The 55,385-nt window shown below is 71.6% G+C and carries 55 protein-coding genes and 1 pseudogene (1 of these 56 only partly in view); 23 read left to right on the forward strand and 33 right to left on the reverse strand.

Annotation, left to right across the window (positions count from 1 at the left end):
- Positions 1-662: the 3' portion of a helix-turn-helix transcriptional regulator gene (locus OG892_RS22590; protein WP_371630112.1), read on the forward strand. Its footprint begins 196 nt before the window's first position; only the last 662 of its 858 coding nucleotides appear in the window; its start codon lies off the left edge, out of view; it ends in the stop codon at positions 660-662.
- A gap of 1 nt (position 663) precedes the next feature.
- Here the strand turns inward: OG892_RS22590 and OG892_RS22595 are convergent, their stop codons facing one another.
- Positions 664-867: a DUF397 domain-containing protein gene (locus OG892_RS22595; protein ID WP_371630113.1), complete on the reverse strand. Its 204-nt coding sequence runs from the start codon at positions 865-867 to the stop codon at positions 664-666.
- Complete coding sequence (locus tag OG892_RS22600; RefSeq protein ID WP_371630114.1) at positions 848-1,690, reverse strand: Scr1 family TA system antitoxin-like transcriptional regulator; 843 nt, start codon at positions 1,688-1,690, stop codon at positions 848-850. The genes OG892_RS22595 and OG892_RS22600 overlap by 20 nt, the downstream gene beginning before the upstream one ends.
- A gap of 113 nt (positions 1,691-1,803) precedes the next feature.
- On the opposite strand from OG892_RS22600, the gene OG892_RS22605 reads away from it, so the two are divergent.
- The 3 genes from OG892_RS22605 to OG892_RS22615 are packed head-to-tail and all read left to right on the forward strand — an operon-like array spanning position 1,804 to position 3,185.
- Positions 1,804-2,046, forward strand: a complete 243-nt coding sequence (locus OG892_RS22605) for a hypothetical protein (protein ID WP_073732948.1) — start codon at positions 1,804-1,806, stop codon at positions 2,044-2,046.
- Positions 2,036-2,278 (forward strand): hypothetical protein, encoded by a 243-nt coding sequence (locus tag OG892_RS22610; protein WP_328865965.1) that lies wholly within the window; start codon positions 2,036-2,038, stop codon positions 2,276-2,278. The genes OG892_RS22605 and OG892_RS22610 overlap by 11 nt, the downstream gene beginning before the upstream one ends.
- Before the next feature lie 55 nt (positions 2,279-2,333).
- Entirely contained in the window at positions 2,334-3,185 is an 852-nt protein-coding gene (locus OG892_RS22615; protein ID WP_328865964.1) for an inositol monophosphatase family protein, read from the forward strand.
- Here OG892_RS22615 and OG892_RS22620 read toward each other — a convergent pair.
- Positions 3,137-3,928 (reverse strand): helix-turn-helix transcriptional regulator, encoded by a 792-nt coding sequence (locus OG892_RS22620; RefSeq protein ID WP_371630115.1) that lies wholly within the window; start codon positions 3,926-3,928, stop codon positions 3,137-3,139. The genes OG892_RS22615 and OG892_RS22620 overlap by 49 nt on opposite strands.
- A gap of 170 nt (positions 3,929-4,098) precedes the next feature.
- Here OG892_RS22620 and OG892_RS22625 point away from each other — a divergent pair, with 170 nt between their 5' ends.
- Positions 4,099-5,550, forward strand: coding sequence for an MFS transporter (locus OG892_RS22625; protein WP_371630116.1), 1,452 nt, complete (start codon positions 4,099-4,101; stop codon positions 5,548-5,550).
- A gap of 18 nt (positions 5,551-5,568) precedes the next feature.
- Here the strand turns inward: OG892_RS22625 and OG892_RS22630 are convergent, their stop codons facing one another.
- Positions 5,569-6,711, reverse strand: a complete 1,143-nt coding sequence (locus OG892_RS22630; protein ID WP_371630117.1) for an ROK family protein — start codon at positions 6,709-6,711, stop codon at positions 5,569-5,571.
- 214 nt (positions 6,712-6,925) lie between these two features.
- Here OG892_RS22630 and OG892_RS22635 point away from each other — a divergent pair, with 214 nt between their 5' ends.
- From OG892_RS22635 to OG892_RS22650, 4 genes are all read left to right on the forward strand, one after another.
- The gene (locus OG892_RS22635) at positions 6,926-8,266 is read left to right on the forward strand and encodes a Gfo/Idh/MocA family protein (RefSeq protein WP_371630118.1); all 1,341 of its coding nucleotides are present in this window, start codon (positions 6,926-6,928) and stop codon (positions 8,264-8,266) included.
- A gap of 70 nt (positions 8,267-8,336) precedes the next feature.
- Positions 8,337-10,739 (forward strand): Ig domain-containing protein, encoded by a 2,403-nt coding sequence (locus OG892_RS22640; protein WP_371630119.1) that lies wholly within the window; start codon positions 8,337-8,339, stop codon positions 10,737-10,739.
- An 81-nt stretch (positions 10,740-10,820) separates the two neighbouring features.
- Positions 10,821-11,702, forward strand: coding sequence for an EamA family transporter (locus OG892_RS22645; RefSeq protein ID WP_371630120.1), 882 nt, complete (start codon positions 10,821-10,823; stop codon positions 11,700-11,702).
- A 119-nt stretch (positions 11,703-11,821) separates the two neighbouring features.
- Entirely contained in the window at positions 11,822-12,427 is a 606-nt protein-coding gene (locus tag OG892_RS22650; protein WP_371630121.1) for a Uma2 family endonuclease, read from the forward strand.
- 83 nt (positions 12,428-12,510) lie between these two features.
- On the opposite strand, the gene OG892_RS22655 is transcribed toward OG892_RS22650, so the two are convergent.
- The 3 genes from OG892_RS22655 to OG892_RS22665 form a co-directional block, all read right to left on the reverse strand.
- Positions 12,511-14,064, reverse strand: coding sequence for a PTS transporter subunit EIIC (locus OG892_RS22655; RefSeq protein WP_371630122.1), 1,554 nt, complete (start codon positions 14,062-14,064; stop codon positions 12,511-12,513).
- A 41-nt stretch (positions 14,065-14,105) separates the two neighbouring features.
- Positions 14,106-15,071 carry an N-acetylmuramic acid 6-phosphate etherase gene (gene murQ, locus OG892_RS22660; RefSeq protein ID WP_073732941.1) on the reverse strand — a complete coding sequence of 322 codons (966 nt, stop codon included), beginning with the start codon at positions 15,069-15,071 and terminating at the stop codon, positions 14,106-14,108.
- An 80-nt stretch (positions 15,072-15,151) separates the two neighbouring features.
- Positions 15,152-16,069: a MurR/RpiR family transcriptional regulator gene (locus OG892_RS22665; protein WP_073732940.1), complete on the reverse strand. Its 918-nt coding sequence runs from the start codon at positions 16,067-16,069 to the stop codon at positions 15,152-15,154.
- Positions 16,070-16,171: 102 nt separating this feature from the next.
- Between OG892_RS22665 and OG892_RS22670 the strand changes: the two genes are divergently transcribed.
- Both OG892_RS22670 and OG892_RS22675 read left to right on the forward strand, forming a co-directional pair.
- A complete protein-coding gene (locus tag OG892_RS22670; RefSeq protein ID WP_371630123.1) occupies positions 16,172-16,540 on the forward strand; it encodes a hypothetical protein in 369 nt (122 codons plus the stop codon).
- A complete protein-coding gene (locus tag OG892_RS22675) occupies positions 16,537-16,812 on the forward strand; it encodes a DUF4031 domain-containing protein (RefSeq protein WP_073732938.1) in 276 nt (91 codons plus the stop codon). The genes OG892_RS22670 and OG892_RS22675 overlap by 4 nt, the downstream gene beginning before the upstream one ends.
- A gap of 72 nt (positions 16,813-16,884) precedes the next feature.
- On the opposite strand, the gene OG892_RS22680 is transcribed toward OG892_RS22675, so the two are convergent.
- On the reverse strand, positions 16,885-18,132 hold the full coding sequence (locus OG892_RS22680; RefSeq protein WP_371630124.1) for a Cmx/CmrA family chloramphenicol efflux MFS transporter: 1,248 nt from the start codon (positions 18,130-18,132) through the stop codon (positions 16,885-16,887).
- Positions 18,133-18,257: 125 nt separating this feature from the next.
- Positions 18,258-18,932 carry a hypothetical protein gene (locus OG892_RS22685; protein ID WP_371630125.1) on the reverse strand — a complete coding sequence of 225 codons (675 nt, stop codon included), beginning with the start codon at positions 18,930-18,932 and terminating at the stop codon, positions 18,258-18,260.
- Positions 18,933-19,047: 115 nt separating this feature from the next.
- On the opposite strand from OG892_RS22685, the gene OG892_RS22690 reads away from it, so the two are divergent.
- The 4 genes from OG892_RS22690 (at position 19,048) to OG892_RS22705 (ending at position 22,130) form a co-directional block, all read left to right on the forward strand.
- The gene (locus tag OG892_RS22690; protein ID WP_371630126.1) at positions 19,048-19,701 is read left to right on the forward strand and encodes a maleylpyruvate isomerase family mycothiol-dependent enzyme; all 654 of its coding nucleotides are present in this window, start codon (positions 19,048-19,050) and stop codon (positions 19,699-19,701) included.
- Positions 19,702-19,798: 97 nt separating this feature from the next.
- Positions 19,799-20,548 (forward strand): LamB/YcsF family protein, encoded by a 750-nt coding sequence (locus tag OG892_RS22695; RefSeq protein WP_073733180.1) that lies wholly within the window; start codon positions 19,799-19,801, stop codon positions 20,546-20,548.
- Positions 20,545-21,267: a 5-oxoprolinase subunit PxpB gene (pxpB, locus tag OG892_RS22700; RefSeq protein WP_371630127.1), complete on the forward strand. Its 723-nt coding sequence runs from the start codon at positions 20,545-20,547 to the stop codon at positions 21,265-21,267. Before OG892_RS22695 ends, pxpB begins: the two co-directional genes overlap by 4 nt.
- Positions 21,264-22,130, forward strand: coding sequence for a biotin-dependent carboxyltransferase family protein (locus OG892_RS22705; protein WP_371630128.1), 867 nt, complete (start codon positions 21,264-21,266; stop codon positions 22,128-22,130). Before pxpB ends, OG892_RS22705 begins: the two co-directional genes overlap by 4 nt.
- Before the next feature lie 34 nt (positions 22,131-22,164).
- Here the strand turns inward: OG892_RS22705 and OG892_RS22710 are convergent, their stop codons facing one another.
- Both OG892_RS22710 and OG892_RS22715 read right to left on the reverse strand, forming a co-directional pair.
- Positions 22,165-22,707 carry a hypothetical protein gene (locus tag OG892_RS22710; protein ID WP_371630129.1) on the reverse strand — a complete coding sequence of 181 codons (543 nt, stop codon included), beginning with the start codon at positions 22,705-22,707 and terminating at the stop codon, positions 22,165-22,167.
- A complete protein-coding gene (locus OG892_RS22715; protein WP_371630130.1) occupies positions 22,704-23,252 on the reverse strand; it encodes a hypothetical protein in 549 nt (182 codons plus the stop codon). The genes OG892_RS22710 and OG892_RS22715 overlap by 4 nt, the downstream gene beginning before the upstream one ends.
- A gap of 47 nt (positions 23,253-23,299) precedes the next feature.
- Between OG892_RS22715 and OG892_RS22720 the strand changes: the two genes are divergently transcribed.
- Positions 23,300-23,962, forward strand: coding sequence for a GNAT family N-acetyltransferase (locus OG892_RS22720; RefSeq protein ID WP_073732930.1), 663 nt, complete (start codon positions 23,300-23,302; stop codon positions 23,960-23,962).
- A gap of 34 nt (positions 23,963-23,996) precedes the next feature.
- On the opposite strand, the gene OG892_RS22725 is transcribed toward OG892_RS22720, so the two are convergent.
- Entirely contained in the window at positions 23,997-26,285 is a 2,289-nt protein-coding gene (locus OG892_RS22725; RefSeq protein ID WP_328865949.1) for a heavy metal translocating P-type ATPase, read from the reverse strand.
- A gap of 285 nt (positions 26,286-26,570) precedes the next feature.
- Between OG892_RS22725 and OG892_RS22730 the strand changes: the two genes are divergently transcribed.
- Positions 26,571-27,260 carry a copper homeostasis protein CutC gene (locus OG892_RS22730; RefSeq protein WP_073732929.1) on the forward strand — a complete coding sequence of 230 codons (690 nt, stop codon included), beginning with the start codon at positions 26,571-26,573 and terminating at the stop codon, positions 27,258-27,260.
- Between the two features lie 343 nt (positions 27,261-27,603).
- Here the strand turns inward: OG892_RS22730 and OG892_RS22735 are convergent, their stop codons facing one another.
- Positions 27,604-29,685, reverse strand: coding sequence for an ATP-binding domain-containing protein (locus OG892_RS22735; protein WP_371630131.1), 2,082 nt, complete (start codon positions 29,683-29,685; stop codon positions 27,604-27,606).
- 410 nt (positions 29,686-30,095) lie between these two features.
- Between OG892_RS22735 and OG892_RS22740 the strand changes: the two genes are divergently transcribed.
- Positions 30,096-30,284: a hypothetical protein gene (locus OG892_RS22740; RefSeq protein WP_073733177.1), complete on the forward strand. Its 189-nt coding sequence runs from the start codon at positions 30,096-30,098 to the stop codon at positions 30,282-30,284.
- Positions 30,285-30,308: 24 nt separating this feature from the next.
- On the opposite strand, the gene OG892_RS22745 is transcribed toward OG892_RS22740, so the two are convergent.
- Positions 30,309-31,961, reverse strand: a complete 1,653-nt coding sequence (locus OG892_RS22745) for a DNA repair helicase XPB (protein WP_073732928.1) — start codon at positions 31,959-31,961, stop codon at positions 30,309-30,311.
- 248 nt (positions 31,962-32,209) lie between these two features.
- Between OG892_RS22745 and OG892_RS22750 the strand changes: the two genes are divergently transcribed.
- Positions 32,210-32,635 (forward strand): hypothetical protein, encoded by a 426-nt coding sequence (locus tag OG892_RS22750; RefSeq protein WP_073732927.1) that lies wholly within the window; start codon positions 32,210-32,212, stop codon positions 32,633-32,635.
- Positions 32,636-32,639: 4 nt separating this feature from the next.
- Positions 32,640-33,587 (forward strand): hypothetical protein, encoded by a 948-nt coding sequence (locus tag OG892_RS22755; protein ID WP_371630132.1) that lies wholly within the window; start codon positions 32,640-32,642, stop codon positions 33,585-33,587.
- Positions 33,588-33,615: 28 nt separating this feature from the next.
- Here the strand turns inward: OG892_RS22755 and OG892_RS22760 are convergent, their stop codons facing one another.
- Positions 33,616-36,069, reverse strand: a complete 2,454-nt coding sequence (locus OG892_RS22760) for a helicase C-terminal domain-containing protein (protein WP_371630133.1) — start codon at positions 36,067-36,069, stop codon at positions 33,616-33,618.
- Between the two features lie 76 nt (positions 36,070-36,145).
- Here OG892_RS22760 and OG892_RS22765 point away from each other — a divergent pair, with 76 nt between their 5' ends.
- Positions 36,146-37,270, forward strand: coding sequence for a hypothetical protein (locus tag OG892_RS22765; RefSeq protein WP_371630134.1), 1,125 nt, complete (start codon positions 36,146-36,148; stop codon positions 37,268-37,270).
- A gap of 439 nt (positions 37,271-37,709) precedes the next feature.
- Here the strand turns inward: OG892_RS22765 and OG892_RS22770 are convergent, their stop codons facing one another.
- The 4 genes from OG892_RS22770 to OG892_RS22785 are packed head-to-tail and all read right to left on the reverse strand — an operon-like array spanning position 37,710 to position 41,653.
- A complete protein-coding gene (locus OG892_RS22770; protein ID WP_371630135.1) occupies positions 37,710-38,702 on the reverse strand; it encodes an ABC transporter substrate-binding protein in 993 nt (330 codons plus the stop codon).
- A gap of 34 nt (positions 38,703-38,736) precedes the next feature.
- Positions 38,737-39,579 (reverse strand): ABC transporter ATP-binding protein, encoded by an 843-nt coding sequence (locus OG892_RS22775; RefSeq protein ID WP_311304002.1) that lies wholly within the window; start codon positions 39,577-39,579, stop codon positions 38,737-38,739.
- Positions 39,576-40,646, reverse strand: coding sequence for a FecCD family ABC transporter permease (locus tag OG892_RS22780; RefSeq protein WP_371630136.1), 1,071 nt, complete (start codon positions 40,644-40,646; stop codon positions 39,576-39,578). Before OG892_RS22780 ends, OG892_RS22775 begins: the two co-directional genes overlap by 4 nt.
- Positions 40,643-41,653: an iron ABC transporter permease gene (locus tag OG892_RS22785; RefSeq protein WP_328865942.1), complete on the reverse strand. Its 1,011-nt coding sequence runs from the start codon at positions 41,651-41,653 to the stop codon at positions 40,643-40,645. The genes OG892_RS22780 and OG892_RS22785 overlap by 4 nt, the downstream gene beginning before the upstream one ends.
- A gap of 123 nt (positions 41,654-41,776) precedes the next feature.
- Between OG892_RS22785 and OG892_RS22790 the strand changes: the two genes are divergently transcribed.
- Positions 41,777-42,406: an HAD family hydrolase gene (locus OG892_RS22790; protein ID WP_371630137.1), complete on the forward strand. Its 630-nt coding sequence runs from the start codon at positions 41,777-41,779 to the stop codon at positions 42,404-42,406.
- A gap of 28 nt (positions 42,407-42,434) precedes the next feature.
- Here OG892_RS22790 and OG892_RS22795 read toward each other — a convergent pair whose 3' ends face one another.
- The 10 genes and pseudogenes from OG892_RS22795 to OG892_RS22840 all read right to left on the reverse strand — a co-directional run bounded on the left by OG892_RS22795 (position 42,435) and on the right by OG892_RS22840 (position 50,914).
- Positions 42,435-43,079 carry a hypothetical protein gene (locus OG892_RS22795; RefSeq protein WP_371630138.1) on the reverse strand — a complete coding sequence of 215 codons (645 nt, stop codon included), beginning with the start codon at positions 43,077-43,079 and terminating at the stop codon, positions 42,435-42,437.
- A 238-nt stretch (positions 43,080-43,317) separates the two neighbouring features.
- Entirely contained in the window at positions 43,318-44,745 is a 1,428-nt protein-coding gene (locus tag OG892_RS22800) for a DUF6177 family protein (RefSeq protein WP_371630139.1), read from the reverse strand.
- 155 nt (positions 44,746-44,900) lie between these two features.
- A complete protein-coding gene (locus OG892_RS22805; protein WP_371630140.1) occupies positions 44,901-45,608 on the reverse strand; it encodes a pentapeptide repeat-containing protein in 708 nt (235 codons plus the stop codon).
- Between the two features lie 242 nt (positions 45,609-45,850).
- Positions 45,851-46,345 carry a hypothetical protein gene (locus OG892_RS22810; RefSeq protein ID WP_371630141.1) on the reverse strand — a complete coding sequence of 165 codons (495 nt, stop codon included), beginning with the start codon at positions 46,343-46,345 and terminating at the stop codon, positions 45,851-45,853.
- A 25-nt stretch (positions 46,346-46,370) separates the two neighbouring features.
- Positions 46,371-46,700, reverse strand: a pseudogene (locus OG892_RS22815) (hypothetical protein); the annotation flags it as partial.
- Positions 46,701-46,855: 155 nt separating this feature from the next.
- Positions 46,856-47,473 carry a pentapeptide repeat-containing protein gene (locus tag OG892_RS22820; RefSeq protein ID WP_371630142.1) on the reverse strand — a complete coding sequence of 206 codons (618 nt, stop codon included), beginning with the start codon at positions 47,471-47,473 and terminating at the stop codon, positions 46,856-46,858.
- Between the two features lie 32 nt (positions 47,474-47,505).
- On the reverse strand, positions 47,506-47,793 hold the full coding sequence (locus OG892_RS22825) for a hypothetical protein (protein WP_327338334.1): 288 nt from the start codon (positions 47,791-47,793) through the stop codon (positions 47,506-47,508).
- A gap of 12 nt (positions 47,794-47,805) precedes the next feature.
- Positions 47,806-50,142, reverse strand: coding sequence for a hypothetical protein (locus OG892_RS22830; protein ID WP_371630143.1), 2,337 nt, complete (start codon positions 50,140-50,142; stop codon positions 47,806-47,808).
- On the reverse strand, positions 50,139-50,522 hold the full coding sequence (locus OG892_RS22835; protein ID WP_073732912.1) for a DUF6507 family protein: 384 nt from the start codon (positions 50,520-50,522) through the stop codon (positions 50,139-50,141). The genes OG892_RS22830 and OG892_RS22835 overlap by 4 nt, the downstream gene beginning before the upstream one ends.
- A 167-nt stretch (positions 50,523-50,689) precedes the next feature.
- The gene (locus tag OG892_RS22840; RefSeq protein ID WP_024491308.1) at positions 50,690-50,914 is read right to left on the reverse strand and encodes a hypothetical protein; all 225 of its coding nucleotides are present in this window, start codon (positions 50,912-50,914) and stop codon (positions 50,690-50,692) included.
- A gap of 161 nt (positions 50,915-51,075) precedes the next feature.
- Here OG892_RS22840 and OG892_RS22845 point away from each other — a divergent pair, with 161 nt between their 5' ends.
- Positions 51,076-51,459 (forward strand): cold-shock protein, encoded by a 384-nt coding sequence (locus OG892_RS22845; protein ID WP_073732911.1) that lies wholly within the window; start codon positions 51,076-51,078, stop codon positions 51,457-51,459.
- 75 nt (positions 51,460-51,534) lie between these two features.
- On the opposite strand, the gene OG892_RS22850 is transcribed toward OG892_RS22845, so the two are convergent.
- The 4 genes from OG892_RS22850 to OG892_RS22865 form a co-directional block, all read right to left on the reverse strand.
- Complete coding sequence (locus OG892_RS22850) at positions 51,535-52,392, reverse strand: 1,4-dihydroxy-6-naphthoate synthase (RefSeq protein WP_328865932.1); 858 nt, start codon at positions 52,390-52,392, stop codon at positions 51,535-51,537.
- A complete protein-coding gene (locus OG892_RS22855; protein WP_371630144.1) occupies positions 52,373-53,080 on the reverse strand; it encodes a futalosine hydrolase in 708 nt (235 codons plus the stop codon). Before OG892_RS22855 ends, OG892_RS22850 begins: the two co-directional genes overlap by 20 nt.
- A 69-nt stretch (positions 53,081-53,149) precedes the next feature.
- A complete protein-coding gene (locus OG892_RS22860; protein WP_073732908.1) occupies positions 53,150-53,632 on the reverse strand; it encodes a DUF2771 domain-containing protein in 483 nt (160 codons plus the stop codon).
- A gap of 27 nt (positions 53,633-53,659) precedes the next feature.
- Positions 53,660-55,123 (reverse strand): MFS transporter, encoded by a 1,464-nt coding sequence (locus OG892_RS22865; protein ID WP_371630145.1) that lies wholly within the window; start codon positions 55,121-55,123, stop codon positions 53,660-53,662.
- Positions 55,124-55,385: the final 262 nt, after the last annotated feature.

Here is a 55,385-nt window from a genome sequence, read left to right on the forward strand (position 1 = left end):
ACGCGCTTGCCCGCGTCCTCTGCCTCGACGAGACGGAACGCGGGCACCTCGGCCGGCTCGCCGGCGGGCGCCGCCGCCGCATGTCGGCGCCCGCCGGACGGGTCCGGCCCGAGCTGCTGCAGATCCTCGACCTCACCGTCGGCGCCCCCGCGATGATCATGAACCACCGGATGGACGTGCTCGCCGCCAACCGCCTCGCCCGGCTCCTCTACGGCCACTCGGTGCCGGGTCTGAACACCGCCCGGCACATCTTCCTGGAGGAGACCGAGCGCGGTCTCTACGCGGACTGGGAGACCTGCACCCTCGACGCGGTCGGGCACCTGCGCCTGGCCGCCGGCACCTACCCCGATGACCCCGGCCTGGCCTCGCTCATCGGGGAGCTGGCGATGGGCAGCGAGCGCTTCCGCCGCCTCTGGGCCCGTGCGGACGTGCGCGCCCGCACGCACGGCCGCAAGGCGTTCCGGCACCCGCTGGTCGGGCTGCTGGAGCTGCACCAGGAGAACTTCGCGCTGCCGGACGAGTCGGGCATGGAGCTCGTGGTGCTCTCCGCGCCCCCCGGCAGCCCCGCAGAGGACGGGCTGCGCCTGCTCGCGAGCCTGGACACGGGCAGCGACGACGCGGTGGACGCGGTGGACGCGACGGAGGCTCAGGTCCGGGAGTGACTCACCTGAGGTCGTTCACGAACGACTGCCACGCCGCCACGGGGAACATCAGCACGGGGCCGTCGCTCACCTTGGAGTCGCGGACGGGGACGACGGCCGGGACGCCTTCGAGCACTTCGAGGCAGTCCCCGCCGCTTCCGCCGCTGTATGAGGACTTGCGCCAGATCGCCGTGGTCAGGTCGTAGTCAGAACTGCTCAGCTTCATGGTCGTAATCCTCCGCCACCGACTCGATCAAGGCCAGGGACGCCATGGGTGAGATCGCGCTGGCCGTCACCAGATCGTAGGTCAGTTCGTACTGCCGGACTGTGGCTGGATCGTCCTGCAACTGCCCCGTGCCCAGGCCTTGGAGGTAGGCGAGTGGGGGAGCGTCCGGGAATCCCATCAGCTTGAGCGACCCTTCCAGCGCCATGTGGGCGCCCGCCGAGAACGGCAGAACCTGCAAGATGATCCGGTGCCGCCTGGCAAGGCCTGCGATATGGCGCAGGGCCTCCGCCATCACCTCGCTTCCGCCCACCCTCCGGCGTAACACTGCCTCGTCCAGTACCACCCACAACAGCGGGGATGTTGGATCGGCGAGGATCTGGGCGCGCTCCAGCCGGGTCGTCACCAACTCGTCGATGACGCTCTCTTCTGCGGTCGGCTGATACGCCCGGAACACCGCCCGCGCATACCCCTCCGTCTGCAACAGCCCCGGGATGAGCTGGGGCGCGTACTCGCGGATCGCCTCCGTGCGGGCCTCCGCCTCGGCCGCCTCCGCGAAGTGTTCCGGGTACTTCGACTTCTTCAGCGCCTCGCAGTTCCGTACGAAGAAGCCGTCCGCGCCGAGCATCTCGTCGAACTTCTCGGCCTGGTCCATCTGCATGCGCCGTACTCCGGACTCCAGCTGGCCGATGAACGAGCCGCTGAGGAAGAGCGGGGCGCCCAGCTCCGACTGGGAGAGGCCTGCGGCCTCTCTCCGGTGGCGCAGTTCGGCGCCCAGGAGGGCGCGGGGTGAGGAGGAGGGATCGAGCTTTCTGGGCCCCGGCATGACAACTCCCTGTGATGCACCAGCGGTTGTTGGAACTGCACCTCTTCCAGGCTAACGAGAGATTGGCCACGCTGGGTATGCATTGACATTACTCAGCGTGGAAGGAATGGATCATGACGACTACGGATCGGCGCAGGGTTACGGCAGGCAGAGTGCTGGAGGCGGAAGAGGCGGTCGAGCGGCTGCGGGAAGGGCTCGCGGGGGTCGGGGTCACCTTGCCTTCGCTGCGGGTCGACCCGGTCTCCAGCGCGGGGAGCGGGCCGGGCGTGCTCATCGAGCTGGGGCGCTGCAACCTGGACACGGTGCGGCGGCTGAGCGGGGTGCTGGACGGAAAGGCGGCAGGTCATGGTGGGTGAGGGCAGTGAGCCGGAGGCGTGTACGCCGGAGCCGGGATCGTTCGCAGTGGATGTGCGGGACGGGCGGGTGGGCCGGGTCACGGGGCACGTCGGACCGTATGTGCGGCTGCGGCCGCCCGGCGGTGGCCCGGAGTGGGACTGCCCGCCCGAGTCCGTCCGGCCGGCGTCGCCGGGGCTCGTGCTGCGGGCGCGGGTGACGGAGGTCAACCGGGAGGGGCAGCTGCCTCGGTGAGGGTACGAAGGGGAGCCGTGCCGCGCCGGGAATGGGCGCAGATAGCCCCGTGTTCATGCTCAGCATGAACACGGAAAGCGACGCACAGCTGGCCGTCAGAGCGGTACGGGCGGGAGCGGCGGTGGTCCGGGAGATGTACGGGACATCGCCGCAGCGTTTCGACAAGGGCGGCGGTGACTTCGCGACGGCCGCCGACCTCGCCGCGGAGAAAGCCATCCTGGACGTGCTGCGTACCGCCCGGCCCGATGACGCGGTGACGGGTGAGGAGAGCGGCCGGACGGGCGCGGACGGCGCCGAACGCAGGTGGCTGGTCGACCCCTTGTGCGGCACGCTGAACTACGCCGTGAACACGATGGTGGTCGCGGTGAACGTCGCCCTGCGCGAAGGGTCGTCCATCACTGCGGCAGCGACGGCCGACCCGTTCAGCGACGAGGTGTTCTGGACGGACGGCGAGCACGCCCGCGCCTACAGGGGCGATGCGGCTGGTGCGGGTGAGGAGTTGGCGCCCTCGTCCGGGTCGCGGCTGGTCGACGTCAACCTCGATCCGCCGTTCCCCAACGCGCCGGGCTTCCGGGCGGTCGGACTGCTGGCCGCACCGGAGTTCGCGGAGCACTTCCGGCCGCGCGTCGTCTCCAGCACCCTTGCCGTGGCCTGGGTCGCGGCTGGGCGGCGAGCCGCGTACGTGACGGACGGGCGGCTGCGCGACAGCGTGCACTTCTCCGCGGGCATCGCCCTGTGCGAGGCCGCGGGGTGCGTGGTGACGGGCATCCACGGCCAGCCGCTGCACACCGGAGCGGAGGGCCTGGTGGTCGCGGCCGACCGGGAGACGCACGGCCTGCTGCTGGAGATGATCAGGGGTCAGGCATCGGGCCCCGGCGCCTCGGACGACGCGTCGCCGTTGAGGTAGCGGCCCGGCGAGGTGCCCACGGTCCGCCGGAAAGCCGCGAGGAAGGCGCTCGGCGTCGCGTACCCGACGGCGTGCGCGACCCGGGAGACGGGCAGGCCCTCGGCGAGGAGGGGGAGCGCGGCGCGCAGCCGTACGTGGGTGCGCCAGCGGTCGAAGTTCATGCCGGTGTCCTGGACGAAGAGCCGGGTGAGGGTGCGTCGGCTGACCCCGGCCGCCCGCGCGTGCGCCTCCAGGCCCCGGGGGTCGTCGGGGCGGGCGAGCAGCGCGTCGGCCACGGCGCGGACGCGTGCGTCGGTGGGCGCCGGCACGTCGATGGGTGTGGCCGGCAAGGGGTGCAGCAGGTCCAGTACGACCGCCTCTGCCCGCAGCCGCTCGTCGTCGGGGAGGTTGTCGCGGCCGAGGTGGGCGATCAGGTGGGCCAGCAGCCCGTCCACGGCGACCGGTGTGGGTTGCGTCCAGTCCTTGTCGCACCGGTCCGGGTGGAAGTAGAGGCTGCACAGGACGGCGTCGCGGGTCGCGCCGGTCCGGTGCACGACGCCTGCGGGGATCCACAGCGCCATTGTGCGCGGCAGGACCCAGTGGGCGTCGTCGACAGCGACGCCGAGCACCCCGCGCCGGGCCCAGGCCAGCTGGTGCTGCGGGTGGTGGTGCGGGACGAACCACTGCCCGGCCGCCAGCGGGAAGTTCCCGACGACGATGGCGCCCACCCCGGCCGGGACGTCACCGAAGACGTCATTGGTCATGCCCCGAGCCTATGTCCCCAACGCGATATGAGCTGGCCTCGTAGCCCGTAGCGGCCGGAACGGCCCGTGCATAGCGTCGTGATGTGCCGAGCGAGCGGGTCGGACCCGCCGCGCCCCGTCCGGGCGCCGCCGGCCCCGGCACAGCCGCTCACGACGACGGGACGCCCGGCATGACATCCGGATCGACCACCACCACGACCACCTCCGGCGCCGACGCCGCTTCCGCTTCCGCGCGTCGGGGACCGGCGCTGGTGGTGCTGTGCTTCGTACAGTTCATGCTCGTCCTGGACGACAACGTGGTGAGCGTCGCGCTCCCCAGCATCCGCGACGACCTGGGCTTCGGTACTGCGGGGCTGTCCTGGGTCGTCAACGCCTACTTCCTGGCGTTCGGCGGCCTGTTGCTGCTGTTCGGGCGCATGGCGGATCTGCTGGGCCGCAGAAGCGTTTTCCTGGCAGGGGTAGCGCTTTTCGGTGCGGCGAGCCTCCTCTGCGGGCTCGCGCAGGAGCCGTGGCAACTCGTCACCGGGCGGTTCGTCCAGGGTGCGGGGGCGGCCATGTGCGCACCGGCGGCGCTGGCGATGATCGCCCTGCTGTTCCCCGGTCCCGGGGAGCGGGCCAGGGCGTTCGGCATCTGGGGCGGTATCGCCGGTCTCGGCGGGACGACGGGCCTGGTGATCTCCGGTGCGCTGACCGGTCTCGCGTCCTGGCGCTGGATCTTCTTGATCAACCTGCCGGTGGCCCTCGTGACCCTGGTGCTGCTCCCGCGCCTGGTTCCGGAGAGCCGGGCCGGGCGGGTGGGGCGCCTCGACGTACCCGGTGCGGTCCTCGGTACCGGGGCCCTGGTGTCCCTGGTCTACGGGCTGCTCAGGACGGGGGAGTCGGGCCGGCGGGACATCGGGGGTCTCGGGCCGCTGGTGCTGGCCGTGGTCCTCGCCGCCGTCTTCGTCGTGGTGGAGGCACGGACCGCGGAGCCGCTGGTGCCTTTGGCGTTCCTGGCCAACCGGTTTCGCGCGGTGGCGAACGGGGCGACGCTGCTGTTCTCCGCCGCGATGTACGCGATGGCCTTCCTGCTGATGGTTCACCTGCAGACCGTGCTCGGCTACCGCCCGCTCACGGCCGGTGTCGCCTACCTGCCGTACTGCGCGGGCATCCTGGCGGGCATGTGGCTCTCCTCCCGGGCCGTGGCCGGGCTCGGGACGCGCCAGGCGCTCGTCCTCTCGTTCCTGATCAGCGCGGCCGGAATCCTGCTGCTGTCCGGCGTGACACCGGACGTCGGCTACGCCTCCGGGGTGCTGCCCGGCATGCTCCTCACGAGCCTCGGCTGCGGACTGACCCTGCCCGCCCTGACCGTCGCCGCGCTCACCGGTACCACGGAGGAGAACGCCGGACTCGGCTCGGCCGTCCTCAGCTCCGTCCAGCAGATCGGCGGCGCCGTGGGGGTGGCGGTGCTCGTCGCGGTGGCCGCTCGCCGCACGGACGCCCTGGCCGCGCGGGAGGGCCCGCTGCCCGCCGCGACCGAGGGTTTCTCGCTCGCGCTCACCGTCACCGCCGCCCTCCTCGTGCTCGGCGCCGGCCTCGTCGCCGCGTTGCCGGGGGAGCGCGACCGCCCGCGCACCGGCTGACCTGCCGCGCCCGGGGGGTCAGCCCCTGGCGGACACCTCGAACAGCCGCTTCTCCACCGCGTCCAGAGCGAGCCGTACCGCCCCCGTGGCGACCGACTGGTCGCCGAGCCTGGAGGCGACCACGTCCACCGGGAACAGGCAGAGTGCGTCGAGGCGCTCGCGCAGCGGGTCCAGGAGGAGGTCGCCGGCGAGGGACACCCCGCCGCCGATCACCACGAGTTCGGGGTCCATGGCCAGCACCATCGCCGCGATGCCCTGGACCAGGTCGTCGGCGTAGTGCTCCAGGGTCTTCAGGGCGCTCGCGTCGTTGGCGCGGACCGCCGCGAACAGGTCCTCGACGTCGTCCCGGCCCTCGTCCCGGCCCTCGTCCAGCCAGCGGAGGGGGTGTTCGGGGGCGCTGCGCCAGCGGGCGGCGGGCAGGTTGCCGATCTCGGCGGAGGCGCCGTTGCGGCCGGTGTGCAGGCGGCCGTCGATCAGCGCACCCGCGGAGATGTGGCGGCCCGCGTGGATGTAGAGGACGTCACGGGCACCGGTCGCCGCGCCGTTCCAGTGCTCACCCAGGGCGGCGATCTTGGTGTCGTTGGCCGCGACCACCTCGGCGCCGAACGGTTCGGTGAACGCGCCGGGCAGATCGGTGCCGGTCCAGTCGGGGAGCAGCGAGCTGAGCCGTACCCTGCCCGCGGCGTCGACGATTCCGGTGGAGCCGACGCCGACCGCCTGGACGTCGGCGGCGCGCAGACCGGCGCCGCGCAGGGTGCGGTGGCCCAGGGTGCGCGCGGCGGCGATGCGGCCGGCGGCCGGGAGGCTGGGGGAGACCGCCGTCTGCCGGGTGGCGAGGACCTGTCCGCCGAGGTCGGTGACCATGGCGAGGACCTTGTGCATGCCGATGTCGAGGCCGAGGACGCAGCCCGCCTCCACGCGGAAGCGGTAGCTCTTGGCGGGGCGGCCGACCTGGCGGCGGCCGTCGGCGGGCGGTGCGACCTCCTCGACCCAGCCCTGCTCGACGAGACCGGTGAGCGCGTTCTCGACGGTGGCGCGGGTGACGGTGGTGGACTGCACCAGCTCGGTCAGCGTGAGGCTGCGGGCCTCGTACAGCACGCGCAGTACGGCTGCCGCGTTGAGGCGGCGCAGCAGGGAGGAGTCTCCCCCGGCAACGGTCATATGGCGTAGACCTCTTGACTCCGTGCGGATGGGCGCTGCACTATCGGCGCATTGTTATTTCAGAAGGTACCAAAAATAATCAGTGGCGCTGCTGACCTTCCGAATTGAGGCCACTCCGAATTGAGGACCACCAAGTGAACCGCATCGCGCGCCCCGCGGCGGCCGTCCTCCAGAAACGCTTCGCCAAGGGCCTCACCGGAGGGGCCGTCAAGGGATGACCGTGACTGTTACGTACACGCACACGCACGCGACCGGCGCGACCGACCAGTCGTTCAGCAACCTCCGTACGCATCCGGGCCGCGCGCTCGACCGGCCGCTCACCCTCGTCCTCGCGGGCGCGGGTGCCAGAGGCACCGGATACGCGGACCTCGCGGCGGACGGCACGACCCCCGTCTCCTTCGTCGCCGTCGCGGACCCGAGGACCGGGCGGCGCGACGAACTCGCGGACCGGCACAGCATCCCGCAGGAGCGGCGCTACACCGACTGGCGCGAGCTCGCGGCCGTGCCGCGCCTCGCCGACGCCGTGATCATCGCGGTCCAGGACTCCATGCACCTGGAGGCCGCGGAGGCGTTCGCCGCCCTCGGCTACGACATCCTGCTGGAGAAGCCGATGGCCCTCAGCGCCGAGGACTGCGACCGCATCGCGGCGGCGGCCGAAGCGGCGGGCGTCTCCCTGACGGTGTGCCACGTCATGCGCTACTCGCCGTACAGCGAGCGGCTCAAGGCCCTGGTCGACCAGGGGCGCATCGGTGACATCGTCAGCGTCCAGCACCTGGAGCCCATCGGCTACTGGCACTTCGCGCACTCCTTCGTACGCGGCAACTGGAGCCGCGAGGAGCGGTCCAGCTTCGCCCTGCTCACCAAGTCCTGCCACGACATCGACTGGCTCGGGCACATCGTCGGCCGGCCCGTTGAGGCCGTCTCGTCGTTCGGCTCGCTCCGGCACTTCCGCGCCGAGAACGCACCGGCGGGCGCGGGGGAGCGGTGCGTGTCCTGCGCCGTCGAACCGTCCTGCCCGTACTCGGCGCGCAAGCTCTACCAGATCGGGCTGCGCGAGGGCGGCGTCAAGCGGTACTTCACCCGGATCGCCTCGGACGAACTGACCGAGGAAGCGGTCGAACAGGCCATGGCCCAGGGCCCGTACGGGCGGTGCGTCTACCGCAGCGACAACGACGTGGTGGACCACCAGGTCGTCAGCCTCCAGTACGAGGGCGGCGTCACCGCCGCCTTCACGCTGACCGCCTTCACCCCGCAGGAGAACCGCCACACCAAGATCTTCGGCACCCTCGGCCAGCTCACGGGTGACGGACGCACCATCGAGATCTACGACTTCACCACCGACGAACGCACCGTCATCGACACCGACAACGGCGGCTCCTCCGCCGCGGAAGGGCATGGCGGCGGCGACGCGGCCCTGCTCGACGCCTTCGTCCGGGCCCACCACGAAGGACGGCCCGAGCTGCTGCTCACCGGTGCGAACGCCAGCCGGGACAGCCACCGGGTGGTGTTCGCGGCTGAGCGGGCACGGCTGACCGGGCAGGTCGTCCGGCTCTGAGCCGTACCCGAATTCCCTCTGGCTCCTCTGCTCCATCCACTCCTGTTACTTCTTGATGAAGGGTCATCACATGAGGCGTACACGTACATGGAGCACGGCGGTCGGGGCGAGTGCGGTGGCCCTGAGCATCGGCGTCGTCGCGGCCGTACCGGCCAACGGCGCCGAGGGACCCGGCGCCGCGTCCGCCCGGACCGTGCGCCACGGGGCGCACTCCGCGCTGGAGATACCGGCCGGCTACCTGGACATCGGCCTGGACGCCACCGGGACGGTGACCGCGCTCAAGGACTCCCGGACCGGCAAGGACTACCTGGCGGCGGGGAAGGCCGCCTCCCTGGTCAGCCTGGTGATCGACGGCAGCCAGGTGCGGCCGACCGAGGTCCGGCGCTCCGGGCGGGACGGCGGGCTGCTGACCTTCACCAACAAGGAGGCCGGACTCCGGGTCGATGTGCGGGTGCGGGACAAGGACGGCTACGCCACCCTCGAAGCGGTCCGGGTCGACGTACCGGCCGGGGCCGACGCGCAGACGCTGCTCTGGGGCCCCCTCGCGACCTCCGTCACCCGGACCGTCGGCGAATCCGTCGGCGTGGTCCGGGACCAGGACTTCGCCATCGGCCTGAAGCCGCTCACCGACCGCACCGAGGGCGCCTGGCCGCAGGAGTACCAGAAGTTCGGCTGGGAGGACGAGGTCGAGGACAACCCGTCCAAGCTCCAGGTGGCCCCGCACGAGGAGTGGAGCGCCGCCGGCCGGACGCCGTGGGGCTCCGTGCTGCGGTCCTTCACGTACGACTACACGAAGGAGCGCGAGCGGCAGAACGTCGGGGGCTACCGGATTCCGGTCGGCCCGCTGCCCTCGGACACCGCGAAGGTCACCGGCTCCAAGGTCGCACTGTTCGGCGCCTCGCCCGAGATGACGCCGACCGTGCTGTCGGAGGTCGCGCGCGGCGAGAGCCTGCCGTACCCGACGCAGAACGGGCAGTGGCAGAAGACGGCCCAGGCGAGCAGCCAGTCCTTCCTGGTGCTGGGAGACCTCAAGACCGCCAACATCCCGGCGGGCGCCGGCTTCGCGAAGGCGGCGGGCATCGACTACATCTACTCGCTGCCCAACTCGGTCGGGCCCTGGCAGACGACGGGTCACTACCAGTTCGACGCGGGCCTGGGCGGCAGCGACGCAGGGGCCAAGGCAGCGGTCGACGTCGCCAGGGCCAACGGCGTACGGCTCGGTGTGCACACCATCTCCGACTTCATCAGCACCGACGACGCCTATGTGAAATCGGCCGACGACCGGATCGCGACGGGCGGCCGCGCCACCCTGACCCGCCCGCTGGCAGCGGGTGACACCACGGTGTACCTCGACTCCGGCACCCTCCTCGCGGACGGACTGCACAGCAAACTCCTGCGCATCGGGGACGAGTTCGTCGAATACACCGAGGCCCGGCAGACCGGGGACGAGTGGGAGGTGACCGGACTCAAGCGCGCCCGGTGGAGCTCGACCGCCGTCGACCACGCCACGGGTGACCGCACCGCCCGGGTGATCGTCAACAGCTACGACGGGGCGATCGGCGGGAACGGCATCATCGACGAGATCGCCACCCGGCTGGCCACCGCCTGGAACAACACCGGCATCATGTCCAACTCCTACGACGGAGTGGAATCGGCCTCCGAGTCCGGCTGGGGCTCCTATGGTCAGGCCCGACTGATCAACGGCGCCCACAAGGGGAACGCCGAGAAGGACGGGTTCGTCACCGAGACGAGCCGGATGACGTCCAACACCTGGGACGCGCTCACCCGCGCGAGCTGGGGCGAGGTCGGCACGACCAGCATGGACCAGGTCTTCATCAACAACGAGTACTACAAGGACAACTTCCTGCCGGGGATGCTGGGCTGGATCAAACTGTCGGGCACGGAAAGCCTGGCCGACTTCGAAAGCGTCCTGGCACGGGGTGCGGGCCTGAACGCGGGCTCCGGCTTCCAGGCCTCGGTCTCCGCGCTCACCGCGAGCGGCGCGCACGGCGAGCAGCTGCTCGACGCGATCAAGCAGTGGGACACGGCACGCAACCTCGGGGCCTTCACCGAGGCCCAGAAAGCGAGCTTCCGGGACCGGTCCACCCGCTGGCACCTGACGGAGGTCACCCCCGGCAAGCAGTGGTCGCTCCAGGAACTCGACGCCGCCGGACAGCCGGTCGGCGCCGCCCAGGACGTCTCGGCCCCGACCCCCCGGCTGAGTGCGACTAGGCTGCCGACGGCCCAAACGCACCGGCTCTACGAGGCGCGGCTGACCACGAACACCCCGGCTACGGTCCGCTACGAGCTGACGGGCGGGGCCCTCCCGAAGGGGCTCCGGCTGAACAAGGACACCGGCGGCATCACCGGGGAGCCGCTCCTGGCCGCGAAGTCCACCTTCACGGTCACCGCCCACAGCACGGGCGGCCTTCCCGACGCGAAGGCCACCTACAAGATCACGGCCCGCCCCTGAGAAGATCCCGCCCGCGGGCGGCCCCTGCACCGGTACAGCCGGGGTGGGGCAGCCCGCGGCCCCACCCCGGAAAGGACATCCGTGCCGGCCGTTCTCGTCCTGCTGCTCTCCGGTACCTGGCTGCTGTCCGGCGCGCTGGTCACCGGTACCGATCCGCTGATCGTCGCGGTGGGCCGTACCGCCGTGTGCTGTCTGGTGCTCACCGTCGTCGCCGCGTCGAGCAGGAGCGGCCGGGCGGACCTGCGACGGGCCGCCGCCCGGCCGGGGACCGTCTGGCTGCTGGGGCTGCTCGGCTTCGCCGGGTACGCCGCCGGCACCCTGCTCGCCATCCCGCGCATCGGCACCTCCCTGACGAACCTGGTCGTCGCGCTGATGCCGTGCGCCTCTGTCGCCGTCGGGGCGCTGTTCTTCGGTGAACGGTCCGGGCCCCGCAAGGCGCTGGGCGCGGTCATCGCCTGCGCGGCGGCCGCCGGATACGCGGCGCTGGGCGCGGACGCCGGGGACCTGGACGCGGTGGGGCTGCTGCTGGTGGCCGCCGCGACGGTGGCGTTCGCGGTGTACGGGTTCCTGTACCGGGACCGCCTTTCCGGGCTGCCGCCGCTGGCCGTCCTGCCCGTGCTGCTGGCGGCGGCCAGTTGTCTGCTGCTCCCGATGGCCCTGCCCGCGCTGATCGCCCACCCCCCGACGCTCGCCGCGACGGGCGGGATCGTGGTGCTCGGCGCGGTCGTCTACGCCCCCGCCTACCTCGTACAGCACCGCCTCATCCTGCTCCGCGGCCCGGTCTTCACAGCCGCCGTCCAACTGGCCGTCCCCTTCACCGTCCGGCTCGGCGACTGGGCCCTGGACACCGCCCCCGCCCCGTCACTCCCCGAGGTGCTGTTCCTGGCGGTGTGCTGTGCGGGGATCGCCCTGGTGACCGTGCAGCCGGTCCGGCCGCCCGAACCGGTCGCCTCCGAACGCTGATCGGAGCGGGTTGCTCGGTGCGTCCGCCACACGATCGTGGGACGGGGAGGTAAGCGGCGCCGCGTTGCGGAACCGTCGATCTACGCTCCCCGGACAGGCCTCAGGAGAAGGGACCCGCGATGACCGCCGCGATGGTCGAGCAGGAGCAGGATTCCGAAGGCCGGCCGTGGGACTACCTGCTTCATACCTGGCAGGGACTGGACGTGCCCGAGGGGTGGCGCGCCGAGATCGACGAAGGACGGATCTGCTTGGTGCCGCCGCCGTATGCGCGTCACAGCGGGATCGCTGATCTTGTTCAGCAGTGCCTGTACCGGGGGATCCCGGATGGATTGGGTGTCTTCCAGACACTTGGCGTGCACGTGGCACCGCTCGCCAAGCTCTACGTCCCCGACCTCGTCGTGATGGAGCGGGAGCTGATCTTGGCCGCCGACCCCGAGACCAGCGACCCCATGGACGCCTCCGAAGCGCTGCTCATCGTCGAGATCACGTCGAAGGGGAATGCCCGGGAGGACCGGACCAAGAAGTACCGCGCCTACGCGCGTGCGGGTGTGCCGATGTATCTGCTGATCGACCGGTTCGACACGCGTGGGGCGATGAGCACGCTGTTCACCGAGCCGAACGAGGACGGCACGTACAAGCGCTACGACGCGGTGCCGTTCGGCAAGCCGCTCGGGCTGCCCGCGCCCTTCGACGTCACGCTGGCCACGGACGCCTTCCCGGTCTGAGGCGCGCGCACGAAAGCGGCGGCACCTTGTGGGTGCCGCCGCTTTCAGGTGTTCCGGGGGGGGGGGGGGGGGGTGGGTGGCCGTCAGACCCCGGCCGGTTCCTTCGCCGGGGCGTCGGGGCCGGAGGCGGTGGTGGTCGCCGTGACCGGGGCGGGATCGGCCGCCGGGGTGGTGGCGGACGGTTCCTGGGACACGTTGAACTCCGTCAGCAGGTCCTTGCTGAAGCCGAAGAAGTACGTGGCGACGAAGCCGGCCAGGTAGCCCACGACCAGGCCGCCCGCGTAGATCGCGATCGTCGCGCCCAGGCCGTGGTTGCCGTCCAGCAGCGGGAACAGGGCCCAGCCGGACGGGCCGATCGCGGTGGAGCCGACCGCGTCACCGAGCTGGTTGAAGAAGCCGACGAACGCGCCGCCGAACGCACCGCCCACGCACGCCGTGACGAACGGGCGGCCCAGCGGCAGCGAGACACCGTAGATCAGCGGCTCTCCGACGCCCAGGAACCCTGCGGGCAGGGCGGACTTGATGGTCTTGCGGATCGACTCGTTGCGGGGGAGGCGGAAGTAGACCGCGATGGCCGCACCGACCTGGCCGGCACCGGCCATGGCGAGGATCGGCAGCAGGACGGTGTAGCCCTGCTGCTCGATCAGCGTGGTGTGGATCGGGATCAGCGCCTGGTGCAGGCCCAGCATGACCAGCGGGAGGAAGAACCCGCCGAGGACCAGGCCCGCGCCCGCCCCGCCGTTGGACAGCAGCCAGTTGGCGAACGTGCCGATCGCGGTGGACACCTCACCGGCCACGTACATCAGGCCGAAGATCGTCACCAGGCCGGAGATCAGGACCGTCAGGGTCGGGGTGACCAGGACGTCCAGCGCCTCCGGGACCCAGCGACGGCACCACTTCTCCACGTACACCGCGAGCACCGCCGCGCCCAGGGCGCCGAGGACGCCGCCCTGGCCGGGGGAGAGCTTCTGGCCGAACGCCTCGATGTTCGCGACGCCCGGGAAGACGATGATGGCCGCGACCGCACCGCCGAGGATCGGCGTACCGCCGAACTCCTTCGCCGTGTTGTAGCCGACGAAGACCGCGATCAGCGCCATGAAGCCGGACGCCATCGCCGCCAGGGCCGGGGTGACCGAGGGCAGCCACTCCAGGTTGACCAGCAGGCCGTTGAGCCCGGCGATGATGCCGCAGCCGATCAGGGCCGGGATCAGCGGCACGAAGATGTTGGCGATCTTGCGCAGGAACAGCTTGAACGGGGTGGCGTTCTTCGCCTTCCTGGCCGCCTTCATCTCGGCGCCCTGCGCCGCCAGTTCCTCCGCGGTGAGCGGGGCGGAGGGGTCGGCCGGGGAGGGGGCGGGGGCCGGTTCCGAGGCCCGGCCCTCCTCGACGAGCTTCTCGAACTCCGGCGTGACGCGGGCGACCGTACCGGGACCGAGAACGATCTGGTACGTGTCGTCGTCGACCACACCCATGACGGCCGGGACGGCCTTCAGAGCCTCGTCCTGGACGAGCGAACGGTCGTGCAGACCCAGCCGGAGCCGGGTCATGCAGTGGGCGATGGAGCTGACGTTCGCGGCGCCACCGACGAGCGGAAGGATCGCGGCGGCAGTGGCGCGGTTCTTGTCTTCTGTAGCCATGGTGCGTGGTGCCTTGCTGTGCGGGGGGTGGGGCCTGAGAGTCAGGTGGTGCGGGGGGCGGCGGCGAGCGCGGCGCGGAGGTGGCCGTCCGAGGCGGACAGGAGCGTGGCGGCGGTGGGGCCGTCGACCTGGCCGAGGATGGTGAGGATGGCGTTCTTCACCTCACCGTCGGTGGCGGCGAGCGCCGCCTCGATCTCGGCGTCCGAGGCTCCGGTGGCCAGCGAGACGATCCGGCGCGAGCGGGCGCGCAGCTTCTCGTTGGAGGCGCGGACGTCGACCATGAGGTTTCCGTACGTCTTGCCGAGCCGGATCATCGTGATCGTCGAGAGCATGTTGAGGACGAGCTTCTGCGCCGTGCCCGCCTTGAGCCGGGTCGAGCCGGTGAGCAGCTCCGGGCCGACGACGACCTCGACGGGGTGCTCGGCGGCGGCGCCGAGCGCGGAGTCCGCGTTGCAGGACAGGCCGATGGTCAGCGCGCCCCTGGTGCGGGCGTGCTCGACGGCACCGATCGCGTACGGCGTGCGGCCGGAGGCGGAGATGCCGACGACGGTGTCATCGGCGGTGAGCCGCAGCGCGTCCAGGTCGGCGGCGGCCAGCTCCTTGCTGTCCTCCGCGCCCTCGACGGCGGTGACCATCGCGGACGGGCCGCCCGCGATGAGGCCCACGACGTGCGCGGGGTCGGTGTTGAAGGTGGGCGGGCACTCGCTGGCGTCCAGCACACCGAGGCGGCCCGCGGTGCCCGCACCCGCGTAGATCAGCCGGCCGCCGCGCGCCATGCGTGCCGCGGTGGCGTCGATCGCGGCGGAGATCTCGGGCAGCCGTGCGGCGACGGCGGCGGGGACGGTCCGGTCCTCGCCGTTCATGATCCGGGCGATTTCCTCGGTGGCCAGCTGGTCGATCTCGGCGAGCTCGGGACGGAACGCCTCGGTGGTGAGGGTTTCGAGCTGGGCGCGCAGCTCGCCGTATCCGTCGGGAGCGGTGGCGTCGGCGTCGGTGATGGAGGTCATGGAGAGCGGCTCTGCTTTCTTGAACTCGTACGGTTCTGCGGGTGCGGGTGCGGGTGCGGGTGCGGGGTTCTTCTGTGGCGTCAGCGGGTGCGGGGGTTGTGGCGGTGGGCCAGCGCCTCGTAGGACGCGGCGAGGGCCGGAGCCGCCGTCTCGTACGTGCGCTGCGCGACGCCGATGAACAGGCAGTCGACGACGAGGAGCTGGCTCGTACGGCTCGACATCGCGGCCGGGCGCAGCTCGCTCTCGCGGGCCGTGGACGTGGTCAGCACGTGGTCGGCGTACTGCGTGACCGGCCCGTCGGGGCGGCCGGTGATCGCGATCGTGGTGGCGCCCCGGTCGAAGGCGACCCGCAGCGGCTCGATGACGTCGCCGGTCGAACCGGAGTGGGTGATCGCGATGGCCACGTCACCGGCGCGCAGCTGCACGGCGTTGGTGACCGCGAGGTGCGGGTCCATGTTGGCGTGCGCGATCAGGCCGATCCGGGCCAGCTTCTGGGCCAGGTCCTGGCCGACGAGAGAGGAGGCGCCGACCCCGTAGATGTCGATCCGGCGGGCGGTCGCGGCAGCGGCCACGGCGGCACCGAGCTGCACGGTGTCGAGCCCGGCGGCCGTGTCCGCGAGGGTCTGCTGCTCGTCGTAGGCGAGCTTGGCGACCACGTCCGCGATCGGGTCGTCCACCGCTATGTCCGCGGTGACGGCGGGCGCCCGGCCGGACTGCTGGTGGGCGGCGAGACCGGCGAGCGCGAGGCGCAGATCGCGGTAGCCGGGGTAGCCCAGGAGGCGGGCGGTGCGGACCACCGTGGCCTCGCTGGTGCCGGTGAGCTCGGCGAGACCGGTGACCGTCAGGGCGGCGCAGCCGGCCGGGTCGCCCGCGACCGCCTCCGCGACCCGCTGCATGGAACGGGTCATGGACGGCGCGAGCGTGCGCACCTTCGCGGCGAGGGCTGCCGGGGCGGGCGGCGAATCAGCGCTGAAACTTTCCTTCAGGTCATTGGTCACCTTTGAAAGATATTTTCAAGACTTGTGTCCGTCAACCCCCCTTTGGTCCCGACCTCTGGCGGCAGCGGCGGGCGCCGCGGTGTGCAGGTGGACAATGGAGGCATGGAGCTGAATCCCCTGGAGCAGGCGCTGCACACCGCCCGCGCACTCGTCATGGCCGACCTCGCCGCCGGAGACGTCGCGGAGGCGCAGATCGTCTCGATGGTCGAGGACGCGGTGACGCACCGCCGCTGGTGGGTCGAGCAGTGGCCGCAGGGCGTGGAATTCGTCGTCGGCCTCGTCGCCCAGGACGTCCAGGACGCGCTCCTGGAGCAGTACGGCCGCTGGCCGCTGTGCCCGGTCTGCGACCCGGGCGACCCGCACGCGCTCGACATCGAACCGGAGCTGGGCCCGGACCCGCACTGGGTCTGCACGAAGGCCACCGTCGCGGTCGCCCCGGTCGGCGCGCTCGGCGGGATACTGCGCCCGTGACCGTCTACATCGATCCGCCGGACTGGCCGGGCCACGGACGGTTCTGGTCGCACCTGGTCAGCGACGACTCGTTCGACGAGCTGCACGCGTTCGCGGCGTCCATCGGCTGCCCGGCGCGGGCCTTCGAGCGGGACCACTACGACGTGCCGGACGCCCGGTACGAGGACGCCGTACGGGCCGGGGCCCGGCAGATCGGCTCCAAGGAGCTGGTCCGCCGGATCACGGAGGCGGGCCTGCGCCGCCCGAAGGGGCGCGAGCTGCCGGGCCGGTAGCGCTCAGCGGCTCGCCGTGGCAGCGCTCAGCCGCTCCTCGTGACGGTGCTCAGCCGTCCGCCGTGACGGCGCTCAGCCGTTCGTCGAGGGGGCGCATACCTCCACCGCGTCCTGCGGCTGCGACTGCTTCGGCACGGCTGCCGGGGCGCTCGCCACCAGCCGCGACGACGAGCCCCGGCCGCGCTGCAGCCGCAGCGAGACCACGACCGCCACCAGCGCCAGCACGGTCATCGCGGCACCGGCCCACGCGGTCGCCGCGAACCCGAAGTCCGCGTCGATCACCGCGCCGCCGAGCCACGGGCCACCGGTGTTGCCGCTGTTGAACGCGGCGGTGGTCGTCGCACCGGCCAGCGTCGGGGCGGCGCCCGCGACGTTGAACATCCGGGCGTTCAGCGCCGGGGCCGTGTAGAACGCCGACAGGCCCAGCAGGAACGAGAGCACGATCACGGCGACCTGGTTGGAGGCGAACAGCGCCAGCGCGGCCAGGAAGACCGTGGAGGCCGTGATACCGCTCAGCAGCACCCCGAAGAGGTGCGCGTCCGCGACCCGGCCGCCGATCGTCGTACCGATCAGCGCGCCGACCCCGAACAGCGCGAGGACGGCCGGGACCCAGCCGGAGTCGAGACCGGCGACGTCCGTCAGCAGCGGCGCGAGATAGCTGAACGCGCAGAACACCCCGCCCGCCGCGAGCGCGGTGATCGTGATGGACAGCCACACCTGCCGGTCGCGGTAGATGCCCACTTCCCGCTTCAGCTGCGGCTTCTCCTCCGGTACGGGGATACGGGGAATCAGCGTCGCCACCCCGACGAGGGCGATCGCGGAGGCCACCCCGACCGCCCAGAACGCGGAGCGCCAGCCGAGGTTCTCCCCGAGGAAGGCGCCCAGCGGCACCCCGAGCACGTTGGCGATGGACAGCCCGCCGATCATCACGGCCATGGCGCGCGCCCGCTGGTTCACCCGGACCATCGCGATGGCGACGGCGGCGCCCACGGCCCAGAACCCGGCGCACGCGAAGGCGCTGAGCACCCGGGACGCGAAGAGGATCTCGTACGTCGGCGCGAGAGCGCCCGCGACCTGGCCGAGCCCGAAGACCGAGATCAGCGCGATGAGCGTGGTGCGGCGGGGCAGTCGCAGGGTGGCCACAGCGAGCAGCGGGGCGCCCACCACCATGCCGATCGCGAACGCGGATATGAGGAGTCCGGCACGCGGGATCGACACGTTCATGTCGTCCGCGATGGGCGGCAGCAGTCCGGAGAGCATGAACTCGCTGGTGCCGAGTGCGAAGACGGAGAGGCCGAGTATGTATACGGCCAGGGGCATACGCGAGCGGCTAGCGGCAGAGTCGGGCATGACACGTCTTAACAGCGCGCTTACCTGTCGCATTCCCGGCCGGTGGCGCGGAGGCCCGCCCCCGCGTTCGCCCCCGCGTTCGCAGCCGCGTCCGTTCAGTGCGCGAGCAGCTCCAGCTCCGTGCGCAGGTTGTGCCGGGCCCTCGGCTCCCACTCGGCCGCCCCGTGCGGTGTACGGAACAGCCTCGGCAGCTCCAGCAGCTGCCGCAGCACGGCCGCCCGGCCCTCCCGGAACGCGTCCTCCGGCACGAAGCCGTACTCCTCGCGCACCTGGGCCGCGTACCGCGCGTACTCCTTCGGCGGCGACGCCAGGATCGCCAGGTCCGCGTCGCACAGCACCTCGCCGTTGCCGTCCCCGGCGGCCGGGTCGTGCGTGACCGTGAGCCGGACCAGCCGGGCGACCTCGGCGGTGGTCGCGGCGGGCACCCCGGCCTCCGGCAGCGCGCGCTCCGCGAGGACGGCGCTGCGCTCCTCGTTCTCGGTCCGGTCGGGGCGGTAGACCGCGTCGTGGAACCAGACGGCCAGCCGTACGGCGTCCGCGTCGGAGGCGTGAGCGGCGAGCGTGTCCACATGGTCCAGGACCGTTGCCAGGTGGTCGGTGGTGTGGTACTTGCGCTGGGGTTCGGCCCAGCGCGCCAGGAGGTTGTCCGCGTACGGCAGCGGGTCCGGCCCCTCGGCGCCGCGCCGGGCGGCGACGAGGGCTTCCTGCCACCGGCCGCGGAGCGCGTCGTCGGTGCCGCTTTCGTACGCCCTGCCGGTGTCGTCGTCCATGCCACCGAGGTTACGACCTCCCGCGCGCGACCGGCCGCCGGGCAGGCGCCTCTCACCGGCCGCGCGTTCACGTAATACCCAAGTCCGCGAGGGAGCGGGATGGTTGGCTTGGGGCATGGCTGACGAACGTGATCCCGAACTGCCCGGTCTCCTCCTGCGCACCGAGCGAGACGCCTTCATCCCGCTGCTGCGGTCCGCGGAGGCGAGCGATTTCGCCCTGCGCACCGCGTGCCCCGGCTGGACGGTGCGGCATGTCCTCGCGCACTGCGGTTCCGTGCTGAACCGGGTGGTGGAGAGCCGCTTCGAACCCGACGTGTTCAGCCCCGAGTGCAACGACCGAGACATCGCGGAGCGGGCCGGCTGGACGGACGCGGAGGTGGTGGACGAGCTGGAGCGGGGGATGGCCGAGGCCGGTACCGCGATCGCCAAGGCGGGCGGGGTGCTGGACGGGGTGGCGCTGGGGGAGTGGATCCACGCCGGGGACGTACGCGAGGCGTGGGGGCTCGACGGGGCGTACCGGGGCCCGGGGCTGACGCACGCGCTCCGGCTGCTGGCCCCGTTCGCCCGGCACCGGAAGACGCCGCTGCTGGTCGCGCGGCTGGAGGACAGCGGCGAGGAGCTGACCATCGGCACCGAGCACGAGGGCCGGGCGCCCGGCCGCTACCGGGGGGACGGGGCGACGCTGATCCGGCTGTTCGCGAACCGGCCGCTGGTGGGGACGCGGTACGAGCTGGAGGGCGTGAAGGAGAACGAACTGTTCGTGTTCTGAGCCCGTGTTCCGGGGGCTCGTAGACGCTAACGTGCGCTTCGTGACGAATCTGATGAATCCGGCGGACCGGGGGGACGCCTCGGCCGCACCGGCCCCCATGGACCTCAACGCGGACCTCGGTGAGGGGTTCGGGCGCTGGTCGCTCACCGATGACGAGGCACTCCTCACGTGCGTGACCAGCGCCAACGTGGCGTGCGGCTTCCACGCGGGGGACCCCTCCGTGATGCGCCGGGTCTGCGACACGGCGGCCGCCCGCGGCGTGCGGATCGGCGCCCAGGTCTCGTACCGCGACCTGGCGGGGTTCGGGCGCCGCTCCATGGATGTCCCGGCCGATGAGCTGGCCGCCGAAGTGGCGTACCAGATCGGCGCGTTGCGGGTGTTCGCGGAGGCTGCCGGGACCACCGTCTCGTACGTCAAACCGCACGGCGCCCTCTACAACCGCGCGGTCCACGACGACGAGCAGGCGGGCGCGGTGATCGAGGGCGTCCGGCTGGCGGGCGGCAGCCCGGCCGTCCTCGGGCTGCCCGGCTCCCGGCTGCTGGTCCGGGCCCAGGAGGCGGGTCTCACGGCGGTCGAGGAGGCCTTCGCGGACCGCGCCTACACCCCGCGGGGCACGCTCGTCCCGCGCACCGAGCCGGACGCGGTCGTGCACGACGCGGACGAGGTGGTGCGCCGGAGCGTCGGGATCGCGGTGGACCGGAGCGTACTCGCGGCCGACGGCGGCCGGATCGCGGTCGCGGCGCGGTCCCTGTGCGTCCACGGCGACACCCCCGGAGCGGCGGCGATCGCCCGGCGGGTCCGGGCCGCGCTGGAAGAGGCGGGCGTCGTGGTGCGGGCGTTCGCATGAGCACGCCGACGCCGGACGGGGCGAGCCGGGGGCCGGGGCCGGTCGTGCTGGCCGTCGGAACGGACGCGCTGCTGATCGAGCTGGGCTCCGGCGAGGAGACGGAGGCCTTCCACGCGGAGGTGCTGCGCCGCCGCTCGGCCGGTGAACTGCCCGGCGTACGCGAGGTCGTGCCCGGTGCGCGGACGGTTCTGCTGGACGGGATCGCGCGGGAGACGGCCGGGCTCGCCCGTGAGCTGGCGTGCTGGCCGGTACCGCCGCCGCTGCGGGCCACAGGGCCCGCGGTGGAGATCCCGGTCGTGTACGACGGCCCGGACCTGGACGACGTGGCGCGGGCGTGGGGCGTCGCCGCCGCCGAGGTGGCCGCCCTCCACTCCGGGACGGAATTCCGGGTCGCCTTCTGCGGGTTCGCCCCGGGCTTCGGCTATCTGACGGGCCTGCCGGACCACCTCCACCTGCCGCGCAGGGCGACTCCGCGGACCAGGGTCCCGGCCGGTGCGGTGGCCCTGGCGGGCCCGTACACGGGGGTGTACCCGCGCCCGTCCCCCGGCGGCTGGCAGCTGATCGGCCGGACGCCGGACCCGGCCGCCCTGTGGGACCCGGACCGCGAACCACCCGCACTGCTGGTGCCCGGGGCACGGGTCCGCTTCGTCGAGGCCGGTACGGGTACGGGTATGGATAAGGGTGCGGGATCGGGTTCGGCTTCGGGGGCGCAGGCGTGAGCGCCGGGATCGAGGTCGTGCGCGCCGGGGCGCTGACCACCGTGCAGGACGAGGGGCGCTTCGGCCACGCGCACCTGGGGGTGGGCCGGGCGGGCGCCCTGGACGCGCCGTCAGCCCGGCTCGCCAACCGGCTGGCCGGCAACCCCGTCGGCGCGGCGCTGCTGGAGACGACCGTCACCGGCTGCGCGGTCCGCCCGGACCGCACGGTGCGGGCGGTCGTCGGCGGTGCGCCCTGCCGGGTGACGGTGGACGGGCGGCCGGTGGCGTGGGGCGCGGCGGTCCACGTACCGGCGGGCGCGGTGCTTGACGCCGGTCCCGCCGCGCACGGACTGCGCTCCTACCTGGCGTTCGCGGGCGGCCTGGAACCGCAGCCGGTGCTCGGCAGCCGGTCCGCCGACCTGCTCTCCGGCCTCGGCCCGGACCCCCTGAGCGACGGCGACGTGCTGCCGCTGGGCCCGCCCCCGCCGGCCGGCCCCCCGGCGACGGCGGCCGTTCCGTGGCCGGGGGTGCCCGCCGAACTCGTGCTCCCGGTGCTCCTCGGCCCCCGCCACACCTGGTTCACGGCCGACGCCCTGCGCACGCTCACCACCGCCGCGTACCGCGTCTCGGCGCAGAGCAACCGGATCGGCCTGCGCACCGAGGGGCCCGAGCTGGCCCGTGCCCGGCAGGGCGAACTGCCCAGCGAGGGCATGGTTCTGGGTGCGATCCAGATCCCGCCGGACGGCCGCCCGGTGATGTTCCTGAACGACCATCCGACGACGGGCGGTTACCCCGTGGTGGGTGTCGTCCCGGAATCCGCACTGGCCGGGGCGGCGCGGGTGGCGCCGGGGACGGTGGTGCGGTTCGTGCGCACGGCGAGGTGATCCACGGGGGCGTTCACCGACGGCCGGGCGGCCCTCAGTTCGCGGCGGGCAGCCCGAAGTGCTCGGTGATGATCCGCATCGTCACGGCTCCGTCGGCGTTGTACGACGGATCGGCGTCGTACACGGGGGTCTCCCGGCCGACGATCCCGGCGGCGAGCAGCTCCCGGATCAGCAGGTCGCCGCTGCGGTTCGCCTCACGGCGCATCCCGATGTTGAAGTAGTCCAGCTCGAACCCGCCCCGGCTGTAGGAGTAGTGGAACGGGTGGTCGTCGCAGTGCGGGACCCCGTAGTTCTGCCCGTGCGGGCATTCACACGCGGGGGTGGAGGCCAGGAAGACCGTGACCACCCGGTCGGGCCCGCCGAACCGCTCGTCGTAGCGGAACCCGGTGATGTCACATGCCAGCCGCAGGGCCGCCGCGCCACTGACGGCGGCCGCGTCGTACGTCACCCAGGCCCAGCCGTCCGACTCGCCCGCCGTGCGGACGGGGAGCGCCGCCTCGGTGGAGACGGCGGTGAGGGTGGGCAGGTCCAGGCCCCTGGCGTAGATGACGTAGGTGTTCGGGGCGATCGGGTTCACTTCGCTGCCCCCTCAAGCGCGAGCGGGGGCGACGGCAGGTCGAAGGCGTCCGCGATCGTCCTCACGAGCCGGAGCTCCCTATCGGCCTCGTGCTCGTAGCAGTCGTGGCCTTCGTCCGTGCGCCACTCCTCGCACTCCGCGTCGGGGCCTATGAGGTTCGCGGCGAGGAGCTCGGCCGAGATGTAGTCGGGGTTGTCCCCCAGCCGCTGCCCGATGTCCTCGAAGCTGAAGTACAGGGTCGTGGCACCGCTGCGCAGGTAGTGGAACTGGGGCCCGTGCGCCTTCGCGCTGCACGGCTCGGTGACGAACACCACGAGCTCCGTGTCCCCGGGACTCACGAGCCGGTAGTCGGGTTGCTCGTAGTCCTCGGAGTCCTCTTCGAACATGTCGTGCACCGCCCAGGCCCAGCCGCCCGCCTCGCCCTGGGCGAGCGGTTCGCGGTTCTGCTCGCGCAGGCCGGAGGTGAGGGCGTCGAGGGACTGGCCGCGGGCGAGGACGAGGTTCACCTCGTGGCCGGGAAAAGAATCGTGCATCCAGCTGGTCATGACGGAAGACTAGACACGGCCACTGACAACAACTGGAGGGGTGCGTCATGGGTTTCACGCTGGAGGGGCCGGTCCTGGAGGGTGCACGGGTGCGTCTGGAGCCGTTGGAGCACCGGCATGCGGAGGACCTCCTGCGGGCCGCGCGGGAGGACCGGAGCTCCTACCGCTTCACCTGGGTGCCCGGAAGTCCTGCGGAGGCCGAGGACTACGTGGACGCGCAGCTCGCCCGTGCCGCGTCCGGGAGGCTGGTCCCGTACGCGCAGGTGGACCGGGAGTCCGGGCGGGCGGTCGGGGCCACCGCGTACTGGGAGCCCCGGTACTGGCTGGGCGAGGACACGCTGAGCGCGATCGAGGTCGGGTTCACCTGGCTCGGCGCCTCCGCCCAGGGCACGGGGACGAACACCGAGGCCAAGTACCTGCTGTTCCGGCACGCGTTCGAGGTGTGGGGCGTGGCGCGGGTCGACCTGAAGACCGATGCCCGCAACAGCCGTTCGCGGGCCGCGATCGAGCGGGTGGGCGCCCGGTTCGAGGGCGTGCTGCGGAACTGGTCCCGGTCGTGGGCGCCGGGCGAGGACGGGCGGCTGCGGGACTCCGCGATCTTCTCCATCACGGCCGACGACTGGCCGGACGTCCGGGCGGGGCTCGAAGAGCGGCTCGCACGCGGACCCGGCGAAGGGCGGCCGGAGGCCCGGCTCCCCGTAGGGAGCTGAGTCCGGCCGCCCGCGGGCGGGGCCGTGCGGTCGGCTACGCCCCGGCCCGGAACCCCCGCAGCCGCAGTGAGTTGCCCACCACGAACACCGAGGAGAACGCCATCGCCGCACCCGCGATCATCGGGTTCAGCAGACCCATCGCGGCCAGCGGCAGCGCCGCCACGTTGTAGGCGAAGGCCCAGAACAGGTTCGTCCGGATGGTGCCCAGTGTCCTGCGCGACAGCCGGATCGCGTCGGCGGCGGCCCGCAGGTCGCCCCGGACCAGGGTCAGGTCACCGGCCTCGATCGCCGCGTCGGTGCCGGTGCCCATCGCGAGGCCCAGATCGGCCTGGGCGAGGGCGGCCGCGTCGTTCACACCGTCACCGACCATCGCGACCGAACGGCCCTCCGCCTGGAGGCGCTTGACGACGTCGACCTTGTCCTCCGGCATGACCTCCGCGTACACCTTCTCGATGCCGACCTCGGCCGCGACCGACTCCGCCACCGCCCGGTTGTCACCGGTCAGCAGGATCGGCGTCAGACCGAGTGCCCGGAGCCTGACGATCGCCTCCGCGCTGGTGTCCTTCACCGCGTCGGCCACCTCCAGGACCGCCCGCGCCTCGCCGTCCCAGGCGACCGCGATCGCCGTGCGGCCCGCCGCCTCCGCCTCGGCCTTGCGGCGCGCCAGCTCCACGGGGAGGTGGATCTCCCACTCGGCCAGCAACTGCTCGCGGCCGACGAGGACGGCGTGTCCCTCGACGACGCCCTGGACGCCGAGGCCCGGGACGTTGACGAAGTCCTCGGGGGTGGGGAGCGGAGTGGTGGTGCGTTCGGCGGCTCCGGTGGCGACGGCCTGGGCGATGGGGTGTTCGGAGGCGTGTTCCAGTGCTCCGGCGAGGCGCAGGACGTCGGTTTCCGTGGTGGAGGGGGCGGTGTGGACGGCCTGGAGGGTCATTCTTCCGGTGGTGACGGTGCCGGTCTTGTCGAGGACGATGGTGTCGACGCGGCGGGTGGTCTCCAGGACTTCGGGGCCCTTGATGAGGATGCCGAGCTGGGCGCCGCGTCCGGTGCCGACCATGAGGGCGGTGGGGGTCGCGAGGCCGAGGGCGCAGGGGCAGGCGATGATCAGTACGGCGACGGCGGCGGTGAAAGCGGCCGTCAGGCCCGAGCCGGTGGCGAGCCAGAAGCCGAGCGTGCCGAGCGCGAGCAGGATCACGACGGGGACGAACACGGCGGAGATCCGGTCGGCCAGGCGCTGGGCGGCCGCCTTGCCGTTCTGCGCGTCCTCGACCAGCTTCGCCATCCGGGCCAGCTGGGTGTCGGCGCCGATCCGGGTCGCCTCGACGACGAGCCGGCCGCCCGCGTTGAGCGTGGCACCGGTCACCGGGTCGCCCACGCCTACCTCGACGGGGACCGACTCACCGGTGAGCATGGAGGCGTCGACCGCCGAGTTGCCCTCGACGACGGTGCCGTCGGTGGCGATCTTCTCGCCGGGCCGGACGAGGAAACGGTCCCCTGCCCGCAGATCCGCCGTGTCCACGGTGACCTCGCGGCCGTCGCGCAGGACGGTGACCTCCTTGGCGCCCAGTTCGAGCAGGGCCTTCAGCGCCGCGCCCGCCTTCCGCTTGGAGCGGGCCTCGAAGTAGCGCCCGGCCAGGATGAACGCGGTGACTCCGGCGGCGGCTTCGAGGTAGATGTTCCCGGCGCCGTCGCTGCGGCCGATGGTCAGCTCGAAGGGGTGCGTCATGCCGGTCATCCCGGCGGTGCCGAAGAAGAGCGCCCACAGCGACCACAGGAACGCGGCGGAGGTGCCGACCGAGACCAGTGTGTCCATGGTGGCCGCGCCGTGCCGCGCGTTGGTCCACGCGGCGCGGTGGAAGGGCAGGCCCGCGTACGTGACGACGGGCGCGGCGAGGGTCAGGGACAGCCACTGCCAGTTGTCGAACTGGAGCGCCGGGATCATCGACATCGCGATCACCGGCACCGCGAGCAGCACCGCTGTGATCAGCCGCTGCCGCAGCGGGCGGAGCTCGTCGGCCTCCTCCGCCGCGTCCGTTTCGCCGGACGAGGCCGCGCCGCGCACCGGGGGAGCGGGCTCCTGCGCGCTGTAGCCGGTCTTCTCGACGGTGGCGATCAGGTCCTGTACGGAGACGTCCTCGCCCCGGTAGCTGACCCGGGCCTTCTCGGTGGCGTAGTTGACGGTGGCCTCGACCCCGTCCATCCGGTTGAGCTTCTTCTCGATACGGGCCGCGCACGAGGCGCAGGTCATGCCGCCGATGGCGAGCTCGACCTCTGCGGCGCCGGTACCGGTGGTGCCGGTGGTGGCTGCGGTCTGCGCGGACACGGGGCCTCCTCGGTAGGTGATCACGGGGATCACGGGGATCACGGGGTTCTTCGGGTTCATTTATACCCCTGGGGGGTATGCGGTGCTGGTTCAGGTATACCCCCTACCCCTATGGGTACGCAAGAGTGGCCCCGGCGGATCCGCGGATTCCGGTCGTCCGGCCCCCTGGCGCGCCTCTGACCTCGCGTATCTTGCGTGCGCGGTGAGACTGTGTCCTCGGCCGCTCGGCCCGTAGGCTGGCCATTGGACTAGACCTATAGCTGCTTCCTGGAGGATTGGGTTCCCATGAGCAACCGTGCAGTCCTGGAGGTGATCGCTCTCGACGCGGAGGACGCGGTCGCTGCCCAGGCGGGTGGTGCGGACCGGCTTGAGCTGGTCACCGACATGGCGGCGGACGGCCTCACCCCGTCCTGTGCGACCTTCGCGGCGATCCGTGCCGCGGTGGACATCCCCCTGCGGGTGATGCTCAGAGTGGCGGACGGCTTCGCGGCCGGTGACATCGAGGTACTCGTACGCAAGGCGCGCGAGCTGCGGGCGGAGGGCGCGGACGAGTTCGTGTTCGGCTTCCTGGACGAGGGGGGCCGCCCGGACCTCGTCGCGGTCGAGCGGATCATCGCGGAACTCGACGGCTGCCACTGGACGTTCCACCGCGCGATCGACCGCGCCACCGACCGGGACGCCCTGCGCAAGTCGCTCGCGGACCTGCCGGGTCTTGACACGTACCTCACCGCGGGATCGGCCGCCGGGGTGGACGACGGCATCCCGACACTGCTGGTCGAGGCCGCGCGCAAGGGGGAGCCGGGGTACGAACCGCAGATCCTTGTCGGCGGCGGACTGCGCCTCGACCACCTGCCGGAACTGCTGGACGCGGGGATCGACGCGGTCCACATCGGCGGGGCGGCGCGGCCGGGCGGCTGGGCGGGCCCGGTGGACGCGGCGGCGGTACGGGAGTGGCGGGCGGTGCTGGACGCGTAGCCCTCGGCCGGGGGGCGCGCGAGTTTTGGGTGCCCTCTTCCGGGGTGCGGGGTTCCGTCCTCAATCGCCGGACGGGCTTGGGTGGTGCGGGTGCTCCGCCGGGTGCGGGTGCGCACTGCCCGGTGGGTGGGGGTTCGGGGTCCCTCCGGGGCGTCTCCTCAAACGACGAACGTGCGGGGGGTCCGTGAGGGACCCGGGTCTGTGTTCGTCGTTCTGCGGGGACTCCCCTGCACGCCCCCGAACCCGGCCGTCGCGCGTCTGCGGCTGGGGTGGGGACGTGCAGGGGAGTCCCCGCAGGGGCATCGCCCCCCACCCCCCGGGGCAGGCGCGCCCCCACGGGACCTCAGGCGGTCAGCTGGTCCGGGAGCGGCGCCGCGTGGACCACGATCAGGCCGGAGACCGCACGGGTCAGGGCCACGTACAGGCGGCGCAGGCCCGTCCGTTCGTCCGGTTCGCCGTCGACCACGGCCGCCGGTTCGTCCAGCACCACGTAGTCGTACTCGAGGCCCTTCGCCAGTGACGCCGGGACCAGGGTCAGCCGGGACTCGGCGGTCGTCTCCTCACCGGGGGAGAGATAGCTGTGGCCCGCCGCCGTCAGGGCGGCCGCCAGCGACGGGATACGGGCGTCGGCGGCGATCAGGCCCGTCGAACCCTCCTGCTCCAGCGACTCCTCGCAGGCCGCGACCACCGCCGCGTCCAGCGCATCCGCATCCGCATCCGCCGTCCGCCGTACCGACAGCGAACCCGGCGACTCACGCACCGACTCCACCGCCGTCAGGCCGGGCGAGATCACCGGCAGCAGCCGGGACGCGTACGCGATCACCTCGCGCGGCACGCGGAAACCGGCCGTCAGCTCCTCCACCACCGCGTCCGCCTTGCCGAGATGGTGCAGCGCCTGCTCCCAGCTCTGCGTCGACCACGGCGTCGTGCCCTGCGCCAGGTCCCCGAGGACGGTGGCGGAACCGGTCGAGCAGCGCCGGCCCACCGCCCGGTACTGCATGGGGGAGAGGTCCTGCGCCTCGTCGATCACCACATGGCCCAGCGAGTGCGTGCGCGCCACCAGGTCGTTCGCCTCGTCGATCAGCACCGCGTCCGCCGCCGACCACTTCGCGGACTTCACGCTGCGGGCCGGTTTGCTCCACAGGATCGTCTTCTGCTCGTCCTCCGTCAGCAGCCCGTCCGCCTGCGCGGCCAGGAACTCCGGGTCCGACAGCAGCCGCAGCACCAGCTTCGCCGGTTCGACCGCGGGCCAGGCCGCCTTCACCGCCGCCTTCACCGCAGGGGTGCGCGCCACCGCGTTCTGCACCCGGTCGTCGGGCGCCTCGCCCGCCTCCTCCATCCGCACCAGCACGGCGTGCGCGATGCGCTGCGGAAGGGCCTCGTGCGCGGCCCCGTACCGCATGTCGCGGGCCAGCAGCTCCTCGACCATCTCCTCGATCTCGTACGCGGGCACCCGCCAGCGCCGTGAACCGCGCACCACCATCACCGGCTCCGTCGGCGGCGTCACGTGCGAACGGATCGCCCGCCGCAGCACCTCCGCCATCCGGGCGTCGCCCTTCACGACGGCGGCCCGCGCCTCGTCCGTACCCCGGACCTCGACGTTCGCCGTCACCAGATCGTCGACGGTCGCCTGCTTGACCTCCAGCTCACCGAGGGCGGGCAGCACCTGCTCGATGTAGTGGAGGAAGGACCGGTTCGGCCCGATGACCAGCGTCCCGGTGCGGGCCAGCCGGTCCCGGTGCGCGTACAGCAGATACGCGACCCGGTGCAGGCCGACGGCGGTCTTCCCGGTGCCGGGCCCGCCCTGCACGCAGACGGAGCCGCCCAGCTCGCTGCGGACGATCTCGTCCTGCTCCGGCTGGATCGTCGCGACGATGTCGCGCATCGGGCCGACGCGCGGCCGCTCGATCTCCGCCTGGAGGAGCTTGCTGGTCTGCGCGGCCTCTGCCGGGTCGGTGAGGTGCTCGTCCTCGTACGCGGTCAGCTCGCCGCCGGTGTAGCCGAAGCGGCGCCGCTGGCCGACGTCGAGCGGGTCGTTGCGGGACGCCCGGTAGAACGGCTGGGAGACCGGCGCCCGCCAGTCGATCACCATCGGGTCGCCGTCGGCGTCGTGGACGTGGCGGCGCCCGATGTAGAACTGCTCGCCCTCCGCGCCCTCGGCCTTCTCCGCGCCGACCACGTGGAGGTAGTCGAGCCGTCCGAAGAAGAGCGGGGTGTGGGCGAGGTCGGCCAGTGACTTGATGCGGTCGGTGATCTGGGCCTGGAGTACCGCGGCGTTCACCCAGTTCGCCGTGACATCGCGGATGTTCAGGGCCTGGGCGTCCTCGCGCATGGCACGCAGCGCGGCGCGCGAGGCAGCCAGATGGGCGCGTTCATGAGCCAGGGGATCGGTGGTGGTGTCGCTTTCGTGTACGTGCGCGGGCACGGTGTTGCCTCCGGCATTCAACGCAGGACGGCGGACCGCTTCCCGTCCCCGGCCGTTCACCGGGGGCGATGCGGTCCGCTCGGGGATCGATCACTGGTACGCACGAGGGCGCGCGTACGGCTGTCGGCCGGTTTCCGTCCGGTCGGCGGCGCTCCCCCGGCTGCCGGCGCGAGCCCTCGCGGGCTGCCGGTACCACGGTGCGGGAGGCGGGCAGACCGGCGATTGTATCGACGGGCCGGGCCGGGCGCGAATGAATAACCACCGGAGTACGGCCGCGGAGTGCCGGGGCGTACGGCCGAGGGGTCCGTCCCGTAGGGGACGGCATGGCACCACAGGGGTAGCCGGGGCCCCGGCACCTTCACCCTGCGGGCCGACGACGTCACCCGGCCGGCCGGAGCACCATGGAATACATGAGCACCGTCATTCTGAACCCGCGAAGGACCGGCCCCGCGCACGGCGCGACCGCGGCCACCGGTCACCACCACAGCCACCGGGCCGGGAAGGCCCTGCGCGCCGCCGGGATCTTCGTACGGGCCGCGTTCGGCGTCGCCGTCCTCGGTGAGTACGCGGAGGAGGCGGGGGTCCGCCGCAACCGCTGACCGCCCGCCCCCCCGCCCGTTCCCTCAGCTGTCGCGGTCGTCCGTCAGCAGCTCGTCCGCGTCGACGATCCGGTACGCGTAGCCCTGCTCGGCCAGGAAGCGCTGGCGGTGGGCCGCGAAGTCCTGGTCGATCGTGTCGCGGGCGACCACCGAGTAGAACCGCGCCTCGTGCCCGTCCGCCTTCGGCCGCAGCACCCGGCCGAGCCGCTGGGCCTCCTCCTGGCGCGAGCCGAACGTGCCGGACACCTGGATCGCGACGGTGGCCTCCGGCAGGTCGATGGAGAAGTTCGCCACCTTCGACACGACGAGCACGCTGATCTCGCCCTCCCGGAACGCGCCGAACAGCTTCTCGCGCTGCGCGTTGCTGGTCTCGCCCTTGATCACCGGGGCGTTCAGATGCTCACCCAGCTCGTCGAGCTGGTCGATGTACTGCCCGATGACCAGGGTCTGCTCGCCCCGGTGCTTGCGCACCAGCGCCTCTGTGACCTTCCGCTTGGTCGCGGTCGTGGCGCAGTACCGGTACTTCTCCTCGGCCTCGGCGGTCGCGTACGCGAGCCGCTCGCTGTCCGTCAGATTGACCCGTACCTCGACACAGTCGGCGGGGGCGATGTAGCCCTGCGCCTCGATCTCCTTCCACGGGGCGTCGAACCGCTTGGGCCCGATCAGCGAGAAGACGTCCGACTCGCGGCCGTCCTCCCGCACCAGCGTGGCCGTGAGCCCCAGCCGGCGCCGTGCCTGGAGATCGGCGGTGAACTTGAAGACCGGCGCGGGCAGCAGGTGCACCTCGTCGTAGATCACCAGACCCCAGTCGCGGGAGTCGAACAGCTCCAGGTGCGCGTAGACGCCCTTGCGACGGGTCGTGAGCACCTGGTACGTGGCGATGGTGACCGGCCGGATCTCCTTGCGGGTGCCGCTGTACTCGCCGATCTCCTCCTCGGTCAGCGAGGTGCGCTTCACCAGCTCGTGCTTCCACTGCCGGGCGGAGACGGTGTTGGTGACCAGGATCAGCGTGGTCGCCTTCGCCTGCGCCATCGCACCCGCGCCCACCAGCGTCTTCCCGGCACCGCAGGGCAGCACGACCACACCGGAACCGCCATGCCAGAACCCCTCGACCGCCTGCTGCTGGTAGGGCCGCAGCGCCCAGCCGTTCTCGTCCAGCTCGATCGGGTGCGCCTCGCCGTCCACGTAACCGGCGAGGTCCTCCGCGGGCCAGCCCAGCTTCAGCAGCGTCTGCTTGACCTGCCCGCGCTCCGAGGGGTGCACGGCCACGGTGTCGGGGTCGATCCGCGCGCCGACCAGCGGCTGGACCTTCTTCGACCGGAGGATCTCCTCCAGGACGGGCCGGTCGGTGGAGGTCAGCACCAGTCCGTGGACCGGGTGCTTGGAGAGCGTGAGGCGGCCGTACCGGCCCATCGTCTCCGCGATGTCGACGAGCAGCGCGTGCGGTACGGGGTAGCGGGAGTACTGCACCAGCGCGTCGACGACCTGCTCGGCGTCGTGCCCCGCGGCCCGCGCGTTCCACAGCCCGAGCGGGGTCAGCCGGTAGGTGTGGATGTGCTCGGGCGCGCGCTCCAGCTCGGCGAAGGGGGCGATCACCCGGCGGCAGGCGTCGGCCTGCTCGTGGTCGACTTCGAGGAGCAGCGTCTTGTCGCTCTGGACGATGAGGGGTCCGGTCACGCGCTTCGGCCCTTTCTACTGCGGGGTGGCCGTGGACCGGCCAAACGTCCAGTGTGCCGTACGCGGTCGCGGGATGCGGCGGGTGCGGGCGCCCCGGCCCTGACCAGCCATGCTCACGGCCCGTCAGGGGCCGGGCTCCGTGGACACCGTGTGCACATGCTCAGTAACTCCTCAAATCGCGGGACGCCTCACCGTCGCGGGCGATATACACGTTTCTCCGGTGGTACGGCGAAGGCAGGAGTAGGGCCATGGACTTGGAACTCGCGGCACTGGCCGGTCAGGCCGCTTCGACGGTGGTCAACGGAATGGCGACGACCGGGTGGGAACAGGTTCAGCGGGCGGTGGGCGAGCTGTGGCGCCGGGCGCAGCCCGGTGGGGCGGACGCGGCGGTGGGGGATCTGGACCGGATGCGCACCGAACTCCTCGCCGCCCGGCGGGACGGGGACGACGGCACAGAGGAGGAGCTCGTCTCCGAATGGAAGCAGCGCCTGCGCCGGCTGATGGCCGACCACCCGGAGCTGGTGCCCGCGATGGAGCAGCTGATCAACGAGGTGCGGGCGGCCGGCCGGCCGGAGGACTTCCGGGCCCACCGCATCACCATGAAGGCGCGGGCGTCGGGGAAGGCCCGCATCACCATGGCGGGGCGTGACGTCAACATCACCGAGCGCAGGTGACGGTTTGAGCTACTCCCGAGGGAACCCGGGCGGATTCGACGACGACGACGATTACTACGGCGGCGACGACGATGACGATTACGGCGACGGCGGTACCGGTGACACCGGCGGGACCCGGATCAACGCGCGGGCGTCCGGGCGGGGCCGGGTCACGGTCGCCGGCCGCGACATCACCAGTAGTTACTTCATCAGCGTCTCGTCGGCGGTGCTCGTCGGACTGCTGGGCCTCGCCCTGCTCCTCGGCACGTGGAAGCCGTGGGAGGGGACGTCGGTGGCCGGGAACGGGAAGCCCTCGGACGGCGTGAGCTCTCCGGTGATACCCCCACCGCGCCCGGATCCGCCGACGGGCGGCGAGACCAAGAAGCCGGACGACGACCGCACCACTCCCGCCCCGGACGACGGCCCCACCACGCCCGCTCCCTCGACCACCACCCCCGCCCCCTCTTCACCCGCCCCGCCCGACCCGGTGGACGTGGCGTTCGCGTCCGTCCGCGTCGGGACCTGCCTCAACGTGTACGACGAGGGCTGGGGCAAGCTCAGCCAGGACCGGCCGGGCGCGGTGGACTGCGGTGCCAGCTTCGCGTACTCGAAGGTGACGATGGTGACGACGTCCGCCTCCGGCTGCCCCGAGGGCGGGGGCCAGCACGGCTGGGGCCATGTGAACGACGACGGGTCCTCCATCGCGCTCTGCCTGGACCGGGTGTTCGTCGCGGGGCAGTGCTTCCCCGCGGTACTGACCAAACAGGCCGACGGCTCGGTCAAGGGCACCGGGCGGCTGTTCAGCGTCTGGGGCTGCGACCGGACACAGGTCCCGAAGGGACAGAACGCGGTCATGGGCATTACGGCGCTGGTCAGCGGCGGCAACTGCCCGCAGCGGAGCGACCGCCGGACGCTCTCCTGGTCGGTCTTCAACGGGTCGGCCAAGGTCTGCGCCGTACAGGTGCAGCACTGAGCCGTCCCGGCACCGGCCGGGGCGGCGACTACGCCGTCTGGTCGTCCGCCAGTTCCGCGACGCCCGTGATGCGGTGCAGCGGGTACGTGCGGACCTCGTCGGCCGTGTGGTCGTACGCCGTGACGTAGCCGCCCTCGACGCGGACCGGGGCGATGACGCGCTGGCTGGCGGCGCCCTCCGCGTTCACGTAGCCGATCCAGATCGCGGAGCCCGTCATCGCGGCCGCCTGGACCGTCACCAGGGTCTCGGCCGACGTCGTACGGGGCAGCGCGTCCCCGGGCGCCGCCGGGCCGGTGTCCTTGTGGACGACCGTGGCGGCCGTGTCACCGGCCCGGATCGCCCGGACCGCCGCGCCCAGCAGGGCGGGCTCCGGAAGCGGCGGGCCCTCGGGGACCGGCTCCGGGGCCGAGCGGGGCGGGGTGCGGCGGGCGCCCGCACGGGTGATCAGGACATCGCCGTCGGCGGACTCCGCGGCGGGCGCGTAGCCGAGTTCGCGCAGCCCGTCCAGGAGCGAGACCGGGTCGATCTGGGCGGCGAGGGCCGTCGGGGCCAGGCGGCGCAGCCGCAGGGTGGCCGAGCGCTTGTCGGCGAGGATCTCGTTGAGGACGGCCTCGTCGTCGCAGCGCACGTACGAGGACGCGGCGCCGATCCGCAGGTGGCCGTGGCGGCGGGCGACGTCGTCGATGAGGTAGCTCAGCGGCTGCGGAACCGGCGTACGGCTGTGCGCGGCGAGGAACGCGTGCAGGTCCGCGGCGGACTGCCCGGCGTCCAGAGCACGCCGTACGGACCCCGGCGTGAACCGGTAGACCGTCGCACCGCCCTTCGACTCGATGTCCGCGAGCGCGGCGAGCATGTCCGCCAGCGGGCGCTCCAGCGGGCCGGGTGCCACGGCGGTCAGGTCGGCCTGGAGCAGGACGTGGTCCAGGGGCTCCGGGATGAGCGGGGCGAGCCTGGCGGCGGCCGCCGCGGGTCCGGCCGTCAGCAGGGCGCGGGTCTGCGAGGCGAGGGCGCCGCGGCCGGTGATGCCGAGGAGCTCGCACTCGTTCAGCGTCCACAGGGCGATCCGGGACCGCAGGTCGGTGGTGTCCCCGGCCGAGGTGGAGGCGCCGCGCAGCGGGCGTTCCCAGCGGAGCCGGGCGAGCAGCGTCTCCGGTTCCGGGGCGGTGCCCGGCGCCAGCGCGTCGAGCAGGGCCAGCACCCGGTGGCGGATCTCGGGGGCGGCGGAGCGGTCGAGGCCAGGGCCGAGGGTGGACAGGGCGCGGCCCTTGGCGTCCTGGCCGCCCACCAGGCCCGGGGCGCGGGTGGCGGCGAGCCAGGCGGTGGCGAGCCGCACCCAGCGGTCCTCGGCCGGGAGCTCGGTCCAGTCGTCGTACGCGGGGGTCGGTGCGTACCGCTCGTCGGTCTCGCCGTCGGAGGCCAGCAGCCCGGCCGCGTAGGCGAGTTCGATCCAGAACGCGGCGACGGGCTCCGACACGTCCAGCACCGTCGCGGTCTTCTTCAGCTCGCGGACGCTGAGCCCGCCGGCCCGCAGTATGGCGGGGCCGCCGCCGTTCCAGCTCTTCAGGAGCTCCTCGACGGTGGACACCGACAGGAACGCCTGGCCGGCCGCCGCGCTGTCCACAGCCTGTGGATCGCGTTCGGCCGCGGCCGCCACGACCGGCGGCAGCGGCTCCGGCACCCGGTGGGCGCGCCCGGCCCGCAGGTGCAGGGCGGCCTCGCGCGGCAGCACCACGGTGCGGGTCGACACCGGCAGCAACAGCCCCCGGTCGCGCAGCCACTTCACGGGCGGCGTCGGATTCGGGGTCACCTCCCCGTACGGCGGGCCCCAGACCAGCCGGTCCAGCACCGACAGGGCCTCCACGGGCGCGGTGTCCAGCAGTTCGCCCATCCGGACCCGGTCGGTGAAGAGCGCGGACAGCGCGCTCACCGCGGACACCGGGTCGTAGGTGGCGGGCAGCCCGGCCGCGGTCAGGATCTCCTGGAGCCGGCCCGGCGACATACCGGCGGTGGCCTCGGAGACGGTCGGGCCGAGACCGGTGGGGGAGGGGTGCTGCGGTGAGGGCGCGAGGAGCTCCCGGGCCGTCCGCACCAGGTGCAGCCGTTCGTCCTCGCCCCAGACGAGAGCCTGTTCGCGCAGGGTGGTGAGGGCGCCGGGCAGCGCGTCCACGATGGCGGCGCCCGCGTCACCGCGAAGCTCGCCGTCGTCCCGGCCGTCGCCGGTGAGCAGCCCGAGCAGGGTGTCGTACGGAGCGGGATCGGGTGCTACCGCGAGCGCTTCCGCGGTCTGCAGGGCGAACCGGTCGAGGTGTTCCAGCGCGCGGACGACGGAGGCACGGGTGCCCGCCCGGGTCGCGAGCTGGGTGATGTCGTTCGGCACGGGGCTGAGGAGGTCGGGCCGGGCGCGCAGCAGCCCGGCCAAGGACTCGTCGTCCCGGGCGCGCAGAGCCTCGGCCAGCGTCCGCGGTGGTGTGGTCATCCCCATCCGTCCCACGGTAGTCGCTCCGGACGGGCCCGAGGGCGCTACCGTCGGTGCAGGGCGGTCAGAGGGGAACCATCGCGTGGGGATCGAGAGCGATCAGCTGGTCTACGACTACCTGAGCCGGGTCGGGGACATGGCACAGCAGCAACAGCTGTCCTCGGGCACCCGGATGAGGCTGGTCTCGGCGCTTCGGGGCGAGATCGACCGGCAGCGGGTGACGCAGGCGGCGGACACTCCGGCGGCGGTGCGCCGCATCATCGGGAAGCTCGGCACACCGGACGAACTGGTCGCCGCGGCGGCCTCGTCCGCCGACGGATCGGTGCGGCTGCCGCAGCCTTCGGAGGCGGCGCCGGGCCCCGCGAAGGCGCCCGGGGTCCCCCGGCCGCGCAGACCGAAGCTCCGCAAGGACAACCGCCGAAGCGGCCGGAAAGACAGTTCGCGCAAGGGCGCGTCGGAGCCGTCCGAGGCTCCCGCAGCTCCCCCAGCGGCACCGGCCGGCGGCGGACCGTCCTCCCCGCACCGCGCCGGCACGGACGAGCTCGGTCCGTCCGGGAGCGAGGCGGACTGGTGGCGCGTCGAACCGGGCCCCTTCGGGGAGGCCGGCGAGTTCGGCGCGGGCACGGAAGTGGCGGGGTTCCGCGGCGGGGTGGAGATCCCCGCGGTGCTGCGCCCGCCGGTCGCGGACGACGAGGACGGCGACGACGGGGAGTTCGAGGAGGACGAGTACGAGGACGGCGACGGGGAGTTCGAGGAGGCGGACGAGGAGGCGCGGGCCGCGCCCCGGCGGCGGTGGCTGCCCAAGCGGCGCCGTGTCCGGGGCGACGGGGACGGGGGCCGGGCGCCCCGTCGAGGCTTCTCGCACCCCGTCCTGCTGCTCGCCGCAGGCCTGCTGTTGGCCGGCGCGGTGATGGACTCCCCGCAGGCCCTGCTGGCTCTGGCGGGCGGCTGGGCCCTCGCGTACAGCTCCCGCAAGCTGTCCCGCGCAGAGGCGAAGTGGGTGGCGATGGGGCTGCCCGGCGTGGTCGCGGCGGGCGCTCTCGTCTGGCTGTGGGGCCGGATGGACGGCCGGTGGGGCGCGCCCATCGGGGACGGGCAGATGGGCCCCGCAATCGGCCAGACCTGGCCGTGGGTGCTGCGGGGCGCGGCCGTGGCCTCGGCGCTCTACCTGGTGTGGCGGGCGCGGGGTCCTCGGCCGGGGCGCTGAGGGACCCCCGGTCCGGGGCGCGGGGTGCGCCTTCCCGGTGGGTGGGGGGTGGTGCCCCTCCGGGGCGTCTCCTCGAAAATGGCGTGTTCACCCGGGTACGTGAGGGACCCGGGTCGTACGCCATTTCCTGCGGGGACTCCCCTGCACGTCCCCACCCCAGCATCGTGCGCGTCTGAACACCGGCGAAACGACTGTCGCAGACGCGCGACGAGTGGGTCCGGGGGCGTGCAGGGGAGTCCCCGCAGAAAATTGGCGTACTACCCGGCCCCCGCTACGTCTCCGGTCGCCACGCCAGTTTTTGAGGAGACGCCCCGGAGGGCCCCCGAACCCCCACCCACCGTGCAGGCGCACCCCGCACCCGGCGGAGCCCCCGCACCACCCAAGCCCGTCCGGCGATTGAGGACGGAACCCCGCGCCAAGGAAGGCGGCACCCGCACTGTCAGCCCGTCATCTTCGTCTGGAACTCGTCGAGGATCTGGTCGGCCGCCGTGTAGCCGATGCCCGCGATCCACAGCCGGTCGTCGACCTTGAAGACCTTCCCGTCCTTGGCGGCCTTCAGGTTTTTCCACAGCCCGCTCTTCATGGTCCGGGTCGTGCCCGCCTTGTCCGGGTCGCCGTAGGTCGAGGTGAAGACGGCGTCTGCGTCCGCGAGGTCGATCTTCTCGGGCGACACGTCGTACGAGAAGCCGTCCTTGGCCTTGTCCGTGATGGCGGGGCGGCCCATGCCGATGTCGGCGAGGATCGAGCCGATGTAGTTCTGCTTGCCGTAGATGCGGATGTCCGCGCCCTCGACGAACCGTACGAAGTTGACGTCGGTGGCCGCCGCCTTCTTCTTGCCGCCGACCGCCTCTGTCACCTTCGCGACATGGGCGTCGTACGCGGCGATGACCTTCTTCGCCTCCGCCTGCTTGCCGAGCGCCTCCGCGTGGACCTGGAAGTTGTTCTTCCAGTCCGAGCCGGTGGACTCCGTCATCACGGTCGGGGCGATCGCGCTGAGCTGCTTGTAGCGGTCGCCGTCACGGACCTTGCTGGTGAGGATCAGGTCCGGCTTCAGGGAGGCGACGGCCTCCAGGTTGGGGTTGGCGATCTCGCCGACCTCCTTGATGCCCTTCGTCCTCGCCGCCGGCAGGTAGGCGGGGAAGCCGTCCTCGGTCGCCGAGTGCGTCCCGCCGACCGGCTCCACGCCGAGGGTGAGGGCGGAGTCCAGCTCACCGGTGTCCAGGACCACCACGCGCTGGGGGTGCGCCGGGACCTTCACGTCGCCCATCGCCGTCTTGACGGTGTGCGTGCCGCTGCCCGCGGAAGAGCCGCCGTCGCTCTTGGCGCCGGAGTCGGAACCGGAGTCGGAGGAGCCGCAGGCGGAGAGTGCGAGTGCGCCGGTCAGGGCGAGTGCGCCGAGGGTGAGGCCACGGCGGCGGACGGAGGTGGCCATGGATTGCCTTTCGTAGAGGTGAGGGCGTGCGGAGTCAGGACGCGTGCGCGGGCTGCCAGGGCGCACCGGGTACGACGAGCGGCGAACCCGTCACCGGGTCCGGGACGATCACCGCGTCCAGTCCGAAGACCTCGCGGACGAGCTCGGCGGTGACGACGTCCTCGGGGCGGCCCTCCGCGACGATCCGGCCCGCCTTCATGGCGACCAGGTGGTCGGCGTACCGGGCGGCCTGGTTGAGGTCGTGGAGCACGGTCACCACGGTCCGGCCCCGGGTGCCGTCGGCCGCCGGGGCGGCGAGCCGGCGCACCAGGTCGAGGACCTCCACCTGGTGGGCGATGTCGAGGTACGTGGTCGGCTCGTCGAGCAGCAGCAGATCGGTCTCCTGGGCGAGCGCCATGGCGATCCACACCCGCTGGCGCTGCCCGCCGGACAGTTCGTCCACCGAGCGGGAGCCGAGCGCGGTGATGTCGGTGCGCTCCATGGCGTCCGTCACCGCCCGCTCGTCCTCCTGCGACCACTGCTGCCACCAGTGCTGGTGGGGCTGGCGGCCGCGGGCCACCAGGTCGGAGACGGTGATCGCCTCGGGGGCCACCGGGGTCTGCGGGAGCAGCCCGATCGACTGGGCGATCTTCTTCGTGGGGATCTTCGACAGCTCGGTGCCGTCCAGCAGCACCGCCCCGCCGCGCGGCTTGAGGAGCCGGCCGAGCGCGCGCAGCGTCGTCGATTTGCCGCAGGCGTTCGGCCCGACGATGACCGTCACCCGGCCGTCGGGGACGGCGAGGTCGAGTTCGTGGACGACGGTGCGGTCCTCGTACGCGAGGGTCAGCCCGGCCACCGTCAGCCGGCTGGTCACCGCGTCCTGCTGGGTCGTGGTCATGCGTTGCCTCCCCTGCGGCCACCGTGACCGCGGATGATCAGCCAGATCAGATACGGGGCGCCGACCGCCGCCGTCAGGACGCCCACCGGCAGTTCGGTGGGGGAGAAGAGCCTGCGGGCCAGCAGATCCGCGAAGACGACGATGACCGCGCCGAGCAGCGCGGAGCAGAACAGCGGGATCTGCGCGGTCCGGGTCATCCGGCGGGCGATCTGCGGGGCGAGCAGGGCGACGAAGTCGACCGGCCCGGCCGTCCCCGTCGCCACCGACGCCAGGATCACGCCGAGTGCGACGAGCCCGAGCCGTACCCGGCCGAGGCGCACCCCGAGCGCGGTCGCCGTGTCGTCGTCCATGGTCACGGTGCGCTGCGCGCGGGCCGCCCACAGGACGGCGGGCAGCAGCACGATCAGCGTCCAGCCGATGGGGGCGGCCTCGTCGTAGCCGCGGCCGTTGAGCGAGCCGGTCATCCAGATCTGCGCCTGCTGGGCGACGAGGTAGTCGCCCTTGGTCAGGAACAGTGTGGTGACGGACCGCAGCGCGATGGCGAAGCCGATGCCGATGAGCACGAACCGGGTGGCGTGCAGTCCGCCGCGCCACGCGAAGGCGTAGACGAGCGCGGCGGCGGCGACCCCGCCGATCACCGACAGGTAGGGCAGGACGGTGTACGAGGTGATGCCGAACGTCATCGCGCCGACCGTGAGCGCGCTCGCGCCCTGGCTGATGCCGATGATGTCCGGGCTCGCGAGGGGGTTGCGGGCGACGGTCTGGATCAGTGCGCCGGCGATCCCGAAGGCGAGGCCGACGAGCAGCCCTACGACCATGCGGGGCAGCCGCAGCGTGCCGACGACGAGTTCGTCGGCGGACGGCTTGCCCAGGATCACCTTGAGGACCTCGCCGGGCGCGACGAAGCTCTCGCCGACGCAGAGGTACGCGACGCAGACGACGGCGAGCAGGACGACGAGTGAGGCGGCGACGACCGCGGCCCGGCGGTGCAGCAGGAACCGTCCGCGTGCGCCGACCTTCAGGACGCTGTACCCGGCGGGCCGTACGACGGCCGTGGTGGCGCTCATGCGGGCACCGCCTTCCGGCGCACCAGGGTGACCAGGAACGGCACCCCGATGAGCGCCGTCATGACCCCGGCCGGGACCTCGCTCGGCGGGAAGACGATCCGGCCGATCACATCGGAGACGAGCAGCATCACGGGTCCGATCAGGGCGGCCATCGGGAGCACCCAGCGGTGGTCGCTGCCGACGATCGCGCGGGCGATGTGCGGGACGGCGAGGCCGATGAACGCGATCGGGCCGGCCGCCGCGACGCCGACGCCGGTGAGCACGGTCGCGCCGATGCCGCCGACGATCCGTACGGTCGCGATCTTCTGCCCGAGCCCCTTCGCCATGTCCTCGCCGAGCGCGAGCGCGTCGAGCCCGCGGGCGACGGAGAGCACCAGCACCGTGCCGACCAGCAGGAACGGCCAGATCTGCTGGGCGACCTGGGCCTCGCGTCCGGCGATCGAGCCGACCTGCCAGAACCGGAACTCGTCCAGCGCGGACGCCTTCGTCGTCAGTACGGCCATGGTCACAGAGACCAGCAGCGCGTTGATCGCGGCGCCGCCGAGCGCGAGTTTCACCGGGGTGGCGCCGCCGCGTCCGCTGGAGGCGATGGCGTACACCGCGACGGAGGCGATCGCCGCCCCGGCGAAGGCGAACCAGACGTACCCGGTGAGCGTGTGGATGCCCGCGTACGCGATGGCCAGCACCACCCCGACCGAGGCGCCCTGGCTGATGCCGAGGATGCCGGGGTCGGCGATGGGGTTACGGGTGATGCCCTGGAGCACCGTGCCGGCGAGGGCGAGGGCGGCGCCGACCATCAGCCCGATCAGGGTGCGGGGCACCCGCATGTTCCGGATGACCTCGGCGGCGTCGGAGTGCCCGCCGTGCAGCAGGGCGTCCAGGACGGCGGACGGGGCGATGGTGCGTGCCCCCACGGCGAGGCTGAGCAGTACGGCGAACAGCAGCGCCAGGACGGCCGCCGCCGTCATGAGAGCGCGTCTGGAGCGGCGTGGTGCGGCGGCTGGCATCGGACCCAATCGAAAAGCGAAGCAAGGTGAAGCAAAGTAAGGCTTGGCTAAGTCTAAGCACCGCCTCCGGGCGGCCGTCCGGGGGTGTACCGGGTCCCGTGCCCGCTCGGCACAATGGAAGCCATGGCATCGCACCCCCTGATGGTCGGCTTCGACCTGGACATGACGCTCATCGACTCCCGGCCCGGCATCAAGGCCTGCTACCTGGCCCTTTCCGCCGAGACGGGGGCGGTGATCGACACCGATCTCGTGGTCAGCCGGCTGGGACCGCCGCTGGAGGACGAGTTGGCCAACTGGTTCCCGGCGGCTCAGGTGCCCGCGATGGTCGGCCGTTACCGTGAGATCTATCCCACATACGCGATCGCCTCGTCACCCGCCATGCCCGGCGCGCGCGAGTCGGTCGAGGCGATCCGCGCACTGGGCGGCCGCGCGATGGTCGTCACCGCCAAGTACGAGCCGAGCGCGAAGCTCCACCTGTCCCACGTGGGGATCGAGCCCGACGTACTCACCGGCGGCCTGTGGGCCGAGGCGAAGGCGGAGGCCCTGCGCGAGCACCGGGCAGCCGTCTACGTGGGCGACCATACGGGCGACGTACGCGGCGCACGCGCCGCGGGCGCCCTGTCGGTGGGCGTGACGACGGGCCCGTGCGACGCGGACGAGCTCCGCTCGGCCGGCGCGGACGTGGTCCTGGCGTCACTGACGGAGTTCCCGGCCTGGCTGACCGCGTACGCGGCGAACGGGTACGCGGCGTAGTCGAGGGCGGGGTCCTGCCCTGGGTGCGTCAGCCGGGTACCGCGTCGGTGAGGTCCGGTCCCCGCCCGTCGACGAGGTCAGGGGCTCTGAGCCCGAGGCCCTCCGCCTGACCGTAGTACGTCGGTTCGCCGGGTTCCGGTTCGGCTCCGATTACCTGGGCGAGCTCCCGCAGCGCTGACGCGAGCCGCGGCGCGTTCGCGGCGTGGACGGCCGGGTGGGGCTCGCCCCGGAAGTCGCACGGCCCCCACACGTCGTGGTGCACGGACAGTTCCGCCGAAGGGCCGATCTCGTCCGGTGACACCATCAGTTCGACCAGGCCGTACTCGTTGTGGCGCGTTCCGCTCGCGTCGGACCACGCGCCGGATCCCAGCACGAGGATCGCGCCCATCTCCGCCTGCGGATGACCGGCCGGCCGACAGGCACGGAGGTCATCGGGCAACGCCGGATCAGCGAGCGGACGGTTGATGAGGTCCAGGCGGCTATGGATACCGAGGCCGCCCTTTCCGACCTGGAACCAGTTCCACTCAAGCGCGGAAGGCTCCAGCAGAGCGTGCTTCTGAAGTACCGCGCTCATACGCCCTGCCGTCCTGAGCGCGGACTCCAGGCCGGGCTCCACCACGTCGTCCAGGTCCCAGAACCAGGAGCCGCACTTCCTCGGGGCGCGCATCAACATCGAAATTCCATATCGCCTGCCGGAGTTGGTGTTCCTCGGATGCGAGCCGTTCATGAAGCTGCCGTGTGGCTTCCGGATCGGTCGGGAGCGAAGTCGGCTTCCGGTCTTTGCGGGTACCGGATGACACGATCTCCCCACCACGACTTCTGACAGCGGCCCCGACGCTGTCGATTGCTGCTTATTTTGCGTTTCGCATGTCAATGATGACGTCGCGCAGGTGCCCCCGGTTGATGAATCCTCAGACAGGTGGTGCCCCGCGCAGGTGGCGCAGGAGCTGTTCGAGGGTGGTCCAGCTCTCAGCGGTCTCGCCGTCGCCGAGCGGGTAGTAGAAGCCGGGCCGGACGTTCGGGCCCAGCTGTACCGGTCGTTCCTTCAAGGGCGTTCGGCTCGCGATGTCGCGTCCCGCTTCCCGGACCTCATCGGGGCCCAGCACGAAGGCGTACGGGAGCGGCGGGTGTTCGTAGTGCGGCGGGGCGCTCAGATCCCGGCGTGCCGCGCGCAGTTGGCACAGCATGGTCTGCAGCCCGTACCGGGTCACCAGTTCGTCGGCCAGCCCCGGCAGTGCCTCCAGGGCCGGCTTCTCGCCGGGGTCGTAGCCCACGGTGAGGGTGATGTCCTCCTCCACACCGTCGGGGGTGCGGATCACGCGCAGGGTGGCGACGGCGGGCCGGTCCGGGGTGCCGACGGCCACCGTCCAAGTGGGCTGTGGGGCGCGTTCCTGGGCCAGCTCGGTCAGTTGCCGCCGTGACCAGGTGAGACCGGCCGGTTCCGACGTTCCCCAGCCGGCGGGCGGGTCGCCGGTCAGCGCCTGCCAGGCGGCTTCCAGTGCGCCGCCGAGAGTGAGGTCCGCCGTGGGGCGGTGCATGGTGCGGAAGGAGACGATGAGCTGGCGTTCGCCGGTGGGCTGGACGTCCGTGAAGGCGTCCGCCACCGGGGTCTCGCCGTTCTCGGCCCGGTCGGGGGAGAAGGCGTCGTCCTGCCAGCGCAGTACCGCGCCGGTCAACCCGTCGTAGTAACCACACCGCTCGTCCTGGACCACCCAGCGCGAGGGCGTGGACTGCAACAGCAGGCGGGTGGGCAGGGAGAGGCGGCAGTGCGGCGGGGTGACGATCTGGAGGGACCTGTCACTCTCCACGGTGGCCCGCAGCGCCTCGGAGAGCCAGGACGTCATGGGGACGACGGGCCTGTCCTGGAGGATGACTGCGGCTTTGCCGGTCAGCATGTCGACGGCCGGCTGGGCGGCGGCGGGGACCGGTACGGCAGTGACTCCCGAGACATCGACCGGGCGGGCCGCGCCGATGGTGCCTGGAGCGTCGTGCGGCCAGACCCGGCCGCCGAGCAGCATGGTGAGACGGGCCGCGAAGGCTCCCGCGAGCTCTTCGGCCTCGGGGACGCCCGCGGCGGCGCGGGCCTCGACCCACCATGCCGGGCCGTCGCCGGACGGCTCGGCGCCGGGCCCAAGCAGCCGGGTCGCCTCGCCCGGTACCTGGAGCAGCAGCGGCACCTCGATCGATACGAGCGGCCGGCCCTCGGCGTCGCACAGCTGAACCACGGCGCCCTCTCCGGTGGTCCCGACCCGCAGGTCCGGGCCGCCGGCGAGCAGGCCCGCCAGGATGCTCAACACGTCCGGCATCCGCTCGGTGAGCGCGATCACGTCCTTGGTCATGTGGTGTTCCCCCTGGGTGGTGCACGGGCCGGTGTCTGTTTTCCCAGACTCGTCGTTCCGTGAGTCGCCGTCCTCGGAACGGGGACGACGGGCTCAGTGAAACCGGTCACCCGCTGCGGAATGTGTGGATTCCGGCCAACGGCTCGTGCAGGGCCCTATTGCGGGGCGCGGCGCGGAGGAATCACTTGTACCTGCCCACCTCGCGCGCCGATCCACGCCTCAAGTTCCGCACCGGCCAGCTCTCGGGACGAATCGCCATTGTTGACGGTGATCGGACCGAAAACTGTGCCTGTCAGGCCACGCAGCACGGTGTTGTCATCGACTTTGATCTCGAACATGTTCTCGTCAAGAACGGCATCGGTCAGGTCCGCCCCCCTCATATCGGTGTCGATCAGCGAAGAACCGAGGAACCTGGTTCCTCGGAAGCTCGCTCCCGATGCGTCGGCGTCGCACAGCGAAGCCCCAACCATGTCCGCCCTGTCCAGTCGCGCCGATCGAAGCACGGCCTCGTCCAGATTCGCCTTGACGAGATCCGCCTCAGTGAGATCCGCGCCGGTGAGGTCTGCCGACTGCAGGTCGGCCCGGTAGAAGGATGCGCCGACGAGCCGCACTCCCACGAGTACCGCGTCGGTGAACCACGCATTCGAGAAGTTCCCGCCCGACAGGTCGGCTCCCTGGAAGTCGCACCCCATCCCGTTGAGATCATATTCATCCGACGCGAGCCATTCATGAAGCTGCCGGACAGCTTCCGGGTCAATTGGGAGCAAAGTCGGCTTCCAATTCTTACGGGTACCAGATGACACGATCTCCCCAACCATGACTCTCGACAGCGTCCCGGACACTGTTGATTGCTCCTTGGCCATGCCGTGTCCACCCGGGCATACGTGGTCGGCTGTCGTCTCGATGCCGCCGTCCGTGGTGGCAAGTGCCGTCTGGGTCAGGCCTGGGCGCCGCCCCGGCGCACGCCGCCCAGCGGCGATCGGGCTCCTCCGTCTCTGCCTGTCAACAGGTGATCACTGACCGGACGAGGCGGGACTCGGGCCGCTCACCCGTCCCGGGGAAGCGGGTACGGGTGCTGGAAGGAGTAAACCCCTGTTTCGTCAACTCAAGCAGCGAGCAGGGTCTTGGCGCGGAGGAAGATGTCGTCGTCGTCCAACTGCACAGATTCCGCCTCGATATCGGTCACGATCCGCTGCAGAACCTTCGCCCACTCGCTGACGAATACCTGAGTACTGACCACCGAATCGCCCCGCTCGGCCAGCAGCGACTCGTAGTTCCCGAGTGTGCTGTGCCAGCGTGCCTGAATCCTCAGAGAATCGTCCGCGCGGACGATCCTCCATTCGGCCGAGAATGTGTCGGATCCCCAGAAGACCTCGGTCTCCGTGAACTGAGGCCGCTGAATCTCCTCAAGAAGGGGCACCAGGTCGTCGAGAAGGGCGGCGAGGTCATAGCCGTATGGCAGCCGGACCGGCACCAGGTTCCAGACGAGGATGGCATCCTCGGCCTCGGAGGAGTACATCTCGCCGATCGCGTCAGCCATGTCGGCGGCGGATTCGCACTTCCGGACGGCCGGGCATCCTGCCTGGATCGAGAAACTCATCTCGTTCCTATGGTGTGGTCGGGTAAACCAGCATGGTGAGACGGGCCGCGAAGGCTCCCGCGAGCTCTTCGGCCTCGGGGACGCCCGCGGCGGCGCGGGCCTCGACCCACCATGCCGGGCCGTCGCCCGACGGCTCGGCGCCGGGCCCCAGCAGCCGGGTCGCCTCGCCCGGTACCTGGAGCATCAGAGGCACCTCGATCGATACGAGCGGCCGGTCCTCGGCGTCGCACAGCTGAACCACGGCGCCCTCTCCGGTGGTCCCGACCCGGAGGTCCGGGCCGCCGGCGAGCAGGCCCGCCAGGATGCTCAACACGTCTGGCATCCGCTCGGTGAGCGCGATCACGTCCTTGGTCATGCGGTGTTCCCCCTGGGTGGTGCACGGGCCGGTGTCTGTTTTCCCAGACTCGTCGTTCCGTGAGTCGCCGTCCTCGGAACGGGAACGACCGGCTCAGTGAAACCGGTCACCCGCTGCGGAATGTGTGGATTCCGGCCAACGGCTCGTGCAGGGCCCTATTGCGGGGCGCGGCGCGGAGGAACCACTTGTACCTGCCCACCTCGCGCGCCGATCCACGCCTCAAGCTCCGCACCGGCCAGCTCTCGGGACGAATCGCCATTGATGACGGTGATCGGACCGAAAACCGTGCCTGTCAGGCCACGCAGCACGGTGTTGTCATCGACGGTGACCTTGAAGGTGTTCTGGAACAGCACTGCGTCGGTCAGGTCCGCACCCGTCATATCGACGCCGAAGAGCGAAGCCCCCATGATCCGCGTTCCGCGGAAGCTCGCTCCCGACGCGTCGACCCCTTGTAGCGAAGCCTTGACCATGTCGGCACCGTCGAGCCGCGCCGAACGGAGCACGGCCCCGTCAAGATTCGCCCTGACGAGGTCAGCGCCGGTGAGATCAGCGCCGGTCAGATCCGCTGACTGCAGGTCGGCACGGTAAAAAATCGCTCCCGTAAGCCGCACGCCTGCCAGGACCGCCTGGGTGAACCACGCCTTCGTGAAGTCGCCGCCCGAGAGGTCGGCACCCCGGAAGTCGTGCTCGATGCCGTAGAGGCTGTAGCCCTCCTCGGCATCCCATTCCTGCAACTGCCGTGTTGCCTCAGGGTCGGCCGGGTTGTTTTTCACGCGTCCATGATGACGGAAAGTCTCACTCGCAGTTAACCCGGCGGCATTGGCTGCTCCGGGGCGTCATTGAATAGGTAGTCATACATGGCTCGAAGGTAGACCTGCAGCGTTTCCCTGTCGGGGAATTCGATATCGGTCAGCCGCTCATATTCGGCCGGCCCGAAGGAGTCGTCTGACATGATCTGCTCGAACTCTGTGCGGATCAATTCAACGTAGGAATCGCTGAAGCTCAACAGGGTGGGCCTCAGGTCGCCAGTCATCTCATATCCTCGCTCGAGATCCAGATTCACTTTGAGGAAATTCTTGAAGCGTGCGTCCACTGGAGTCCCTCTTTACGGATGGCGGCCGGGAGCCGGGTTGGCGAACATGGTATGCAGGCGGTATTTCCCGTCGGGGAGCAGGCGGTACACGGGAAGGATGGTCCCTCCGTCAAAGTCCACCGGCTTGAATTCATTCAGGTTGGCCGGGTCGCGATAGTAACCCGTGAACCTTTCCTGAGATCCGGGCCCGAGTACGTCCTCGATCGACGTCTCCGTCGGCTCGTTTCCGGTGCGTGCCATTTCTTCGCGGAAATAGGCATCGGCACGCACCATGTCTTCTGCGTTGTCGAAACGCGTCGCGAATGCGCCGACTCGGTGCGAACCACCGCTCACACCGTCCACCGTTGTGCCGGTCAGTGGGTCGATGTTGTTTTCAGATTTGACCAGCCCCGGATAGCTCGAGTTCGGCCCGTACATCTTCGGTGCCCCGCTGCTGTCGCGTAGTACCGTGCCGAGCCGGTCGGTAAGTGCTTGGTCATCCGGACTGAGGTGGCGGCCTGGCGCGTGTCCCTCGCCGCCCTCCCGGTCGTCCAACTCCTTGATGCGCTCGTCGACCGCCTCGGGGTCCATCGGCTGGTCCCGCGCACCGCCTGCCAAATCGCCGGGCGCGTTGTCCTGGCTGCCGGCATCGGCGCTCTCCGGGGCGTCGTGGCCGCCACCGTCACCCTGATGAGGCACGGCGGAGCCGCCGCCCTGGTCGGCGCCGCCCGACGTGGTTGTGTCGCTATGGGAGGAGGTTCCGTGGCCCGGCGTGCCGCTGTCGGTGACTCCGTGGGTTCCGGCGCCGCCGATGCCTGGTGCGGTGTGGTTGTTGTAGGCCGTGTTGCCGCTCGTGCCGCCTGAGGGGTGGGCGGGATTGGCCGCCGAGGGGGCTTCGTGAGTGGCACCGACACCCGCCGGGTGGGAGCCGCCGCCCGGGTGAGCCGAGCCGCTGGGGCCGCTCGCCGAATTCTCCACGTGCCCGGGGCCGCCCGAGCCCTCAAGGACCTTCTCCTTGACCGGAGCGGTCTCGTGCGTACCGGTCAGGTCGTCCTTGTGCGGCTCCCGTACGGGTTCCGTGTCAGGCGCGACGTTGCCGTGTTCGTCCCGGATGACCGCGTCATCGCCGACCACGCGTGTGTTGCCGTTGTGATCGACGTATTCGAGGCCGGGTGTCGTGGGTACCTCGCCCGGGTGCGGCGCGGTGCCGGTGGGGACGTTGCGTGCCATGTCGTCGATGCCCGCCCGGCCGGCCTTGAGGCTCTCCATGAGGTCGCCGACCTTGAGCTTGGTGACGCCCGCGGCCTTGCCGAGATAGCTCATCGGGTCGACGAGCGCACCCGCCTTGCCGAGCGCGGTCACGGCCTCGGCGCCCTTCGCCAGCTTTCCCGCCTTGCCAAGCTTGAGTAACGAGCCCGAACCGATGGTCAAGCCGTTGAACAGCACCGTTCCGAAGGCCCGGGAAGGGTCCTTGTCCCACTCGTCCCACGCGACCAGCGACTTGCCGAAGTTGCGGAGGGCCGCCTTCTGCTTGTCGGTGTCGCTGTGGTCGACCGGGCCGAACATCTTGTCCATCGCCCAGTCGTACGGCGTCAGGAGGTACGCGCTGATGCCACCGAAGACATCGCCGATGCCCGACCACGTCGTCTTGAAGTTGTCCCAGTCGAAGACGTTGAACATGCTGCCCAGGCCCTTGAGCGCGCCCCAGACGCCGTCGACGAAGAACCCCTTCAGCGCACCGCCGACGTTGTCCTTCGTCCACTCCCACGCGGCCCGCAGGCCGGTGTACTCACGCTCGTCGACCGTCCCCCAAGGCGTCTCGTCGGCATCCTTGACGTCGCCTTCCTTGAAGCCGTACATGCCGGCCTTGTGCGAACCGTCGTCAACGACGAAGTGCGTACCACCCACCAGTGAAGTGATCTGGTTGGCCGCGTCGCGTTCGATGCCTTGGAAGGCCACCCACGTTGTGCCGACCTCGTCGACGAGGCGCGCGTTCTCGTCGATCTTGTCCTGGTCCTGCTGCCAGTCGTCGTCGTCCTTGTTGTCCGCGACGAACTTCGCCGCGTCTTCACGGAGCTGGTTCATCCTGGTCACCAGGGGGCGGGCGTTCGACGCGAAACCAGCCAGCGCACCACTGACCGACTCCAGCTTCTCCGCGAACGCGTCCGCTCTGTCCCGGACCGGAATCGTCGAATCGAGCAGTTCTTCCTGCTCGGGGGCGTCATAGACCGGATCCAACGCCTGGAAAGCGGTGTGGACGTCCTTGCCGGTGTCACGAATGCCGGTGGCGGTCGTCTTCAGTGACGCCGCGTGTGTCTCCAGATTCGCCAAGTTGCCCGTGAAGGTCGGTATCTTCCCCGGATCGATCACTTCTCGGGGCCCTTCAGCTCTTCCGGAGTCGGCGCCTTGGAGTACTGCTGCTGCTTGTTCTTCGCCATCTCCAGGTCGCCCTTGAGGTACTCCTCGGTGGCCAGGCGCGCCCCGGTGAGGGACTTCCCCGTCCGGACGGGAAGGAACTTCACATCGTCCAGGGTGCGCTCCTGGAACTCCTGCAACGCCTGAGCCACCGGACCGAACGCACCCCCCTCGGGAATCTCGCTCCCACCCAGAACCATCGTGCCTGCCGACGACGCGGCACCCACGACGCCGTCACCGTAAGCGGTGAACTCCGCCTCGAATCCACCAGCGGCCTCGGCGGTCTTGCTCAGTACGCCACGAACACCGTCCGGCTTGATGTCCCACCCCGTCATGCCAACCCCCGTAGGTCCCCCGGTGGATACGCTTGCCGATCGCGGCCTGTGTGACGCACGCCACCGGCAGGAAGGCTTCATCTCTATCAGGGGATTCGTTGCAGGTGCAACGCATTTCAGGTCAGATGTGCGCCGCCCCGGGAGCGCGGCGCCCCGCCGTCGTGGCCCTACCGCTGCGGTGCCCCCGCCCGTGCCGAGCGGACGACGCCCGCCGCGGCGACCAGGAAGCCGACGCCCATCAGCATGCACACCGCGTACGCGATGGACGGGAACGGTTCGGTGCCGAGGAACAGGGGGGCCATCGTGACCAGGGTCGCCAGGGCGCCGACGAAGAAGATGATCGCGCCGAGCCGGACCAGCAGGTCGCCCGCGCCAGAAGGGGAAGTACTCACCCCGTCAGAGTAGTTCTTTCAGGACACCAGTCCGGATGACCTGCCTTGACGAGGGGTACTTCACCTGTGGAGGCTTCTGCCAGCAGGGGGAGCGCGATCACTGGACGGCCTGACCTGCTGAGGCTTTGTTCCGGCATACGGGTTGAGATGGGGTGCGTGCTTTGCCGACTGGCAAGGTCAAGTGGTTCAACAGCGAGAAGGGCTTCGGCTTCCTCTCCCGCGACGACGGCAGTGACGTCTTCGTGCACTCGTCGGTGCTCCCCACCGGAGTCGACGCCCTCAAGCCCGGTCAGCGCGTCGAATTCGGCGTGGTCGCCGGGCAGCGTGGTGACCAGGCGCTTTCCGTGGCCATCCTCGACCCCACCCCGTCCGTCGCGGCCGCCCAGCGCCGCAAGCCGGACGAGCTGGCGTCGATCGTGCAGGACCTGACGACCGTGCTGGAGAACATCACGCCGATGCTGGAGCGCGGCCGCTACCCCGACAAGGCGGCCGGAGCGAAGATCGCCGGACTGCTGCGGGCGGTCGCGGACCAGCTCGACGTGTGACGTGACGTGACGTGACATGACATGACGTACGGGACCCGGTCTCAGGGACTCGACGTGTGACGTACCGGACCCGGCTCAGCAATAGGACAGCGCGTCCGGTCCGAGGGGCGGTACCAGCCCCTCGGCCGCGGCGCGGGTCAGCAGGCCGCGGATCGCCGCGTAGCCGTCCTCACCGAGGTCCGCGGTGAACTCGTTCACGTACAGGCCGATGTGCTGGTCGGCGACGGCCGGGTCCATCTCCTGGGCGTGTTCCTGGACGTACGGGCGCGAGGCCTGCGGGTCGTCCCACGCCATCCGCACCGACGCGCGCACCGACTCCGCGAGCAGCTTCAGCGTCTCCGCGCCCAGCGAGCGCTTCGCGATGATCGCGCCGAGCGGGATCGGCAGGCCGGTCGTGTCCTCCCAGTGGCGGCCCATGTCGGCCAGGTTGTGCAGACCGTAGTTCTGGTACGTGAAGCGCGCCTCGTGGATGACGAGACCGGCGTCGACCTTGCCGTCCCGTACCGCCGGCATGATCTCGTCGAATGGCATGACGACGATCTCGCCCACGCCGCCCGGCACCGCCTCCGCGGCCCAGAGCCGGAACAGCAGATACGCGGTGGAGCGCTCGCTCGGTACGGCGACGGTCTTCCCCGTCAGGTCCGTGCCCGGCTCCCGTGTCAGGACGAGCGGCCCGCAGCCCCGTCCCAGCGCGCCGCCGCACGGCAGCAGCGCGTACTCCTCCAGGACCCAGGGCAGCACCGCGTACGAGACCTTCAGGACGTCCAGCTCACCGCGCTCCGCCATGCCGTTGGTGATGTCGATGTCCGCGAAGGTGACATCGAGGGCGGGCGCGTCCGGGACCCTGCCGTGTGCCCAGGCGTCGAAGACGAACGTGTCGTTCGGGCACGGCGAGAAGGCGATGCGCAGCGGGTCAGGAGTGGTCGCGGTCATGGTGGGTCGTCCAGCCTTCCAGTACGGGTATGAGCGTGCCGAACGCGTCGGTGAGCGCGGCGAGCGCGTCCCCGATGCGCCAGGCGTCGCGGTCGCGGGGGCCGACGGCGTTCGAGACGGCTCTGATCTCCAGGACGGGCAGGCCGAGTCTGTCCGCCGCCTCCGCGACCCCGAAGCCCTCCATGGCCTCGGCGACGGCGCCGGGGTGCGCGGCGAGGAGGGCGGCGGCGCGCTCGGCGCTGCCGGTCACGGTGGAGACGGTGAGGATGTCGCCGGTCACCGCGTGGGTCGCGGCGGTCACCGCGCGGACCAGGGAGCGGGGCGGGAAGTGCCAGACCCGGCCGAAGCCGAGATCGGTGACGGGCACGAAGCCGGCGGGGGTCTCGGCGCCCAGGTCCGCCGCACCGATGCGGCCGGCCACGACGAGTGAGCCGACCGGGGCGAGGCCGGTGAAGCCGCCTCCGATGCCCGCCGAGATCACCAGGTCATAGCGGTCGGCGGCCAGGGCGAACGCGGCGGAGGCCGCCGCGGCGGCCGGTCCCGCACCGCCCGCGAGGACGTCGAGGGGGCCCGCCCGGTGGATCTCCGCGCCCGGCACCCGGCGCACCGACACCTCGGAGCCGCCCCCGGACGCACGCGTGACCGCGTCCCGTTCCACCGGGACTGCGGTCACGACGAGCACGCGCACGGGAGGGGCCTCCGAGGAAGCGTCAGGAGGGGAAGCGACAGGAGAGTGAGCGACAGGAGGGAGGGTGGGTCAGCTGGTCTTCTTGAGCTCGAAGTGCCAGATGCCCAGCAGCTCCTTGCCCTTGGTCTCCACGATGCTGACCTGCGTCTTGTCCGCGGTGGCCTCGCCGGTCTGGCTGGCGAAGAAGGCGCTGCCCGGGATGGACCGGTAGGTCTTCTTGAACGGCTCCTGCTCGGCCTGCTGGCCGTTGATGAAGAGCGTCCAGCCGTTGTCCGAGACGGACGGGTCGACACCGAAGTGGACCTTGTCGTCCATGGCGACCTTGACGGTCTTGTCGGCCTTCTTGTTGAGGCAGCCCTTGATATCGCCCTGCTTGAGGGCCTTGCCGTCGTTGTAGCAGGACGCCTCGGTGTGCACCGAGTTGTCGCCGACCGTCACGGTGGCGAGTGGCGTCGGCTTGTCGCAGGCGGAGAGGACAAGGAGTCCCGCGGACACGGCACCAAGAGCGACGCCGATTCGACGGCCCTTACCGGAGAAGAACGCAACGGTCATGGGCCGAAGGCTATCGGTCGCTCCGGCTCATGCCACGCGGGGGTGCGGCGAGCCGCGCCGCGCGGCTCCCAGCAGCCCCCGTACGGAGGCCGCCGCACCGAGCGCGAGGATGCCCGCGGCGACCGCCATGCCCAGTACGCCGTTGAGGGGCAGCGAGATCCCGATCGCGCCGCCCACCACCCACGCCATCTGGAGCAGCGTCTCGGAGCGGGCGAAGGCCGAGGTGCGCACCTCCTCCGGCACGTCGCGCTGGATCATCGCGTCCAGCGACAGCTTCGACAGGGCCTGGGTGAAGCCCGCCATGGCCGCGAGCGCGGCGACCATGACCGTGCTGAAGAAGGCCGCGGCCAGTACGGCGACGCCCAGCGCCAGGCCCAGCACGGAGGCGATGATGATCTCCGGGCCGCGGGCCCTGAGCCAGGAGCCGACCGCCGTGCCCAGCGCGTTGCCCGTCCCGGCCGCCACGCCGACGATGCCGAGCGAGATCGCGGCGCTCTGCCCGGAGAGCGGCTGCTCGCGCAGCAGGAACGCCAGGAAGAAGATCAGGAAGCCGGAGAGCGCGCGGTGCGCGGCGTTGGCCTGGAGCCCGTGCAGGACGGCCGGGCCGACCGAACGCAGCCCCGGCCGCTTCTCGCCGTTCCTCGACCCGAACCTCCTTTTCCTCCCGGTCCCGGGCGTGGCGTCCTTACGGAGTGGCTCCTTGCGGGGCGGCTCCTTGTGGAGTGGGTCCGGCCGGACGGTGCCCTCGTCGTGCGGGTGCACCAGGCGCGCCTTGCGTTCGCCCTTCGCCGAGTCCACCTTGGGCGGCAGGGTGAAGGCGAGGATCGCGCCGCCGACGAAGATCGCGGACGCGCCGTAGAGCGGCCACGGCGGGCCGATCGTCTGGAGCCCCGCCCCGATGGGAGCGGCCGCACCCGTCGCGAGGAGACCGGCGAGGGTCACCCGTGAGTTCGCCTTCACCAGCGAGAAGCGGGGTGGCAGCAGGCGCGGCACGACGGCGCTGCGCACGACTCCGTACGCCTTCGAGCAGACCAGGACGCCCAGGGCGGCCGGATACAGCTCCAGGCCGCCGGTGGCGACCGCGCCCGACATGGTGAGCGCCAGCAGCGCACGGGCCAGCATGGAGCCCGCCATCGCCGCGCGGCGGCCGTGCGGCAGACGGTCCAGGAGCGGGCCGATGACCGGGGCGAGGACGATGAACGGCGCCATGGTGACGGCGAGGTACAGCGCGACCCGGCCGCGGGCCTGGTCAGTCGGTACGGAGAAGAACACCGTGGACGCCAGTGCGACGGTGATCATCACGTCACCCGCGCCGTTCACCGCGTGCAGCTCGATCAGCTTGCCGAGACCGGATTCCCCCGCCCCGTGGGCGTGCGTCGCCTTCCGGATGCCGCGGGCGGTCCCGGTGAACGGGGAGCGCAGGGCATGACCGAGCGTCCGGCCCGTCCTGCGGAGCGGGCCGGGTCCGTCGTGCGACCTGGCAGAAGCCACTTGGTCATAGTGCCCCAGGACCAGTCGTCACGAACCGGTACGGGCGCGGGACGCGGCGCGCGACGCCCCGTCGGGTCAGTGACGGGCCAGGTCGCAGCGGGTGCGGGCCCGGCGGATACGGATGGCCGGACAGCGCCCTTTACACGGGACACGGCACCGGATACGGCGTTGTTTGGGACGGGCAGGTGGGCGGGAAGCGGCGGAGAGGGTAGCGTGCGTAGCGCGCCACCGGCGGTTGTTCTTGGCCGCGCGCCTCTCGGTG

This window comes from Streptomyces sp. NBC_00341, from assembly GCF_041435055.1.
GTDB lineage: Bacteria > Actinomycetota > Actinomycetes > Streptomycetales > Streptomycetaceae > Streptomyces.

What these genes read in the sequence shown, in the direction of transcription:
- OG892_RS22595 (WP_371630113.1), bottom strand. Translation starts at nt 867, where the DNA reads ATGAAGCTGAGCAGTTCTGACTACGACCTGACCACGGCGATCTGGCGC.
- OG892_RS22600 (WP_371630114.1), bottom strand. Translation starts at nt 1,690, where the DNA reads ATGCCGGGGCCCAGAAAGCTCGATCCCTCCTCCTCACCCCGCGCCCTC.
- OG892_RS22605 (WP_073732948.1), top strand. Translation starts at nt 1,804, where the DNA reads ATGACGACTACGGATCGGCGCAGGGTTACGGCAGGCAGAGTGCTGGAG.
- OG892_RS22610 (WP_328865965.1), top strand. Translation starts at nt 2,036, where the DNA reads ATGGTGGGTGAGGGCAGTGAGCCGGAGGCGTGTACGCCGGAGCCGGGA.
- OG892_RS22615 (WP_328865964.1), top strand. Translation starts at nt 2,334, where the DNA reads ATGCTCAGCATGAACACGGAAAGCGACGCACAGCTGGCCGTCAGAGCG.
- OG892_RS22620 (WP_371630115.1), bottom strand. Translation starts at nt 3,928, where the DNA reads ATGACCAATGACGTCTTCGGTGACGTCCCGGCCGGGGTGGGCGCCATC.
- OG892_RS22625 (WP_371630116.1), top strand. Translation starts at nt 4,099, where the DNA reads ATGACATCCGGATCGACCACCACCACGACCACCTCCGGCGCCGACGCC.
- OG892_RS22630 (WP_371630117.1), bottom strand. Translation starts at nt 6,711, where the DNA reads ATGACCGTTGCCGGGGGAGACTCCTCCCTGCTGCGCCGCCTCAACGCG.
- OG892_RS22635 (WP_371630118.1), top strand. Translation starts at nt 6,926, where the DNA reads ATGACCGTGACTGTTACGTACACGCACACGCACGCGACCGGCGCGACC.
- OG892_RS22640 (WP_371630119.1), top strand. Translation starts at nt 8,337, where the DNA reads ATGAGGCGTACACGTACATGGAGCACGGCGGTCGGGGCGAGTGCGGTG.
- OG892_RS22650 (WP_371630121.1), top strand. Translation starts at nt 11,822, where the DNA reads ATGACCGCCGCGATGGTCGAGCAGGAGCAGGATTCCGAAGGCCGGCCG.
- OG892_RS22655 (WP_371630122.1), bottom strand. Translation starts at nt 14,064, where the DNA reads ATGGCTACAGAAGACAAGAACCGCGCCACTGCCGCCGCGATCCTTCCG.
- murQ (WP_073732941.1), bottom strand. Translation starts at nt 15,071, where the DNA reads ATGACCTCCATCACCGACGCCGACGCCACCGCTCCCGACGGATACGGC.
- OG892_RS22670 (WP_371630123.1), top strand. Translation starts at nt 16,172, where the DNA reads ATGGAGCTGAATCCCCTGGAGCAGGCGCTGCACACCGCCCGCGCACTC.
- OG892_RS22680 (WP_371630124.1), bottom strand. Translation starts at nt 18,132, where the DNA reads ATGCCCCTGGCCGTATACATACTCGGCCTCTCCGTCTTCGCACTCGGC.
- OG892_RS22685 (WP_371630125.1), bottom strand. Translation starts at nt 18,932, where the DNA reads ATGGACGACGACACCGGCAGGGCGTACGAAAGCGGCACCGACGACGCG.
- OG892_RS22690 (WP_371630126.1), top strand. Translation starts at nt 19,048, where the DNA reads ATGGCTGACGAACGTGATCCCGAACTGCCCGGTCTCCTCCTGCGCACC.
- OG892_RS22695 (WP_073733180.1), top strand. Translation starts at nt 19,799, where the DNA reads ATGGACCTCAACGCGGACCTCGGTGAGGGGTTCGGGCGCTGGTCGCTC.
- pxpB (WP_371630127.1), top strand. Translation starts at nt 20,545, where the DNA reads ATGAGCACGCCGACGCCGGACGGGGCGAGCCGGGGGCCGGGGCCGGTC.
- OG892_RS22715 (WP_371630130.1), bottom strand. Translation starts at nt 23,252, where the DNA reads ATGACCAGCTGGATGCACGATTCTTTTCCCGGCCACGAGGTGAACCTC.
- OG892_RS22720 (WP_073732930.1), top strand. Translation starts at nt 23,300, where the DNA reads ATGGGTTTCACGCTGGAGGGGCCGGTCCTGGAGGGTGCACGGGTGCGT.
- OG892_RS22730 (WP_073732929.1), top strand. Translation starts at nt 26,571, where the DNA reads ATGAGCAACCGTGCAGTCCTGGAGGTGATCGCTCTCGACGCGGAGGAC.
- OG892_RS22740 (WP_073733177.1), top strand. Translation starts at nt 30,096, where the DNA reads ATGAGCACCGTCATTCTGAACCCGCGAAGGACCGGCCCCGCGCACGGC.
- OG892_RS22750 (WP_073732927.1), top strand. Translation starts at nt 32,210, where the DNA reads ATGGACTTGGAACTCGCGGCACTGGCCGGTCAGGCCGCTTCGACGGTG.
- OG892_RS22760 (WP_371630133.1), bottom strand. Translation starts at nt 36,069, where the DNA reads ATGGGGATGACCACACCACCGCGGACGCTGGCCGAGGCTCTGCGCGCC.
- OG892_RS22770 (WP_371630135.1), bottom strand. Translation starts at nt 38,702, where the DNA reads ATGGCCACCTCCGTCCGCCGCCGTGGCCTCACCCTCGGCGCACTCGCC.
- OG892_RS22775 (WP_311304002.1), bottom strand. Translation starts at nt 39,579, where the DNA reads ATGACCACGACCCAGCAGGACGCGGTGACCAGCCGGCTGACGGTGGCC.
- OG892_RS22780 (WP_371630136.1), bottom strand. Translation starts at nt 40,646, where the DNA reads ATGAGCGCCACCACGGCCGTCGTACGGCCCGCCGGGTACAGCGTCCTG.
- OG892_RS22785 (WP_328865942.1), bottom strand. Translation starts at nt 41,653, where the DNA reads ATGCCAGCCGCCGCACCACGCCGCTCCAGACGCGCTCTCATGACGGCG.
- OG892_RS22790 (WP_371630137.1), top strand. Translation starts at nt 41,777, where the DNA reads ATGGCATCGCACCCCCTGATGGTCGGCTTCGACCTGGACATGACGCTC.
- OG892_RS22795 (WP_371630138.1), bottom strand. Translation starts at nt 43,079, where the DNA reads ATGTTGATGCGCGCCCCGAGGAAGTGCGGCTCCTGGTTCTGGGACCTG.
- OG892_RS22800 (WP_371630139.1), bottom strand. Translation starts at nt 44,745, where the DNA reads ATGACCAAGGACGTGATCGCGCTCACCGAGCGGATGCCGGACGTGTTG.
- OG892_RS22805 (WP_371630140.1), bottom strand. Translation starts at nt 45,608, where the DNA reads ATGGCCAAGGAGCAATCAACAGTGTCCGGGACGCTGTCGAGAGTCATG.
- OG892_RS22810 (WP_371630141.1), bottom strand. Translation starts at nt 46,345, where the DNA reads ATGAGTTTCTCGATCCAGGCAGGATGCCCGGCCGTCCGGAAGTGCGAA.
- OG892_RS22835 (WP_073732912.1), bottom strand. Translation starts at nt 50,522, where the DNA reads ATGACGGGGTGGGACATCAAGCCGGACGGTGTTCGTGGCGTACTGAGC.
- OG892_RS22850 (WP_328865932.1), bottom strand. Translation starts at nt 52,392, where the DNA reads ATGACCGCGACCACTCCTGACCCGCTGCGCATCGCCTTCTCGCCGTGC.
- OG892_RS22860 (WP_073732908.1), bottom strand. Translation starts at nt 53,632, where the DNA reads ATGACCGTTGCGTTCTTCTCCGGTAAGGGCCGTCGAATCGGCGTCGCT.